48 protein-coding genes and 3 pseudogenes are annotated in these 52,605 nt (G+C 67.8%); 28 read left to right on the top strand and 23 right to left on the bottom strand.

Features of this window, described 5'->3' with window-relative positions:
* The 3 genes from QZM15_RS32275 to QZM15_RS32265 all read left to right on the top strand — a co-directional run.
* The coding region (locus tag QZM15_RS32275; RefSeq protein WP_302107932.1) for a YadA-like family protein at positions 1 to 3,800 on the top strand (3,800 nt) is incomplete at its 5' end.
* A gap of 102 nt (positions 3,801 to 3,902) precedes the next feature.
* The gene (locus QZM15_RS32270) at positions 3,903 to 4,610 is read left to right on the top strand and encodes an OmpA family protein (protein WP_059638836.1); all 708 of its coding nucleotides are present in this window, start codon (positions 3,903 to 3,905) and stop codon (positions 4,608 to 4,610) included.
* A gap of 328 nt (positions 4,611 to 4,938) precedes the next feature.
* On the top strand, positions 4,939 to 5,664 hold the full coding sequence (locus QZM15_RS32265; RefSeq protein ID WP_124864022.1) for a response regulator transcription factor: 726 nt from the start codon (positions 4,939 to 4,941) through the stop codon (positions 5,662 to 5,664).
* 90 nt (positions 5,665 to 5,754) lie between these two features.
* On the opposite strand, the gene QZM15_RS32260 is transcribed toward QZM15_RS32265, so the two are convergent.
* From QZM15_RS32260 to QZM15_RS32245, 4 genes are all read right to left on the bottom strand, one after another.
* Positions 5,755 to 6,450: a response regulator transcription factor gene (locus tag QZM15_RS32260; protein ID WP_059576322.1), complete on the bottom strand. Its 696-nt coding sequence runs from the start codon at positions 6,448 to 6,450 to the stop codon at positions 5,755 to 5,757.
* 217 nt (positions 6,451 to 6,667) lie between these two features.
* Positions 6,668 to 10,297, bottom strand: a complete 3,630-nt coding sequence (locus QZM15_RS32255) for an ESPR-type extended signal peptide-containing protein (protein ID WP_302107931.1) — start codon at positions 10,295 to 10,297, stop codon at positions 6,668 to 6,670.
* A 200-nt stretch (positions 10,298 to 10,497) separates the two neighbouring features.
* Positions 10,498 to 13,494 carry a sensor histidine kinase gene (locus QZM15_RS32250; protein WP_302107930.1) on the bottom strand — a complete coding sequence of 999 codons (2,997 nt, stop codon included), beginning with the start codon at positions 13,492 to 13,494 and terminating at the stop codon, positions 10,498 to 10,500.
* Between the two features lie 67 nt (positions 13,495 to 13,561).
* Positions 13,562 to 14,374 (bottom strand): winged helix-turn-helix domain-containing protein, encoded by an 813-nt coding sequence (locus QZM15_RS32245; RefSeq protein ID WP_059638842.1) that lies wholly within the window; start codon positions 14,372 to 14,374, stop codon positions 13,562 to 13,564.
* Positions 14,375 to 14,819: 445 nt separating this feature from the next.
* Here QZM15_RS32245 and QZM15_RS32240 point away from each other — a divergent pair, with 445 nt between their 5' ends.
* From QZM15_RS32240 to QZM15_RS32195, 10 genes are all read left to right on the top strand, one after another.
* A complete protein-coding gene (locus QZM15_RS32240) occupies positions 14,820 to 16,262 on the top strand; it encodes a sensor histidine kinase (RefSeq protein ID WP_302107929.1) in 1,443 nt (480 codons plus the stop codon).
* Positions 16,259 to 16,918 carry a response regulator transcription factor gene (locus QZM15_RS32235; protein ID WP_302107928.1) on the top strand — a complete coding sequence of 220 codons (660 nt, stop codon included), beginning with the start codon at positions 16,259 to 16,261 and terminating at the stop codon, positions 16,916 to 16,918. The genes QZM15_RS32240 and QZM15_RS32235 overlap by 4 nt, the downstream gene beginning before the upstream one ends.
* 107 nt (positions 16,919 to 17,025) lie before the next feature.
* On the top strand, positions 17,026 to 17,742 hold the full coding sequence (locus QZM15_RS32230) for an outer membrane protein (protein ID WP_302107927.1): 717 nt from the start codon (positions 17,026 to 17,028) through the stop codon (positions 17,740 to 17,742).
* Between the two features lie 181 nt (positions 17,743 to 17,923).
* Positions 17,924 to 18,934, top strand: coding sequence for a serine protease (locus QZM15_RS32225; protein WP_275905311.1), 1,011 nt, complete (start codon positions 17,924 to 17,926; stop codon positions 18,932 to 18,934).
* A 113-nt stretch (positions 18,935 to 19,047) separates the two neighbouring features.
* Complete coding sequence (locus QZM15_RS32220; protein ID WP_302107926.1) at positions 19,048 to 19,395, top strand: helix-turn-helix transcriptional regulator; 348 nt, start codon at positions 19,048 to 19,050, stop codon at positions 19,393 to 19,395.
* Between the two features lie 22 nt (positions 19,396 to 19,417).
* On the top strand, positions 19,418 to 19,912 hold the full coding sequence (locus QZM15_RS32215) for an arsenate reductase ArsC (RefSeq protein WP_302107925.1): 495 nt from the start codon (positions 19,418 to 19,420) through the stop codon (positions 19,910 to 19,912).
* A 63-nt stretch (positions 19,913 to 19,975) separates the two neighbouring features.
* Positions 19,976 to 21,073: an ACR3 family arsenite efflux transporter gene (gene arsB / locus QZM15_RS32210; RefSeq protein WP_302107924.1), complete on the top strand. Its 1,098-nt coding sequence runs from the start codon at positions 19,976 to 19,978 to the stop codon at positions 21,071 to 21,073.
* Positions 21,070 to 21,792, top strand: a complete 723-nt coding sequence (arsH, locus tag QZM15_RS32205) for an arsenical resistance protein ArsH (protein ID WP_302107923.1) — start codon at positions 21,070 to 21,072, stop codon at positions 21,790 to 21,792. Before arsB ends, arsH begins: the two co-directional genes overlap by 4 nt.
* Positions 21,793 to 22,012: 220 nt before the next feature.
* The gene (gene arsN2, locus QZM15_RS32200; protein ID WP_367033699.1) at positions 22,013 to 22,465 is read left to right on the top strand and encodes an arsenic resistance N-acetyltransferase ArsN2; all 453 of its coding nucleotides are present in this window, start codon (positions 22,013 to 22,015) and stop codon (positions 22,463 to 22,465) included.
* Positions 22,466 to 22,613: 148 nt separating this feature from the next.
* The gene (locus QZM15_RS32195) at positions 22,614 to 23,276 is read left to right on the top strand and encodes a MarC family protein (RefSeq protein WP_059576287.1); all 663 of its coding nucleotides are present in this window, start codon (positions 22,614 to 22,616) and stop codon (positions 23,274 to 23,276) included.
* 54 nt (positions 23,277 to 23,330) lie between these two features.
* On the opposite strand, the gene QZM15_RS32190 is transcribed toward QZM15_RS32195, so the two are convergent.
* The 5 genes from QZM15_RS32190 to QZM15_RS32170 form a co-directional block, all read right to left on the bottom strand.
* Positions 23,331 to 24,182 (bottom strand): ion transporter, encoded by an 852-nt coding sequence (locus tag QZM15_RS32190; RefSeq protein WP_302107922.1) that lies wholly within the window; start codon positions 24,180 to 24,182, stop codon positions 23,331 to 23,333.
* A gap of 65 nt (positions 24,183 to 24,247) precedes the next feature.
* A complete protein-coding gene (locus QZM15_RS32185; protein ID WP_302107921.1) occupies positions 24,248 to 25,057 on the bottom strand; it encodes a TlpA disulfide reductase family protein in 810 nt (269 codons plus the stop codon).
* A gap of 526 nt (positions 25,058 to 25,583) precedes the next feature.
* Positions 25,584 to 26,495: a LysR family transcriptional regulator gene (locus QZM15_RS32180; RefSeq protein ID WP_302107920.1), complete on the bottom strand. Its 912-nt coding sequence runs from the start codon at positions 26,493 to 26,495 to the stop codon at positions 25,584 to 25,586.
* A gap of 75 nt (positions 26,496 to 26,570) precedes the next feature.
* A complete protein-coding gene (locus QZM15_RS32175) occupies positions 26,571 to 27,275 on the bottom strand; it encodes a cysteine hydrolase family protein (RefSeq protein ID WP_302107919.1) in 705 nt (234 codons plus the stop codon).
* Positions 27,276 to 27,663: 388 nt separating this feature from the next.
* Complete coding sequence (locus QZM15_RS32170) at positions 27,664 to 28,674, bottom strand: hypothetical protein (protein ID WP_302107918.1); 1,011 nt, start codon at positions 28,672 to 28,674, stop codon at positions 27,664 to 27,666.
* A 177-nt stretch (positions 28,675 to 28,851) separates the two neighbouring features.
* Here QZM15_RS32170 and QZM15_RS32165 point away from each other — a divergent pair, with 177 nt between their 5' ends.
* Together QZM15_RS32165 and QZM15_RS32160 are read left to right on the top strand one after the other, a co-directional pair.
* On the top strand, positions 28,852 to 29,103 hold the full coding sequence (locus QZM15_RS32165; protein WP_059638851.1) for a type II toxin-antitoxin system Phd/YefM family antitoxin: 252 nt from the start codon (positions 28,852 to 28,854) through the stop codon (positions 29,101 to 29,103).
* Positions 29,103 to 29,521, top strand: a pseudogene (locus QZM15_RS32160) (type II toxin-antitoxin system VapC family toxin). The gene QZM15_RS32165 and the pseudogene QZM15_RS32160 overlap by 1 nt, the downstream one beginning before the upstream one ends.
* Positions 29,522 to 29,640: 119 nt before the next feature.
* Here the strand turns inward: QZM15_RS32160 and QZM15_RS32155 are convergent.
* Positions 29,641 to 30,678, bottom strand: a complete 1,038-nt coding sequence (locus tag QZM15_RS32155) for an aldo/keto reductase (protein ID WP_124864040.1) — start codon at positions 30,676 to 30,678, stop codon at positions 29,641 to 29,643.
* Positions 30,679 to 30,805: 127 nt separating this feature from the next.
* Between QZM15_RS32155 and QZM15_RS32150 the strand changes: the two genes are divergently transcribed.
* The 5 genes from QZM15_RS32150 to QZM15_RS32130 all read left to right on the top strand — a co-directional run bounded on the left by QZM15_RS32150 (position 30,806) and on the right by QZM15_RS32130 (position 35,146).
* Positions 30,806 to 31,687, top strand: coding sequence for a LysR family transcriptional regulator (locus QZM15_RS32150; RefSeq protein ID WP_302107917.1), 882 nt, complete (start codon positions 30,806 to 30,808; stop codon positions 31,685 to 31,687).
* Positions 31,688 to 31,876: 189 nt separating this feature from the next.
* Positions 31,877 to 32,176, top strand: a complete 300-nt coding sequence (locus tag QZM15_RS32145) for a helix-turn-helix transcriptional regulator (protein ID WP_059576266.1) — start codon at positions 31,877 to 31,879, stop codon at positions 32,174 to 32,176.
* A gap of 20 nt (positions 32,177 to 32,196) precedes the next feature.
* Entirely contained in the window at positions 32,197 to 33,549 is a 1,353-nt protein-coding gene (locus QZM15_RS32140; protein WP_302107916.1) for a pyridoxal-dependent decarboxylase, read from the top strand.
* A gap of 183 nt (positions 33,550 to 33,732) precedes the next feature.
* Entirely contained in the window at positions 33,733 to 34,200 is a 468-nt protein-coding gene (locus tag QZM15_RS32135) for a cupin domain-containing protein (RefSeq protein ID WP_059576260.1), read from the top strand.
* A gap of 112 nt (positions 34,201 to 34,312) precedes the next feature.
* A complete protein-coding gene (locus QZM15_RS32130) occupies positions 34,313 to 35,146 on the top strand; it encodes an SDR family NAD(P)-dependent oxidoreductase (RefSeq protein ID WP_302107915.1) in 834 nt (277 codons plus the stop codon).
* A 54-nt stretch (positions 35,147 to 35,200) separates the two neighbouring features.
* Here the strand turns inward: QZM15_RS32130 and surE are convergent, their stop codons facing one another.
* Positions 35,201 to 35,980 carry a 5'/3'-nucleotidase SurE gene (surE, locus tag QZM15_RS32125; RefSeq protein WP_059638855.1) on the bottom strand — a complete coding sequence of 260 codons (780 nt, stop codon included), beginning with the start codon at positions 35,978 to 35,980 and terminating at the stop codon, positions 35,201 to 35,203.
* 526 nt (positions 35,981 to 36,506) lie between these two features.
* On the opposite strand from surE, the gene QZM15_RS32120 reads away from it, so the two are divergent.
* On the top strand, positions 36,507 to 37,175 hold the full coding sequence (locus QZM15_RS32120) for a response regulator (RefSeq protein WP_059576254.1): 669 nt from the start codon (positions 36,507 to 36,509) through the stop codon (positions 37,173 to 37,175).
* A gap of 173 nt (positions 37,176 to 37,348) precedes the next feature.
* The gene (locus QZM15_RS32115; RefSeq protein ID WP_302107914.1) at positions 37,349 to 40,366 is read left to right on the top strand and encodes a hybrid sensor histidine kinase/response regulator; all 3,018 of its coding nucleotides are present in this window, start codon (positions 37,349 to 37,351) and stop codon (positions 40,364 to 40,366) included.
* Positions 40,367 to 40,632: 266 nt separating this feature from the next.
* Here QZM15_RS32115 and QZM15_RS32110 read toward each other — a convergent pair whose 3' ends face one another.
* Entirely contained in the window at positions 40,633 to 40,941 is a 309-nt protein-coding gene (locus tag QZM15_RS32110; RefSeq protein WP_059237885.1) for an AzlD family protein, read from the bottom strand.
* Positions 40,934 to 41,668, bottom strand: a complete 735-nt coding sequence (locus QZM15_RS32105) for an AzlC family ABC transporter permease (RefSeq protein WP_059576213.1) — start codon at positions 41,666 to 41,668, stop codon at positions 40,934 to 40,936. Before QZM15_RS32105 ends, QZM15_RS32110 begins: the two co-directional genes overlap by 8 nt.
* 125 nt (positions 41,669 to 41,793) lie before the next feature.
* Between QZM15_RS32105 and QZM15_RS32100 the strand changes: the two genes are divergently transcribed.
* Positions 41,794 to 42,252, top strand: a complete 459-nt coding sequence (locus tag QZM15_RS32100; RefSeq protein WP_006486309.1) for an Lrp/AsnC family transcriptional regulator — start codon at positions 41,794 to 41,796, stop codon at positions 42,250 to 42,252.
* A 226-nt stretch (positions 42,253 to 42,478) separates the two neighbouring features.
* The gene (locus QZM15_RS32095; protein WP_059576210.1) at positions 42,479 to 43,048 is read left to right on the top strand and encodes a hypothetical protein; all 570 of its coding nucleotides are present in this window, start codon (positions 42,479 to 42,481) and stop codon (positions 43,046 to 43,048) included.
* Between the two features lie 73 nt (positions 43,049 to 43,121).
* Here QZM15_RS32095 and QZM15_RS32090 read toward each other — a convergent pair whose 3' ends face one another.
* The 7 genes and pseudogenes from QZM15_RS32090 to QZM15_RS32060 form a co-directional block, all read right to left on the bottom strand.
* Positions 43,122 to 43,409 carry a helix-turn-helix domain-containing protein gene (locus tag QZM15_RS32090; protein WP_226221730.1) on the bottom strand — a complete coding sequence of 96 codons (288 nt, stop codon included), beginning with the start codon at positions 43,407 to 43,409 and terminating at the stop codon, positions 43,122 to 43,124.
* Positions 43,396 to 43,584 carry a type II toxin-antitoxin system RelE/ParE family toxin gene (locus QZM15_RS34035; RefSeq protein ID WP_367883044.1) on the bottom strand — a complete coding sequence of 63 codons (189 nt, stop codon included), beginning with the start codon at positions 43,582 to 43,584 and terminating at the stop codon, positions 43,396 to 43,398. Before QZM15_RS34035 ends, QZM15_RS32090 begins: the two co-directional genes overlap by 14 nt.
* 367 nt (positions 43,585 to 43,951) lie before the next feature.
* Complete coding sequence (locus tag QZM15_RS32080; RefSeq protein WP_059576201.1) at positions 43,952 to 44,584, bottom strand: LysE family translocator; 633 nt, start codon at positions 44,582 to 44,584, stop codon at positions 43,952 to 43,954.
* A 134-nt stretch (positions 44,585 to 44,718) separates the two neighbouring features.
* A complete protein-coding gene (locus QZM15_RS32075) occupies positions 44,719 to 45,588 on the bottom strand; it encodes a PASTA domain-containing protein (RefSeq protein WP_124659208.1) in 870 nt (289 codons plus the stop codon).
* Positions 45,589 to 45,694: 106 nt separating this feature from the next.
* The gene (locus tag QZM15_RS32070; RefSeq protein ID WP_059576195.1) at positions 45,695 to 46,027 is read right to left on the bottom strand and encodes a DUF2322 family protein; all 333 of its coding nucleotides are present in this window, start codon (positions 46,025 to 46,027) and stop codon (positions 45,695 to 45,697) included.
* 53 nt (positions 46,028 to 46,080) lie between these two features.
* Positions 46,081 to 46,311: pseudogene (locus QZM15_RS32065) on the bottom strand (MFS transporter); the annotation flags it as partial.
* Complete coding sequence (locus QZM15_RS32060; RefSeq protein ID WP_302107913.1) at positions 46,310 to 47,014, bottom strand: flavin reductase family protein; 705 nt, start codon at positions 47,012 to 47,014, stop codon at positions 46,310 to 46,312. The pseudogene QZM15_RS32065 and the gene QZM15_RS32060, both read right to left, overlap by 2 nt.
* A 230-nt stretch (positions 47,015 to 47,244) precedes the next feature.
* Here QZM15_RS32060 and QZM15_RS32055 point away from each other — a divergent pair, with 230 nt between their 5' ends.
* Together QZM15_RS32055 and QZM15_RS32050 are read left to right on the top strand one after the other, a co-directional pair.
* Positions 47,245 to 47,571 carry a thioredoxin family protein gene (locus tag QZM15_RS32055; RefSeq protein ID WP_059638866.1) on the top strand — a complete coding sequence of 109 codons (327 nt, stop codon included), beginning with the start codon at positions 47,245 to 47,247 and terminating at the stop codon, positions 47,569 to 47,571.
* A gap of 10 nt (positions 47,572 to 47,581) precedes the next feature.
* Positions 47,582 to 48,001, top strand: a complete 420-nt coding sequence (locus tag QZM15_RS32050; protein WP_060314781.1) for a secondary thiamine-phosphate synthase enzyme YjbQ — start codon at positions 47,582 to 47,584, stop codon at positions 47,999 to 48,001.
* A 58-nt stretch (positions 48,002 to 48,059) separates the two neighbouring features.
* On the opposite strand, the gene atsR is transcribed toward QZM15_RS32050, so the two are convergent.
* Genes atsR through QZM15_RS32035 form a run of 3 tightly spaced genes read right to left on the bottom strand, consistent with a single transcriptional unit; the run spans position 48,060 to position 51,306 of the window.
* Positions 48,060 to 49,880: a hybrid sensor histidine kinase/response regulator AtsR gene (atsR, locus tag QZM15_RS32045; protein WP_302107912.1), complete on the bottom strand. Its 1,821-nt coding sequence runs from the start codon at positions 49,878 to 49,880 to the stop codon at positions 48,060 to 48,062.
* 1 nt (position 49,881) lies between these two features.
* Positions 49,882 to 50,385, bottom strand: a complete 504-nt coding sequence (locus QZM15_RS32040) for a molybdopterin-dependent oxidoreductase (RefSeq protein ID WP_059576176.1) — start codon at positions 50,383 to 50,385, stop codon at positions 49,882 to 49,884.
* Between the two features lie 48 nt (positions 50,386 to 50,433).
* A complete protein-coding gene (locus QZM15_RS32035; RefSeq protein ID WP_059576173.1) occupies positions 50,434 to 51,306 on the bottom strand; it encodes a helix-turn-helix domain-containing protein in 873 nt (290 codons plus the stop codon).
* A 361-nt stretch (positions 51,307 to 51,667) separates the two neighbouring features.
* On the opposite strand from QZM15_RS32035, the gene QZM15_RS32030 reads away from it, so the two are divergent.
* A complete protein-coding gene (locus tag QZM15_RS32030) occupies positions 51,668 to 52,255 on the top strand; it encodes a tetratricopeptide repeat protein (RefSeq protein ID WP_059581221.1) in 588 nt (195 codons plus the stop codon).
* Positions 52,256 to 52,376: 121 nt separating this feature from the next.
* Positions 52,377 to 52,605 (top strand): annotated as a pseudogene (locus QZM15_RS32025) (hypothetical protein); the annotation flags it as partial.

Raw genomic sequence — 52,605 nt, 5'->3', positions numbered from 1 at the left:
CGGTGACGCTGGGCGACGGCACGAACGCGACGCAGCTGAAGCACGTGGCGAACGCAACCGAAGACAGCGACGCGCTGAACCTCGGTCAGCTGAAGGACTCGGGCCTGGTGGGCGACGACGGCAGCGGCAACCTGACGTCGCTGGCAGTGACGTACGACAGCGCGACGAAGGACAAGGTCACGCTGGGCGGCGGCACGGACGGCACGACGCTGGCCAATGTGAAGGCAGGCGTTGCGGACAAGGACGCAGTGAACGTGAGCCAGTTGAAGGGCTCTGGCCTGATCGGCGACGACGGCAAGGCGATCGCCGCGGTCACGTACGACCGCAACACGGACGGCTCGCCGAACTACCGTTCGGTGACGCTGGGCGACGGCACGAACGCGACGCAACTGAAGCACGTGGCGAACGGTACGGATCGTCAGGACGCTGTGAACCTCGGTCAGTTGCAGGATTCGGGCCTCGTTGCGCCGGTCGATCCGATGAACCCGGGTGCGGGCGTGACATCGCTGGCGGTGACGTATAGCCAGAACGCGGACAATTCGGCGAACTACGACGAAGTGAAGCTGAAGGGCACGAACGGCACGACGTTGACGAACGTGAAGGCCGGTGTGGCCGACGCGGACGCAGTGAACGTGAGCCAGTTGAAGGGCTCGGGCCTGATCGGCGACGACGGCAAGGCGATCGCCGCGGTCACGTACGACCGCAATACGGACGGCTCGCCGAACTACCGTTCGGTCACGCTGGGCGACGGTACGAACCCGACGCAGTTGAAGCATGTCGCGAACGCAACGGAAGACAGCGACGCACTGAACCTCGGTCAGTTGAAAGACTCGGGCCTGGTGGGCGATGACGGCAGCGGCAACCTGACGTCGCTGGCAGTGACGTACGACAGCGCGACGAAGGACAAGGTCACGCTGGGCGGCGGCACGGCCGGTACGACGCTGACGAACGTGAAGGCGGGTGTTGCCGACACGGACGCAGTGAACGTGAGCCAGTTGAAGGGCTCTGGCCTGATCGGCGACGACGGCAAGGCGATCGCCGCGGTCACGTACGACCGTAACGCGGACGGCTCGCCGAACTACCGTTCGGTCACGCTGGGCGACGGTACGAACCCGACGCAGTTGAAGCATGTCGCGAACGCAACGGAAGACAGCGACGCGCTGAACCTCGGTCAGTTGAAGGACGCGGGCCTGATTGGTAACGACGGCAGCGGCAACCTGACGTCGCTGGCGGTGACGTACGACAGCGCGACGAAGGACAAGGTCACGCTGGGCGGCGGCACGGCCGGTACGACGCTGACGAACGTGAAGGCCGGTGTTGCCGACGCGGACGCAGTGAACGTGAGCCAGTTGAAGGGCTCGGGCCTGATCGGCGACGACGGCAAGGCGATCGCCGCGGTCACTTACAACCGCAACGCCGACGGCTCGCCGAACTACGACGCGGTGACGCTCGGCGGCGGCAAGTCGGCCGGCCCGGTGACGCTGTCGAACGTGGCGGACGGTGTGAACCGCAATGACGCTGTGAACCTCGGTCAGTTGCAGGACTCGGGCCTCGTTGCGCCGGTCGATCCGACGAACCCGGGTGCGGGCGTGACGTCGCTCGCGGTGACGTACGGCAAGAACACGGACGGCTCGGCGAACTTCGACGAAGTGAAGCTGAAGGGCACGAACGGCACGACGCTGGCGAACGTGAAGGCCGGTGTTGCCGACGCGGACGCAGTGAACGTGAGCCAGTTGAAGGGCTCTGGCTTGATCGGCGACGACGGCAAGGCGATCGCCGCGGTCACGTACGACCGCAACGCGGACGGCACGCCGAACTACAACGCGGTGACGCTGGGCGGCGGCAAGTCGGCCGGCCCGGTGCAGGTGAAGAACGTCGCGGCCGGCACGGACGGCACCGACGCGGTGAACGTGGCGCAGTTGAAGGACGCTGGCCTCGTCGCGCCGGTCGATCCGACGAACCCGGGTGCGGGTTTGGCATCGCTCGCGGTGACGTACGGCACGAACGCGGACGGTTCGGCGAACTTCGACGAAGTGAAGCTGAGGGGCGCGAACGGCACGACGCTGACGAACGTGCAGGCCGGCGCGGTGAACGCGGCGAGCACGGACGCGGTGAACGGCTCGCAGTTGTACGGCGTGTCGAAGAGCGTCGCGGATTCGCTGGGCGGCGGCTCGGCCGTCGACGCCAACGGCAACGTGACGGCGCCGACGTATTCGCTGACCGATCCGGCCAACGCCGCGACGAAGGTCGACTACCGCAACGTCGGCGACGCGCTCGACAACCTGGATGGCCGTGTTGCGACCAACACGCAGAACATCACGGTCATCAACAACCAGCTTGCCGATTCGGGCCTGGTGGATCCGGTGACGGGTCAATCGATCGCCGCGGTGACGTACGACCGCAACGCGAACGGCACGCCGAACTACAACGCGGTGACGCTGGGCGGCGGCAAGTCGGCCGGCCCGGTGCAGTTGAAGAACGTCGCGGCCGGCACGGACGATACCGACGCGGTGAACGTCGCGCAGCTGAAGGACGCTGGCCTCGTCGCACCGGTCGATCCGACGAATCCGGGTGCGGGCGTGACGTCGCTGGCGGTGACGTACAGCCAAAACGCGGACGAATCGGCGAACTTCGACGAAGTGAAGCTGAAGGGCACGAACGGCACGACGCTGACGAACGTGGCCGCGGGTGCGGTGAACGCGACCAGCACGGACGCGATCAACGGCTCGCAGTTGCACGGCACCGCGCAGAGCGTGGCCGACACGCTGGGCGGCGGCACGACGGTCGATGCGGACGGCAAGCTCGCCAACGCGTCTTTCGAGGTCAAGGGCAACCGCTACTCGACGGTCGAGCAGGCGATCCAGGCCGCGGCGGCATACGGCGCGACCGATTCGCTCGCGGTGCGTTACGACCTGAATGCCGACGGCACGCCGAACTACGGCTCGGTGACCCTCGGCGGCACGGGTGCGGCGCCGGTGAAGCTGACGAACGTCGCGGACGGCACGAGCCAGTACGACGCGGTGAACTTCGGGCAGTTGAGCGCGCTGAACGACAAGATCGGCGATCTCGACGACCGCGTCGGCGGCCTCGAGCTGCGACCGGGCAACCCGGGTGACGGCAACGGCGGCGGTTCGGGCACCAACCCGTACTTCGGCGCGACCGACCAGACCGCGGGCGGCTCGTCGGCGGCGAACCCCGGCACCGGCACCGGCAACGTGGCGGCAGGTTCGGGCTCGTCGGTCGGCACCGGCGTGAACGACGGCACGGCCATCGGCTCCGGCTCGAAGGTGGCCGCCGGCGGCGGCACGGCCATCGGCGCGGGCTCGGCCGCGAACGGCGAGAACGCGACGTCGATCGGCCACGGCTCGAACGCGACCGGCAGCGGTTCGGTGGCGATCGGCTCGGGCGCCGTGGCGAACGAGGCGAACACCGTTTCGTTCGGCGACGGCACCGACACCGGCAACCGCCGCGTCGTGAACATCGCGGACGGTATCAACGCGAACGACGGCGCGACGAAGGGCCAGCTCGACCGTGCGGTCGGCGGTCTGTCGGGCCAGATCAACGATGTGTCGAGGAACGCGTACTCGGGTATCGCGGCAGCCACCGCGCTGACGATGATCCCGGGCGTGGATCCGGGCAAGACGCTGTCGTTCGGTGTCGGCGGCGCGACCTACAAGGGCTATCAGGCGGTGGCGTTCGGCGGCGAGGCTCGCATCACGCAGAACCTGAAGATGAAGGCCGGCGTGGGTCTGTCGAGCGGCGGCAACACGGTTGGCGTGGGCGCGTCGTACCAGTGGTAAGGCGCGGGGCGGGGCCGTGCGCCCCGCCCGTGCGGGGCCGTTCCGATTTTCAACCCTCTCAGACAAGTGCGTCCGCCCGCGGGCGGACGCCATTTCAAGACCATGACTTCAAAGCTTTTGCGCGTCGCGTCGATCGGCGCGTTCGCGATGGCGCTCGGTGCGTGTACGACGCAATCGGGGCTCACTTATGACATTCGCGCGGTATCCGTGCCGGGCAAGCCGGACAACATCTTCCGCGTGAGTTGCGACGGGCTGCTCGGCAGCGCGAATGCATGTGCGCGCGCGGCCGAAGAGTTCTGCCGCGGGCAGGGCTTCACGCCGCTCGAGATGATCGACCGCGTGTACAGCCGCGCGCCGATGAAGGATCCGCGCGAAATCACGTTCATCTGCGGCAAGCCGCAGCCCGTCGCGCAACCCGCGCCGGCACCGGCGCCGCAGCAGCCGGCGCCGCAACCGGTTCAGCAGCGCCAGGTGCTGCTGCAGGGCGACGCGAATTTCGCGACCGACAGCGCGGCGCTGACCGCGCAGGCCCGCAACGATCTCGATCGCTTCATCGCGGCCAATCGCGGCATGGAATTCGCGCGCGTGTCGATCACGGGCTTCACCGATTCGACCGGCGGCGCCGCGCATAACCGCGCGCTGTCGGAAGCGCGGGCGCGCACCGTCGTCGAGTATCTGCGCGCGAACGGGCTGCAGGCCCGTTCGTTCGTCGCGGAAGGCCTCGGCGCGGCCGATCCGGTTGCATCCAACGCGACCGCAGCCGGTCGCGCGCAGAACCGCCGCGTCGAGATCCGCCTGGACGTGAAATGACGCATTGACGTATCGCGCGGCGCCGGTTCGCCGGCGCCGCCAGGGCCTTCGTCGGTCACGAGCCGATGGAGGAGCGGGGCGCGATCGACCGCCGCACCCCGCTGTCCCGGCAGGCATGCCAAGCCGCCCGCTCTCACCGAGCCGGCGGCTTTTTTCATTGGCGGCGCGCCGCGCGGCGGGCTGCTCCCGTGCGGCCTTGGCGGCCGGCCCCGGTTTCATGCGAAACTAGCGCCCAATCACGATCCAGAAAGAACGGCGCGCACGCGCCGTCGCCGGCCATCGGGCAGCCGTTCGGCCGCCCGCGACAGCGGTGAACACTCGGACGACTATGGGAAGCTATCAGATACGTGTGGTACTGGCCGACGACCACCCGGCATTGCTCGTCGGCGTTCAGCATGGGCTTTCGTCGGTGCCGACGATCCGGCTCACCGGCACGGCCGGCAATTCCACCGAGCTGATCGCGCTGCTCGATGCGAACGTATGCGACGTGCTGGTATCCGACTACGCGATGCCCGACAACGTGCACGGCGACGGCATCGCGCTGTTCTCCTACCTGCAACGCAACTACCCGGACGTCAAGCTGGTGGTGCTGACCATGCTCGACAACGCGGCGGTGGTCGGCGCGCTCGTGCGGCTCGGCATCGCGTGCATCGTCAGCAAATCGGACGCGATCGATCACCTGATTCCGGCCGTGCATGCGGCCGCCACGGGCGGCACCTATTATTCGCCGTCGGTCGAGAAAGTCGTGCGCACGCTGTCCGCGCATTCGAGCGCGCGGATCGTCGACCAGGCGCCGAGCCTGAGCAGCCGCGAGATCGAGGTCGTGCGGCTGTATGCGTCGGGGATGACCGTCAACGAGATCGCGGACAAGCTCAGCCGCAGCAAGAAGACGATCAGCACCCAGAAGGCGCGCGCGATGCAGAAGCTCGGCGTGGAAAAGGATATCGACCTGTTGCGCTACGCGATGGAGAACGGGATCGTCGCCGCGTCGGGCGGCGAGGGCAAGGCGGGGGAGCAGGCGGGAGAGGAGAAAGGGCGCGCCGAGCCCGACTGACCGGCGCGCCTCGCGCATCGGCGGAACCCGGTGCGCGATCATCCGCGCCATGGGCGTGGCCGGCCGTGCGCCGGAATGGTCGCCGTACCGTCAGCGCGGATGGTCGTCGAGGGCCGGCAGCGTCGTCGCGTAACCGTAATCGGACACGAGCCCGCATGAAATCGCGTAGCGGACCAGATCGACGTCGCGCTCGATCCCGAGTTTCTGCATCGCCGAACTCTTCTGCGTGCTGATCGTTTTCTTGCTGCGGCTTAACTGATCGGCGATCGCGTTGACCGACAGGCCCGACGCGAACAGGCGAATCACTTCCAGCTCGCGCGCGGACAACGCCGGCGCCTTGCCGCCCGTGTTGCCGGCGGCGCGCAGGATCCGGTCCATCGAAGGCGACAGATAGCGGCCGTTCGTATAGGCCGCGTGAATCGCCATCGTCAGGTGGCTCGTCATATCGGATTTGCTGACCACGCATGCGATGCCGAGTTCGATCAGCGCGCGCAGCGCCACCGCATTCTCCATCATCGTCATCACGACGATGCGCAGATTCGGATGTCGCTTCAGGATCGCGGTGAACATCGCGAGGCCGTCGCCGAATTCGGCGCCCGGCATCGCGTAGTCGGAGACGAGCACGTCGCATGGTTGGCTCGCGAGCGCTTCCATCAGTTCCGTCGAGTTGCCGGCGGTCGCGACCACCGCGAGCGTATTCGTCGCGGACAGTTCGTAACGTGCGCCGATGACGACCGCCGGATGGTCGTCGGCGATCACGATGCGAATGGGGAAATTTCCTGGCATGTCGGTGTACCTGCATGTTGCGGCGCGCAGTGGGCGCCGCGCGGTGGAGATCGGTGCGTACGGCTGCGCGTGCGGCGTGCAAGCCGGCCGCACGCGAAGCCGTTGCGCCGACGGCCGGTGGCGGCTCGTGCGGAACCGTCACCGGCCGTCGGCCGAACGAGCGGGGGATCGCTCCCCCGCTTCGGGTCGAGGCTCCGCGCGACGCGGAGCCGTCCGGTCAGAACTCGTAGCCGACCTGCGCACGCACGCCTGCGTCGCCCGTCGACGTGACGGACACGGCGCCGTTCATCAGCCACTTGCCGTCGCGCGTCCGGTAGGTCGCGCCTGCCGCGATCGCCGAGCCGCTCTTGTAGTTCGCGGCGCCGGCCGCGACGACGGTCTTGCCCGGCTGCGACGGCGTCAGGTTCGGCATCGCCATCGCCGCCGCGACACCGGCGTACGCGTTCTTCGCGACGTCGTTGATCATCCGGTTCGTTTCGCCAAAACGCTGATCCAGCTGACGCACGTTCACGGCGTCGGTCGGTGCGGTGCCGTCCGCGACATTCGTGATCTGGCGTTCGTGACCGGCCGAGCCGACCGACACGCTGTTGTCGCGATCCGCCACGGAGCCCGCGCCGATCGCCACCGAACCGTTGCCGGTCGCTTTCGAACCCTGGCCGATGGCCGTGCTGTCCGAACCCGATGCGACCGAGCCTTGGCCGATGGCCGAGCTGTTCGAACCGCTGGCCGCCGAGCCCTGGCCGACCGCAGAGCCGTTGTTGCCCGACGCAACCGCGCCCTGGCCGACCGCCGTGCTGTTCTCGCCCGACGCAACCGAGCCATCGCCGACCACGAGCGAGCCGTCGCCGCCCGTGCCGCGGCCGACGTTGCCGTCGCTGCCGCCACCGCCGCCGCCCGAGCCGCCGCCGGATTCGAGGTTGCCGACGCGGCCGTCCAGTCGTGCGTATTCCTGCGCGAACCGCTCCTGAAGGTCGTGCAGCTGGCCGCCGTTCACGGCTTCCATGCTGCCGGCCGCGATCAGGCCCGGCGCGACGTTGAGCAGCTTCGTGCCGCCCGTGCCGCCGAAGGTCACGCTGCCGAGCGAGATGTCGTCATACGTGACGGCCGCGATTTCCTTGCCCGTGTAGTCGATGAGGCCGGTGGCCTTCAACTGCGCGATCGTCACCGCATCGTCGTCGTTCACGCCGTTCGCGACGCCCGACAGCTTGCGCGCGCCGGCCGTGCCGATGAAGCTCACCGCCGCGCCGTCGGTGTTCGCGCCGACCGTGATGTTCGCGCCAGGGCCCGCCTGCTGGACGAGGCCGACCGTGCCGTTGCCAATCTGGTCGGCCAGCGACGCGACCGCGCCTTCGTTGACGGTGACGCGACCATCGAGGTTCGTCACCGCGTCGCCGACCGAGTGAACCGTGGTCGTGCCGCCGCTGCCGTCACCGACCGTGAAGCTCGGCGCGGAGATCGAGCCGTCGGCGTTCACGGTGGAACCGCCGCCGATGGCCGATGCGACGCTGTCCGACACGCCGTGCAGTTGCGAGCCGTTCACCGCGTCCTTGCTCGCTGCCGTGACCGCGCCTGCGTCGACGCCGGTCAGCTTGCGCGCGCCGGCCGTGCCGGTGAAGTCGACGGCCGCGCCATCGGTGTTCGCGCCAACCGTGATGTTTGCGCCCGCGCCGGCTTGCTGGACGAGGCCGACCGTACCGCTACCGATCTGGCTGGCCAGGTCGGCGATGTCGCCCGTGTTGCGTGCGATGTTGCCTTCGTTGGTGGTGACGCGACCGTCGAGGTTCGTGATCGCACCGCCGACCGACGTGACCGTGGTCGTGCCGCCGCTGCCGTCGCCGAGTGTGAAGCTCGGTGCCGAGATCGAACCGTCGGCGTTCACGGTCGAGCCGCCGCCGATGGCCGATGCCACGCTGCTCGACACGCCGTGCAGTTGCGAGCCGTTCACTGCGTCCTTGCTGGTGGCCGTGACCGCGCCTGCTTCGACGCCGGTCAGCTTGCGGGCGCCTGCCGTGCCGGTGAAGTCGACGGCCGCGCCGTCGGTGCTCGCGCCGACCGTGATGTTCGCGCCCGGGCCGGCCTGCTGGACGAGGCCGACCGTGCCGTTCGAGAGACCGTCGAGCCGGGTGTTGATCGTCGTGATGTTGCCGTCGAGTGCGCCGAGCGCACCGCCGACCGTCGTTTGCGTGCCGCCGTTGGCGAGCGTGTACCTCGGGCCGGTCACGGCACCCGTCGTGGGGTTGATGGTGGCGCCGCCGCCGAGTGCGGTCACGACGGGCTGAAGCTGGCTCACGTTCACAGCGTCGGTCGCTTGCGTACCGGCTGCGACGTTCGTAACCTGGCGTTCAAGTCCCGACGAACCGACGGACACGGAATTGTCGCGATCGGCAAGGGACCAAGTCCCGAGCGCAACCGAATTGTTGCCGCTTGCCAACGCACCGCGCCCCAGCACGGAGGTGTTCGCTCCGGTAGCCGCGGCCCCTACGCCAACCGCGACCGCGTTGTTGCCGGTTGCGCGCGAGAGCGTACCGATGGCTACCGCATTCGCCGCACTGGCCGTCGTATTGCCGCCGAGCGCGACAGCCGATTGGCCCGTGGCGCTTGCGTTCGCGCCGACGGCGGTCGCACTGTCACCGGCGCTGGCGGCCACGTCGGCCGCATACGTGCCGGTGCGAATGTCGACATACTTGTCGGCCGCCGTGATCGCGGCGTTCATCTGCTCCACGTTGACCGCATCCGTACCCGCCGTGCCGGCCGCGACGTTCGTGATCTGACGCTGTTGCGTGGCCGAGCCGACGGAAACGGTGTTGTCGCGATCCGCGACGGAATCCATGCCGAGCGCGACCGAGCGGTCCCCCTGCGCATTGGCACGGAAACCGATGCCGACCGCCCCCAGGCCGCTTGCGGCACCGCTCTGGCCGAGCACGGTCGCGTTGTCGCCCGTTGCCCGGGCGTTTCCGCCGATCGCGGTGGTATTGATCGCGCTGCCGGAGGCCGTATTGCCGATCGCCACGCTGTTGTTGTTCGTGGTCGCGGCCTGGCTGCCGATTGCAACCGAACCCGTGCCGGTGGCCGTGGCGTTCGGGCCCGTTGCGACCGAGCCCGCACCCGCCGCAGCACTGCTGTTCCCGATGGCCACGCCTGAACCGCCGCCCATTGCGCTCGCGTTGGCGCCTACGACCGTCGCGCCGGAGCCGGAATGGCGCGTGCTTGTCCCGATCACGATCGAGCCGGTGCCGCCGGCCGATGCGCTATTGCCGATCGCGATCGAACCCGTGGCGCCGGTTACGCCGGCGTCGGATACATTGGCGCGAGTACCGATTGCAATGGCGTTCGTCGGCGGGGCGGTGAGCGTCGATACCGTTGCGCCGTCGCCCACGGCCAGGTTGCTGTTGCCCACGACGCGCGACGATGCGCCGAGCGCCATCGAATGAAGCCCGTCCGCCGAGGTGCCCGAACCGATTGCCACGGAACTGGATCCGCTGGATGTCACCGACTGGCCCATCGCAACGGCGTTGGCACCCGTAGCGGCCGCCACGGGTCCGGTGCTATTGACCTTGATGTAGTCGTCGGTGAGCGTCGCCGTCGTGCCGATCGCATCCGTGCCGATCGTGCGCGAAGCCGTGACCTTGCACACGCCGGCCGCATCGAGCGAACCGCCTTTCCCGTCCTCGGTCGTGCACGCGTCGGCCGCGAACGCGCCGCCGATCGATGCGCTGCCCAGCGCGAGGACTGCCAAGGCCTGGCGTGCCGCGCGCGCCGAGCCCTTCGAGCGCGAGCGCGCCGTTTCGGCCACGGCCGTCCACGTGCCCGTCGCCGTGTTCCAGATGTTGCGATACGTCTTGTTCATTGACCCACTCCTTTCAGTTCGTCAGGTTGATGAGTCCATGGTATGGATCGGCCTCGTCCGAATCTGTCGTCCAAAACCTATTCGAGATGCGATGTTTGTAGGGCGTGTCCTACACGCGTGAACGCACGAACGGGCCGCCGCGACGGGTGGCCGTGAAAGGAGCCGAGAGGGAAGGAAAGACAGTCGCGGACGGCGGCCGATCAGGCTTGCGGCGCTTGCGCCGCGCGCCGCCGGAGCGTGTCGCGCGCGAGGCGCTCGGTGCGGTCGACCAGCGGGTCGAGCACGGCCGGATCGCCGGCCTGCACGGCATCCTGCATGTCGCGCACCGCGTCGGCCACCGCATGCTCGTGGATCGTCGCGAACGCGCCGCGCAGCGAATGCAGCTCCGCCCGCAGCGCGGGCACGTCGCCGCGCGCGAGTGCATCGCGAATCGCCGCGAGCGAACGCTCGAGCGTGTCGCCGAACAGTTCGTGCACGTCCGGCGGCAACGGGCCTTCGGCCAGATCGACCAGCGCGTTTTGCGCGGGCCGGCTTGCGGCCGCACCCTTCGCGAAGCGCCGCACGGTGCGGTCGATCATGTCGAGCAGCACCGGTTTCACCAGCACCGCGACGATCCCGGCTTCCGCGCAGCGCGCATGCTCGGCCGCGCTCGCATGCGCGGTGACCGCGACCACCGGCAGGCCCGGATACTGCGCGCGCAGCACGCGGGCCAGCGTATAGCCGTCCATGCCCGGCATGTTCAGGTCGGTCATCACGAGGTCGTAGCGCGTATCGGTACAGCACCGCAGCGCGGCCGCGCCTTCCTCGGCCGCGTCCGCCGCATAGCCGAGCGTGACGAGCTGCCCCTGCAGCAACTTGCGGTTCACCGGATGATCGTCGACCACCAGCACGCGCGCGGCGACGGCCGGCAACGCGGCATCGTCGGCGCGCGCCGCGTCCTGCGCGGCGATCTGCTCGCTCGTCGCCGCCCGCAGCGGCAGCGTGACGACGAACGTGCTGCCGTGGCCGGCTTCGCTCTTCACGTCGATCGCGCCGTGCATCATCTGCGCGAGCTGCTTCGTCAGCGCGAGCCCGAGGCCCGTGCCGCCATAGCGCCGCGTGATCGACGTATCGGCCTGCGTGAACGGGCGGAACAGCGTCGCGCGCTGTTCGTCGGTCATCCCGATGCCCGTGTCGCTGACGCCGATCGCGATCGGCGACGCGGGATCGGCGTCGTCGCGCAGGTACACCTCCAGCGTGATCTCGCCGTGGTTCGTGAACTTGATCGCGTTGCCGACGAGGTTCGCGGCGATCTGCCGGATGCGCGTCGGATCGCCGAGATAGCGCGGCGCCAGCGCATCGTCGACGAACACGTCGAATTGCAGCCCCTTCGCGGCGGCCAGCGGCTCGAACATCGCGCCGGTCTGCCGGATGGTGTCGGCGAGATCGAACGGAATCGCCTCGATCGTCATCTGGCCGGCCTCGATCTTCGACAGGTCGAGGATGTCGTTGATCAGGTCGAGCAGCACCGACGACGCGCCCTCGACCGTATGCAGCCGCTCGCGCTGCGTGTCCGCCAGCGGCTCGCGCCCGATCAGTTCGAGATTGCCGAGGATCGCGTTCAGCGGCGTGCGGATCTCGTGGCTCATCGTCGCGAGGAACGCGGATTTCGCGTTGTTCGCCGCGTCGGCCGCCTGCCGCGCGTGGTCGAGCGCGCGTTCGACGTTCTTCTGCGACGTGATGTCGGAGAAGTTGCACAGCACGACGTCCGCGTCGCGGTAGCGCGTGCGCACGAGATTGACGAGCAGATCGACCGCGTTGCCGTCGGCGGTGGGCAGCGACACATGCAGGCCCGACTGCCACGCGCCGGTATCGGCCGAGCGGTCGAAGCGCTCGAGCAGCCGCGCCGGCAGCGACGGCCCGCCCGCGCGGCGCGCGTCGTAGTCGCGCATCGTGTCGTTCTGCAGCAGCACCGCGCCGTCCGCGAGCGACAGCAGCGCGATGCCGGACGGCGCGGCCTCGACGATCGTGCGGTTCAGGTTCTCGCTGTCGATCACGCGGCGGCGGCGCGCTTCGTCCGGCTTCAGCACGCGGCGGTCGAAACGCACCAGCAGCCACCAGACGAGCGCGATCGCGGCGAGCATGATCGCCGCGTAGCCGCCCGCGCGCGCGCCGATCGCCGCGAGCAGCGAGCGCAGCGAGAACGCCTGCACGAGCGTCCAGCCGGTGTCGGGAATCGGCTGGCTCAGCGCGAACAGGCCGTCGCTGTAAGCGGCGCGCATGCCGTTGCCGCCCGTCGGGCGCGTGCGTGCCGCGAGACGCTGGAGTGCCGCGACCGTCGCCGCGTCGTGCTCGGCGGCGCCGACGCGCAGCAGCGTGTCGCCGTGCGCATTCGCGATGATGGCCGCGTTGGTCGGGACGTCGGTCGTGAGCCGCGCGCGCAGCACGTCCACAGGCAGCGTCGAGACGAGCACTTCGAGCGGCACCCCTTTGTCGTAGGCGGCGCCGACGATCCGGAACACGTCGCGGCGCTGCACGGGGTCGTAGGCCGGCGCATGCCACACGAACCGGCGCGGCGCGGGCGTATCGAGATCGGCGGCGACCCGGGCCAGCAGCGCCGACGCCGGAGCGGGCGCCGGTTCGGCCGGGGCCGTGCCCGGTTCCGGGCTCGGGATCACCATCGCGAAGCGGCGGTCGGGGCTGTACGCGTACCCGGCCACGGGCCGGCCGGCGTCCTGCTTCGCGACGTACGCGCCGACCCGGTAGCTCATGTCGCTCGCCATCGCGAGATAGCGCGCATAGGACGCGGCCGGCCGCTCGGGCGACAGGTCGGCGAGCACGAGCATCGACGGGAATCGCGGGTTGTCGCGCAGTTCGAGCCGCCCGTTTCCGGCGGCCAGCGCGGCGACGGCGGCCGGATCGGCCGCGCGCGTGTGCCACACGCTTTCGTCGTGGGTGGTGAGCATGTCCATGCCCGTCGTGCGCAGCTTGAATTCGAACTGGACGAGAAAATGCCGCACGCCGAACCCCGTATAGCGCTCCTGGATCGCTTCCCTCGCCATCGTGTACAGCATCAGTCCGCTGGCGAGCAGGATCGCGACGGTCACGGCGGCGCCGCCGGCATACAGCAGCGCGCGCTGGCGGCGGCCGGCCGGCGTGGGATCGGCGGACGGGCCGGCGGCGAGGCGGGATCGATCGGGTGCGGCGCGGTGGTCCATCGGGGCGGGGCGGTCGGCCAAGGTGCCCCCATGATAATGGAGTCCGATCGGTACGCAACGCTGCCCGTCAGGGTTGCGCGGCGCGCGTGCCGTCGGCCCGGCGCGGGTCCGGCCCGGGCGGTTCGTCCGGCTCGCACGTGACGAGCCGGTACCCGAAGCCGTACATCGTCATCATTCGCACGCCGTGCCGCCCGTCGAGTTCGAGCCGGTCGCGCAGATACGCGACGTGCGTGTCGAGCCGCCGGCTTTGCGACGCGACGAGCGAGCCCCACACGAGCTGGCTCACGTGCGCGCGATCGAGCGCGCGGCCCATGTTCAGGAAGAACGCGGTCGCGATCTGGAAGTGCTTCTCGGTCAGCACGTGCTCGCGGCCGGCGACGGTCACGCTGCGCGCGGCCGTATCGAACTCGAACTGTCCGATCCGCCAGTGGCGATGATGGATCGCACGGTGATGGGACCAGCGCAGCCACGTCGCGATGCTGCCGATCAGCGCGTCGGGCGACGCGGCGTAGGGCAGATGCTCGTTCGCACCGGCCACGAAACACGCCGATTGCGCGAGATCCGCATCGCGCTGGCTGATCGACACGATCGCCACGGTGTCGGCGAAACGCGCGCGCAGCGCGCGGATCGCGTCCGTCGTGCGGCGGCAGGCCGTTTCGCATTGCACGATGAAGAGATCGAACGCGCGCGTGTCGCAGGCCGCGAGCAGATCGGTCAGATATTCGAAGCGCAACGGCCGGTAGCCGGCGCGACGCAGGATGTCGTCGATGCGCAGCCGATCGTAGCCATGGCCCGCGCGGCGCAGCCGGTCGTCGAACATGCCGCGGCTCGGATGGTCGATCGTCAGGATCGCGATCGCGGTCGAAGGGGCGTCGGTCACGGTGCGAGCGGGCGAAGCCGGTGCGGCGCGGTGGCGGCGTGCGTTCGCGACCGGAGGGAAAGAAGCGGGATCATGGCCGGAAGGCTCCGGGCAGGGAGTGGCGTGATGCCGTCCAAAAAAAGTCCCGCCGGAGAAGGCGGGAAAAGTATCGACTATGGAGCCTGATCTCCTGGAGACGGAGAACAAGCAGGCCGATTGTGGTCGTTTCGGAGTCTGAAGAGAATCAGTCCAGTCCGAAACTGCGCGCCGCTGCCACGGAAAGCGCATGTTTGGGACCGGTCTGACAGGAAACATAACGGCATTCGGACCACAGGCCATGCGGAGTTGCCGACAATGGAGCGCATCGCGTGCGGCGTCGCGACGGCTTCTCCGCGTTCGCTGCATCGCGCGGGCCGTGCGCCGCGCTGCGTGCCATCCGTCATCCGTTGCCGAATCCTCGTTGCCCATGAAACCTTCCGTCCGACTCGTCGCGCTGCTGGCGTGGCTCGCGCTCAGCCTGACCGGCACCGCGTTCGTCGTGTCGCGCGCCGTCGCCGACGCGTACAACCGCTTCTTCCAGGATTCGAGCATCACCATCCGTCTGCTCGCGCAGAAGGCCGCGCAGCACGAGGCGATCCTCGCGACGCTCGGCGCGTCGTCGCTGGCCGCGCCGCCGGCGCACATGCTCGACAGCCTGCGCGAGCGGATGCCGCAGGTCGACGGGCTCGCGTACTGGCGCGCCGGCGCGGGCTGGCAAACCGACGGCGGACCGGCGCCGGCCGAGCCGCCGCGGCCGACGCCCGGCAAACCGTTCGCGATGGTGTTCGACGGCGCCGCCGCGTACTGGCTCGTGGCGAATTCCGGCTGGGCCGTGCGTGTCGATCCGCGCCAGATGATTCCGGCGGGCGACTGGTCGTCGGCGATTTCGTCGGCGGCGCTGGCGGTGCGCGATCGCCGTATCGACTTGCTGTCGCGTGCTTCCGGCAGCCCACTGCCCGGCTGGACGGTGCGTCTGGAGAAGCGCTTGCCCGCGCAGCCGCAGGCATTCGTGCTGCACACCACGCGCACGCTGACGGCCGCCGATCTGCCGTGGCTGCCGATCGCGTTGTGGAACGCGGTGGCCGCGCTGCTCGTCGCGGGTGCGCTCGTCGCGTGGCGGCTGCGCGAGGCGCGGCGCCGCGAGGATGCCCGCGCGCGGCTCGACCGCTTCGGCCGGCTCGATACCTTCGGCGAAATGGCCGCCGGCCTCGCGCACGAGCTGAACCAGCCGCTCGCGGCGATCGTCAGCCACGTGCGTGCGGCCGAACGCCTGCTCGATCAACCCGACGAGCGCGACAGCGTGCGGCGAGCGCTGCAGACGAGCGTCGCGCAGGCGAAGCGCGCGGCCGCGATCCTGGAGCGCATGCGCGAAGCGGTCACCACCGCGCATGGCGGCGAGCGCCGCGCGCTCGATCCCGATGCGATCATGCACACGCTGCTGTTCCTGTACCGCGACGAATGCGCGCGCGAGCACGTCGCGCTCGGCTGGCACAACGCGGCGCCGCGCGAGCGGCCGTTCGCCGAGCCGATCGCGATCGAGCAGATCCTGCACAACCTGATCCGGAACGCGCGCGATGCGCTGGCCGGTACCGGGGCCGGCACGTCGCGCGGCGAGATCCGCGTGAGCGGCGCGCGCGTCGGCCGGCATTACCGCTTCAGCGTCGTCGACAACGGCCCCGGCGTGCCGGAAGACGCGCTGCCGCGCCTGTTCGAACCGTTCTTCACGACGCGTGCGCGCGGGCTCGGCCTCGGGCTGCCGCTGTGCGACACGCTCGCGCAGCGCCAGGACGGCACGCTGACGGTGCGCAACCTGCCGTCGGGCGGTGTCGAGGCCGTGCTGTCGTTGCCGCTGGCAGAGGAGGCCGCATGAATGGTTCGCCTTATTCGGCGCCCGCCGCAGCGGTCGTCGCGATCGTCGACGACGACGAAGCCGTGCGCGACGGGCTTGCATTGCTGCTGCGCACGGTGGGCGTGCCGACGCGCTGCTATCCGGACGCGCCGGCGTTTCTTGCCGATGCGGACGACCCGGCGCTCGGCTGCGTGCTGCTCGACATCCGGATGCCGGGGATGAGCGGGCTCGACGCGCTCGACGCACTGCGTGCGCGACGCGACCTGCCGGTGATCGTGATGACGGGCCACGGCAACGTCGATGCGTGCCGGCGCGCGTTCAAGCGCGGCGCGCTCGATTTCCTGCGCAAGCCGGCGGACGACGACGAGCTGATCGATACGGTTCAGCAGGCGCTGCGCCGGCAGGCGGCACAACGCGGGCAGGACGATGCGTGCCAGACGCGCGCGGCCCGTATCGCGACGCTGAGCGCGCGCGAACGGGAAGTGCTCGACGGCATCGTGCGCGGCTGGAGCAACAAGGAGATCGCGCGCGTGCTCGGGCTGTCGCCGCGCACCGTCGAGACCTATCGCGCGAACGTGTTCGACAAGCTGCGGGCCGCGTCGCTCGTCGAACTCGTGCGCGATTACGCGGCGCTCGCAGGCTCGGCGCTTCCATCGCATCGCATGGCGCCTCCGTAGCGCTACGGAGGCGCAACCCGTAGCCGAACGGGTTCAACGATCGCGGCGCGATTCCTACGATGGGGGCTTCTCCGACCAGTCATCCATCGTCAAGGATTCGATTCATCATGATCAAGCGCTTTGCCGTGCCTTCCACGCTGGCCCTGCTGTTCTCGGGCGCCGCTTTTGCCGATACCGTCGCCGCGCCGGAAACGAGAAAGGCCGCCGAACTCGACGACGCCGGCTACTACGCGACGGGCCGCGTCATCGGCGCGTTCGACAACGCGGTGAACATGGAGCTGACGAGCCCGCGCGTCACGAGCCGCGTCGGCGGCCCGGAGACGGGCTCGAACGTCACCGGCTCGCTCGGCCTCGGCTACCAGTTCGGCAACGGCTGGCGCGCGGAAGGCGAATACGTGTTCAAGCGCACCAACAACTTCACCAGCTACTGGGCGCCGTTCGACGCGAACGCGAACGAATTCCACGTGTCGGCGCAGCGCCTGATGCTGAACGGCTACAAGGACTTCGATCTCGGCCGCGGCTTCTCCGTGTACGGCACGCTCGGCATCGGCGTCGCGATCGTGTCGGCCGACGGCTGGCAGACCAACGACACGCGCCGCTTCGCGTCGAAGACGCAGACCAATCTCGCGTATTCGGCCGGCGCGGGCGTGAGCTATGCGATCAACAAGCGCTTCTCGATCGACCTCGGGTATCGCTATGTCGACATGGGCAACGTCGAGACCGGCTTCAACACGTTCGCGAACCGCATCAACGCGCGCGACGAACAACTGAAGTCGAAGCTGTCGTCGAACGAGGTGTTCATCGGCTTGCGCGGCCGGTTCTAAGTGCCGTCCGCCGGGCCGGCCGCGGATCGGTAGGACCAGGCCGACTACGGTCCGGATCGAAGGTAACGCAGTCCGATTTACCGAAACCGGCGCGACGGCGATACTCGGGGTCATTCGTTCAACTACGGGAGCACGGATTGCCGCGGCGGATGTCGCGCAATGCGTCGTCGACATCATGAGCATGCAGGACATCACCGGCCATTACGCGATTCCGCTCGCGCATCCGTTCTCGGATGTGCCGCCGCCGTACGGCCGGCGGCGCCGGCCGTTCGTGGCGAGCCGGCGGCCGAAACCGAACGTGTTCGACCTGAAGGGCACGCGCCGCGCGGCGATGCCCGCGGCCGGGCAAGCCGATATGGTTGTTCACGCAACGAAGTCGCGCAAAGCCGAGAAGGCGGTGCGTGCGGAGGATTTCGGCTCGGATAACCGGGCATGGGTCCGGCCGCACCCGCTGCGCCGCCACTGGCGGCTCACGCTGATGGCGTGCGCGCTGTTCGGCGCGACGTGCGTTTTCGCGACGCATTTCGTCGATGAACGTCAGCATGCGGCGGAGCATGGCGCCGTCTATTCGGCGGCGATCCTGGCGGCGCCGACGGCGGCCGTTGCCGCGACGCAGGTGGCGCAGGCGACCGGCAGGGCGGCCGAAGTGGCGATCGTGCCGGCCGATCGTGCGACGGCCGCGGACGGCGAGGTTGCCCGTCCGGCGGCTGTCGCGGTGGAAGCGGCGGAAGCGGCATCCGCGGCATCGCGTGCGCTGCATGCCGGCCGCGCGCCGTCGGGCGATGCGCCGGTGGCCGTGGCGATGGCGATCGCATCGGATGCCGTCGTGGCGCAAGCCGCGGCGCCGGATGCCGAACCCGCATCGCCGGTCACCGCGAAGCCGGTTGCTGCCGCCGCGCGTTCGGCGGCGAAGCCTGCCGCCATGTCGCGCGGCAAAAAGGCGCCGGACGCGGCGTCGAATGCGCCGGCGGCCCCGCCATCTCGTGGTGCGGCAACGCATGCGCAACGGGCCGCACACGCGGCAGGCGAGCCGGCGGGCACTCCCGCATCGAGTTCGGCCGAGGCCGTCGGCATGACCGCCGCCGAATTCGCGCAATGGCTTGCCACGACGCGTGACGTGTCGCGGCCGGCAGCGGGCGACACCGATCTCACGGTCGCGTTGCCGAGTCACACGCGGCTGATCGGGCGCTGACGGCGCACGTCGCGCGCGGGCACGGCGCGCGTCGTCTTGGGGGCAGACCATTCCGGCGACGCCATGGTTCGGCGTCGCTTTCCTGGTTTCCATATTTCGATTAGTATCGAACAATGGAAACGAACCAGACCGTTGCCGCCCTTGCGGCGCTCGCGCATGAATCCCGGCTTGCCGTCTTTCGCGCGCTCGTGCAGGCCGGGCCGCAAGGCATGCCGGCCGGCTGGATCGCGACGCTGCTCGACGTGCCGCCATCGTCGCTGTCCTTTCACCTGAAGGAGCTCGCGCATGCGCAGCTCGTCACCAGCCGCCAGGAAGGCCGCTTCGTCTTCTACTGCGCGAACTTCGACACGATGAACGGGCTGCTGGGCTATCTCACGGAGAACTGTTGCGGCGGGAATCCGTGTTCGCCGGTTTCCGTCTGTTCGCCGTCGGCAAAGAGCAACCGCAACCGGCAATCCTGAAGCGCATTCGCGTGCCCCGCCCATGACCACGAACGTCCTGATCCTCTGTACCCACAACTCGGCACGCAGCGTGCTGGCCGAGGGCATGCTCAATCACTGGGCCGCGAAGCTCGGCAAGGATGTGCGTGCCTACAGCGCCGGCAGCGCGCCGAGCGGTCGCCTCAATCCGTTCGCGCTGGAAGCGCTGACGAACGCCGGCGTCGACGTGGCCGGATACCGCAGCAAGAGCTGGGACGAGTTCGTTGGCGACGGCGTGCCGGAAATGCGCGTCGTCATCACCGTGTGCGACGGCGCGGCGGCGGAAACCTGTCCGTACTGGCCCGGCAGCCCGGTCAAAGTCCATTGGGGTTACGCCGATCCGTCGAATGCGACGGGCGGTGACGAAGGCAAGCGCCGCGCGTTCGAACTCACGCGTCAGGCGATCGGCTATCGCATGCTGCAGTTGCTGGCGCTGCCGCTGGAACGCATGAGCCATGCCGAACTCCAGACGGCGTTGACCGCGATCTCGCAAACCTGATCATTTGCGCGGCGGTCTGCCGAAACGCGCGAGCGCCAACGACTTCGAGGCTGAACCTGTCCGATGAACACATCCAACGTCGCCCCGCCGGGCAAGGCTGTCGCAAAGCCTTCCATCAACTTCTTCGAACGCTACCTGACGATCTGGGTCGCGCTGTGCATCGTCGCCGGCATCGCGCTCGGCCAGGTGCTGCCCGACCTGTTCCAGCGGATCGGCCGGATGGCGTACGCGCAGGTCAATCTCCCGGTCGGGCTGCTGATCTGGGTGATGATCGTCCCGATGCTGGTCAAGGTCGACTTCGGCGCGCTGCACGAGGTGCGTCGGCATGTGAGAGGCATCGGCGTCACGCTCGTCGTGAACTGGCTCGTCAAGCCGTTCTCGATGGCGTTTCTCGGCTGGCTGTTCATCCGCCATCTGTTCGCGCCGATGCTGCCGGCCGACCAGCTCGACAGCTACATCGCGGGCCTGATCCTGCTGGCCGCGGCGCCGTGCACGGCGATGGTGTTCGTCTGGAGCCGGCTGACGGGCGGCGATCCGCTGTTCACGCTGTCGCAGGTCGCGCTGAACGACAGCATCATGGTGATCGCGTTCGCGCCGCTGGTCGGCCTGCTGCTGGGGATGTCGGCCATCACGGTGCCGTGGGCGACGCTGCTCACGTCGGTCGTGCTCTACATCGTGATTCCGGTGATCTTCGCGCAGCTGTGGCGCAAGATGCTGCTCGCGAAGGGGCAGGCGGCGTTCGACGCCGCCATGGCGAAGGCCGGCCCGTGGTCGATCGCCGCGCTGCTGGCCACGCTCGTGCTGCTGTTCGCGTTTCAGGGCGAAGCGATCCTGCGGCAGCCGCTCGTGATCGCGCTGCTCGCGGTGCCGATCCTGCTTCAGGTGTTCTTCAATTCGGCGCTCGCGTACTGGCTCAATCGCGCGGTGGGCGAGAAGCACAGCGTGGCCTGCCCGTCGGCGCTGATCGGCGCATCCAACTTTTTCGAGCTGGCGGTCGCGGCCGCGATCAGCCTGTTCGGTTTTCAATCCGGCGCGGCGCTGGCCACCGTCGTCGGCGTGCTGATCGAGGTGCCGACGATGCTGCTGGTCGTGCGTATCGTCAACCGGTCGAAGGGCTGGTACGAGTGCCGGGCCCGAGATCACGAGAGAACCGCCCCATGACCGACTCCCTGAAAGACCTGCCGCAACTCGACGCCACGCTGTTTCACGTGCCGGACGTCGCGCACCTGCGGCCCGCGGCGCCATCGACTCATTCGCCGAGGTTCCTGCTTCTGTACGGCTCGCTGCGTGAGCGTTCGTTCAGCCGTCTGCTGACCGAGGAAGCCGCGCGGTTGCTCACGGCGATGGGCGCCGAGGTGCGCATGTTCAATCCGAGCGGATTGCCGCTGCCGGACGATGCGCCGGAGAGCCACCCGAAAGTGGTCGAGCTGCGCGAGCACGTGATGTGGTCGGAAGGCATGGTGTGGTGCTCGCCGGAACGGCACGGCGCGATGACCGGCATCATGAAAGCGCAGATCGACTGGATTCCGCTGTCGACGGGCGCCGTGCGGCCGACGCAGGGCAAGACGCTCGCGGTGATGCAGGTGAGCGGCGGCTCGCAGTCGTTCAACGCGGTGAACCAGATGCGCGTGCTCGGGCGCTGGATGCGCATGCTGACCATCCCGAACCAGTCGTCGGTGGCCAAGGCGTTCACGGAGTTCGACGAAGCGGGGCGGATGAAGCCGTCCGCGTATTTCGATCGCGTGGTGGACGTGATGGAGGAACTGGTGAAGTTCACGCTGCTCACGCGCGACGTCGGCCCCTATCTGGTCGACCGGTACAGCGAGCGCAAGGAAAGCGCGGAGGAGCTGTCGAAGCGCGTCAATCAAGCGCGTATCTAGGGTCTGTTGACATACGGAACGCGACGCCCCGAATACTCGACGTATCGCCAAGGCGCACAACGCGGCGAGCGGGCATTCGCATGTGCATTCCGCATGTAAATGTAAACAGATTGCCATTGAATGGACACCCGGGCGCATCGCGCGCATTCCGGCGCGGCGCGTCGGATTTGCGCGAGTGTGCTGGATTCGGGGAATGTCACGGCAAACCGGGAGTGGAACCATGGTGTTTCTTCGTCAAGCGACCGAATCCGATCTGACCGCGATCGACGCGCTGCTTCGTGCCAGCGGTTTGCCGACTGCGGGCGTTGCCGTACATCTGCCGCATTTCGTCGTTGCCGACGCGGCGGCCGGCATCGTGGGGTGTGGTGGAATCGAGCTCCACGGACGCCATGCGCTCATTCGTTCGATCGCTGTCGTCGAACACGCGCGTCGCGCCGGCGTCGGGCGGATGCTGGTGGCTCGCCTGCTCGCGGAATGCCGCGCGCGTGCCGTCCAGTCGGTCGCGCTGCTGACCACGACGGCGGAAGACTACTTCGTCACGCAAGGCTTCGTCCGTATCGCCCGCGAGGCGGTGCCCGCGCCGTTGCTGGCGTCCAGCCAGTTTCAGGGCGTCTGTCCGGGGTCGGCCGTCGCGATGCTGATGATCTGCGACGCAAAAATCGGACGTGGCTGATTTCCTTCCCGGTTCATATTCCCGACAATTCAGGTTCTGCGGCCCGGCACACCCCCGTGTGCCGGATCATGGAGATATCTCCTCTTCGCGGCTGGTCTTCCCGACTGGCCGCTTTTTTATTCCTGTTCGTTACCGGAGAGTACGATCGATGCAGCTCGACCGTCTGATCCCTGAAATCCTGTTCGGCTTCACCGGCCTGATCGGCATCATCAATCCGGTCGGTATGGCATTCGTGTTTCTCGAGCGCACGCAATCGCTGACCGAAGCCGAGCGCGCGATTCTGTCGAAACGGCTCGCGACGAACGTCTTCGCCACGCTGCTCGTGATTTTCTTCGCCGGCGCGCCGGTGCTGAATTTCTTCGGAATATCGATGGAGGCGCTGCGGATCGGTGGCGGCTTCGCGGTGGCCGTGGCCGGCTGGTCGATGCTGAACGCGCCGGACGTACCGGCCGGCGGCGACGCCGCCGCGCACGGCGACGACCTGCACAAGCTGATGTCGCGCGCGTTCTTTCCGCTGACCGTGCCGCTGACGATCGGCCCGGGCTCGATCGCGGCCGGCATCGCACTGCATGCGAACCGCGCGCATACGGCGAGCGACTATCTGTTGTCGGGGGTCGTATCGGCGGCGGTCGCGGCGCTCGTCGCGTTCGCGATCTGGCAGATCTACAGCCGCGCGACGACGCTCGCGCGCTATCTCGGCAGCGAAGGGACGAAGGTCGCGATGCGCGTTTCCGCATTCCTGCTGCTGTGCGTGGGCGTGCAGATCATGCTGACGGGAGTGGCCGCGTTCGTGCAGACGCTGGGCGGCTAGACGCGGTGAAGGGGCGTCGTCGTGGCCGGCTTTCGAGGCCGGCGGCAATGTCGGCTACGTGTCGTTTCGATGCGCATCCGCGCGCCCGCGCGGTGCCGCATCGGTTTCCCCATGCGACGGGAGCGCGGCGCCGCAATGCGGGCAACAGGATATGTCGCCCTTGCCGGCCCGCTTGTGCTCCAGCGCCGACGCGACCAGCTCCGCGCCCATGATCCCGGTCGGGAACGCGATGATCCCGTAGCCCAGCAGGATCGCGCACGACGTGATCAACCGGCCGAGCGGCGTGACGGGCGTCAGGTCGCCGTATCCGGTCGTGCTCATCGTCACGGCCGCCCAGTAGACGCCCACCGGAATGCTCGTGATTCCGTGCTCCGGCCCTTCCACGAGAAAGATCACGGTGCCGAGAATCACGACGAGCACGAACATCCCGCCGATGAACACGAAGATCTTGCGCCGCGCACGCGTGAGCGCGCGGATCAACATCTGCCCTTCCTCGAGATAGATCGACAGCCCGAGGATGCGGAACACGCGCAGCAGCCGCAGCAGCCGCACGTCGATCAGCGCGTGCAGGCCCGGGAAGAAGAACGCGAGATAGGTCGGCAGCACCGACACGAGATCGACGATGCCGAAGAAGCTGCGCGCATATGCGGCCGGCTTCTTCGCGGTGCAGAGGCGCAGCAGGTACTCGGCGGAAAACAGCAGCGTGAACGCCCATTCGGCCGCGTAGAGCGCGTGGCCGTATTGCTGGTGCAACTCCTGCACGCTGTCGGCCATCACGACGAGCACGCTCGCGACGATCAGCGCGAGCACGGCGATGTCGAGCTTGCGCAGGAACGAAGGGCGGCGCGCGACGTGCGCGACCGCATCGCGCGCCGTATCGAAGGCGGACTGGATCAGCGAAATCATGGGCCCGAGTGTACGGGCCGCGTATCGCCCGGCCTATCGGACAGGTCTGATTCCTGCGTTGCGGGCTACTGCCCGAAGCGTTGCGTAACGGTGTCCTTCAACCGCGCGGCGGTCAGCTCGCCCATGTGCGATTCCACGAGTTGGCCTTTCGCGTCGAAGAACAACGTGGTCGGCAGCCCGCGCGAGCCATACGCATGCATTGCGTGCAGCGAAGGATCGAGCAGCACGTGATCGAAGCGCAGGTGCTGCTGTTCGAGGAAAGCGCGCACCGCTTGCGCGCTTTCTCCCTGGTTGAGCATCAGCACCGTGATGCCCGGATGGTCACGCTGCGCCTGTGCGAGGATCGGCATCTCGCGGCGGCACGGCGCGCACCAGGTCGCCCACAGGTTCACGACGACCGGCTTGCCGACGAAGCCCGCCGGCAACACGGGCGTCGAATCGAGCGCCTGGAGCGGCATCGCGGCAAGCGGCGGCGCGCCGCGCTGCAACGTCGCGAGCGTGCCTTGCGCGATACCCCACGCACCGAGGCCCGCGACGATGCCGGCGAGCACCGGCCGACGCAGCGCGGGCAGACGGCGCAGGCGCCAGCCGGCGAACACCAGCGCGGCCGCGATACCGATGCGCGCGTCGAAGCCGCCGTCGCCGAGCGCGACGATCGCGCGCGGCGTCGCCGCATAATCCGGCCACCATTGCGCGACGTAACCGACCCGAGCGGCGATCAGCCCGAGCAGCAGCACGTCGAGGATCAGGCTCGACGCGCTCTTGTGATGCCCGTCCGGCGGACGGCGCTGGATGAAGCGCGCGACGAGCCACGCCAGCAGCGCGGCGACGGCTACCGCGACGACGCGGATCGAGAAGGGACCGATGCTCAGCATGAGGCAGGAAGAATGATGGACGTGATCGAGCGGGGCTGAAAGGCGGATGGCCGCCGCGGCGATCGAGCCGTCGGCGGTCGTGCGGCGTTTCGACCGGTTGCCGCGGATGGGGTTCCTTTCCGGAACGTAACGGCGTGTTGCGGAAAGCGACAGGCGCCAGGCGGGGTAGCCCGGGATTGCATGCCGTTCACGCCGGCGTGCAGCGAATCAGACGGGGCCGATGGTCAGCAGCGTGCCGTTCATCAACAATATGCATGCCGGTCTGGTGTGGTGTCCGCCGGTATCCCGCACAGGGATCTCTCCTTGACGGCCGCTCCGCTCGCGAGCGGCCGCTTTTTTTAGCGTCGTGCGTGCACGCGTGAATGCCTTGTGGCGGTCGGTGGGCGCGGCCGCACCCCGGTGTATATCGGCTGGTTTAACGGAATAGGAACGCTGCCAGATGCGAGCACAGGGCATTCACGCGTTCGCGACATGACGCCCGTCTCGGCTGCCCGGGCGCAACCGCGGGCGGCGGTCGATCGCTTGCTCACTGGCCGTCGCCGCCGGCATGCGTGCCGTAAAGCGCGGCGACGAAGTCGACAAACGCACGCACCTTCGGCGGCACGTGCCGGGATTTCGGATACAGCGCGTAGTAGCGGCGCTTCGCCAGCGTATGGCCGGGCAGGATCGGGACGAGCCGCCCGTGCGCGATGTCGTTGCTTACCGTGTGGTGCGTGAAGGCGCCGATGCCGAGGCCGCCGAGCGCGGCCGCATGCAACGCGGTGATCGCGTCGATGCGCAGCGGGCCGTCGAGCCGCACCGTGACCGGTGCGCCGCTCGGCGGTGCGACGCGCCAACTGATCCGGTCGTCGCCGCCGCTGTAGGCGAGCAGATCGTGTTTCGCCAGTTCAGCGGGTGTGCGCGGCAGGCCGCGGCGCGCGACATAGTCCGGCGCCGCGACGAGAATTTCGTCGGAGATCGCCAGGGTTTTCGCGACGAGATCGGAGTCCGGCAGTTCGCCGCTGATGCGCAGCGCGACGTCGAACCCTTCGCCGATCAGATTGACGAAGCGGTCGCTGCACGACACGTCGAGGCGAATGTCGGGGTAGGCGGTGCGGAACGCGGGCAGCCATGCCGGCATTTCCAGCGTGCCGACCGACAGCGGCATGCTGACGCGCAACACGCCCGACGGCTGGCCCGGCGTATCGGTCACGTCTTCCGCCGCCGCCGCGACGCGCTCGAGAATCTCGACGCACGCGTCGTAATAGCGCTCGCCGGCGGGTGTCAGCGAGAAATGGCGCGTGTTGCGGTTGACGAGCTGCACGCCCAGGCTGGCTTCGAGCAGCTTCAACTGGCGCGATACGGTCGAATGGGTCGTGTCGAGGCGATCGGCCGCGGCCGAGAATCCTTTTGCTTCGACGAGGCTCCGATAGACGCGCATCGCGAGCAGTTGATCCATGTCGGGCTCCGGTTCGCGGAAGAAACGATGATCGGGCCGCCGCACCCGCTTCGGCGGGTGCGGTGCGGCGAACGATCAGCGCAGCGGCAGGGCGAGGATGTCGGCCGTCGTCTTCACGTCGCCGAACGTATCCTCGATCTCGGCGAGCGCGGCGCGGTGCAGCGTGTCCTTGTCGATCGACTGGCCGTTCGCGCGTGCGATGGCGCGCGTCGCAGAGGCGTCCGATGCTACCACGACGCCGTAGCCGAGCGGCGCGGCATCCCGGGCGGCGCCGGCGACGCATGCGTGCGTCATCAGGCCCGCGATCACCAGCGTCTTGATACCGTCCGCCTTCAGGCGCTTGTCGATATCGGTGCTCGCGAACACGCTGACCGTTTCCTTCCGCACGACCACGTCCTGCGTGCGCGGCTTCATTTCCGGAATGAACTCGACGGTCTTGCCGCCGAGTGCGAACAACGCCGAGCCTGCCGGCGCGACGTGCTGGACCTGGTAGACGCGCATGCCGTTGCGGTCCGCGAAGTCGATCAGGCGTTTCGCGTTGGCCATCGCCTGTTGGACGTCGGCGATCGGCATCCTGCCGTTCAGGTATTCGTTCTGGAAATCGATGACGACGAGCGCGGTCGTCTTCGGGTCGAGATGGTCGATCGGTTGCGCGCCGGCCATCGCGCGAATCGTCGGCGTGGCGGGCAGGCTGGATGCGGCCTCGGCGGTCGGCAGCATGGTGGCGGCCGACGCGAGGACGGCGTAGCGGGCGAGGTTGCGGATCGAGAATGCAAACATGACGGGGCTCCTGTGGAAATGTCGAGTGCCTCGAACTATAGGGACGTCGCCGCGAATACGCGCCACCGCCGGGAAAACATCACCTGTGCGGACGGCGAACGAATCGCGCGGGACCGCGGCCTGGCGATGCGTTGTGCGAATGACAGGCCCTTGGTCTGTCCGTCGGTGCGTCATGCAAGGATAAAAAACGGGCGCGCATCGATCACTCGGTCCCGGCTGATTCAGGCGGGAATTCCCGTGAGGCGGGTCTTATCGAACGCAGGAGACACGCGCAAGCGAAAGGCGGCGTAAGCGCCGGGCGTCGTTGCGGCTGCAAGCAGCGGCGGCTTTTTGATAGACAGGCAGGCTTGCGGGAAGCGGGAAGCGGGAGGTGCGAAGCGTGATGCCGTCAGCGTCGGGAGCCGTTGCCCGATTCCGCCTCACCGAGCCGATACGCGGTAAAGAACGCGTACCACGGCGACCCTTGCGCGACCGGTATGCCGAGTGCCGTCGTCCGCCGTTTCAGCGCACCGAACACATCGTTGACGAACGTATTCAGCGCTTTGTCGCCGAATGGAACCGGTTGCGTTCGTCCTGCGGCGAACGCGCCGTACGCGATCGCCAGCAGGCGCGCGCGGTCGTCGGTTCCCGCGATCGTCGCGTTGATCGTGTCGACGAAGCGTGGCCGGTCTTCATCGCGCGCGGCGGACAGGCACAGGAACACGATCGCCGATAGTTCACGCCGGTCTTCCACCGTCAGCAGCGCAGGCAGCCGGGCAACGATCCGCTCCGCGGGTTCCTCGCGCAGCGCATCGCCGAAGTCGAGTACGGCGGTCATCGGATTCGTGTCCGCTTTCAGGCGCTCGAGCGCCGGTTGCGACGCCGACGACACACCGTCTTGCGTCGCGGCCGGTGCGGACCGCAACGCGTCGGCCACCTGCCGCGCCCACTCCGGAAAGATCATCCGCACGTTGCCGAACTGCTCGCCGCCTTCGGCGGCCGGATTCCACCGATAGACGATCGTGCCGCCGCGAATGAACGGCGAATACAGGTGCTCGGGCGTTTGCGGCGGCGGCCGCCGGTTGATCGGCAGCCACGCGAGCGTGAGCCAGTCGTAGCGGCCCGTCGCGGGCACGGCGGGGCTCGCGCTCGCGACGACCTGCCACGTGCCGCGGTTCGCATAGCGGCGGCGCGCGTCGGGTACCGGGACGGTGCGGCCTTTCGCGGTGTCGAAATACGTGTTGCCCGTGACGTTCGCGCCGCTGTCAGCGGCCGGCGTGATGGTCGAGATGACCCACGACGCGCCGTCCGCCGAGCGGTAGGCAGACGGCTTCAGCGTCGCCACGTCGTGCACCATGCGCGTTTCCGCCGCGATGGGGCCTGGCGGGGCATTGGCGGGTGCGGCGAAGATACTCGGCATGGGCAGTCCTCGGATTCGGGTGCGCATCGCCGAGCAGGGGATGCGGTGCGGTTGTTTCTCATAACTGTAGGACGTTGCTACAGATATCGCGAGGAATCCCGGCGCACAGGGCCAGGAGTGACACGGATTCACATTTTGTAGCAACATACCTACATATATGGCTTCCAGGAGTCCATCGTGACCATCACCACCCTCTCGAGTCGTGAGCTCAACCAGGACGTGACCAAGGCAAAGAAGGCGACGAAGGATGGCCCCGTGTTCATCACCGACCGCGGCAGGCCGGCCCATGTGCTGCTGAGTTTCGAGGAATACCAGCGTCTCACCCGGCAGCGGCGCAACATTGCCGACTCGCTCGCTATGCCGGGTGTCGAGGACATTGAGTTCGACCCGCCGCGCGCAAACGTCAAAATCAAGGAGGTCGGCTTCTGATGATGTTCGTTCTTGATACCAATGTGGTTTCGGAACTCCGGAAAGTGCGGGCGGGCAAGGCGGACAGGAACGTGGCGGCCTGGTGTTCGACCGTCGATGCGTCGGTGCTGTTTGTCTCGGCCATCACGATCATGGAGCTGGAGACGGGTGTCTTGCAGGCCGAGCGCAGAGACACGGAACAGGGGGCGCTCTCAGGGCATGGCTTGACGGGCACGTGCTGCCCGAGTTCGCTGGGCGCGTGTTACCGGTCGATACCGCCGTCGCCCAACGATGCGCACGGCTCCATGTGCCGGACCGGCGATCCGAGCGGGACGCGCTCATTGCTGCGACGGCGATCGTGCATGGCATGACGGTCGTGACGCGCAACGTTGCCGGTTTTGTTGAAACCGGTGTCGCGATTCTGAATCCGTGGGATTGAGCGAATAGATCAACTTGCTCCCGAGGCGAAATCGGATTCTGCCGCTGGTCGCAGTCGTCTTCGCGGGCATCGAACATCGGCGCGACCGCCGCGTCGCGCCGCCGCGTCAGCGTTGCCCTTTACCCGCGCATCGGCGGATCGAGCCGCGCGAACGCCGCCTGCCGGCGATACGGGAAATGCGGATACGGCGCTTCCACCGCGCTCGCCGCATCGAGCGTCGCCATCTGCGCATCGGTCAGCGCCCAGCCGACCGCGCCGAGGTTCTGCCGCAACTGCTCCTCGTTGCGCGCGCCGACGATCACCGACGACACGGTCGGCCGCTGCAGCAGCCAGTTCAGCGCGATCTGCGGCACCGTCTTGCCGGTTTCCTCCGCGATCGCGTCGAGCGCGTCGACCACGTCGTACAGGCGCGCGTCGTCGACCGGCGGCCCGTAGCTGGCCGTTTCATGCAGGCGGCTGCGTTCGGGCAGCGGCGCGTTGCGCCGGATCTTGCCGGTGAGCCGGCCCCAACCGAGCGGGCTCCACACCAGCGCGCCGAGGCCCTGATCGGCACCGAGCGGCATCAGGTCCCATTCGTAGTCGCGGCCGACGAGCGAGTAGTACACCTGGTTCGCGACGTAGCGCGACCAGCCGTGCCGGTCGGCCGCCGCGAGCGACTTCATGATCTGCCAGCCGGCGAAGTTCGACACGCCGATATAACGGAGCTTGCCCGCGCGCACGAGATCGTCGAGCGTCGACATCACTTCCTCGACCGGCGTGCTCGCATCGAACGCGTGCAGTTGCAGCAGGTCGATGTAGTCGGTGTCGAGGCGGCGCAGCGCGTCGTCGACGGCGCGCACCAGCCGTGCGCGCGACGTGCCCGCGTCGTTCGGGCCGTCGCCGGTCGGCAGGCCCGTCTTGGTCGAGATCAGCGCCTGGTCGCGGCGCCCCTTGAGCGCGGCGCCGAGCACGCGTTCGGACGCGCCGTCGGAATACACGTCGGCCGTGTCGAACAGGTTGACGCCGGCTTCGAGGCAGATGTCGACCAGGCGGCGCGCTTCGTCGACGCCGGTATTGCCCCATGCGCTGAACAGCGGGCCGGTGCCGCCGAAGGTGCCGGCGCCGAAGCTCAGGGCGGGGACCTTGAGGCCGGAGCGGCCGAGCGTACGGTATTCCATGTGCGTTTCCTTTCGTCGTGTGAGCGCGGCGCGGCCGCGCGTCGATCGTCACGCGATCACTGTACCGTTTGCGGCTTTTCCAGATAATCCGGAAGATGACGAAAATATCCTTCGGATGGAGCGAACAATGCTGCTCGACAACCTCGCGCTGTTCCTGCGCATCGTGGAGAAGGGCGGGCTGGCCGCGGCCGGCCGCGAGGTCGGCCTGTCGCCGGCCACGGTGTCCGAACGGCTGACGGCGCTCGAGCGCCACTACGGCGCGGCGCTGCTCACGCGCACGACACGCGCGATCAGCCTGACCGACGAGGGGCGCACGCTGGTGGACGGCGCGCGACGCCTGCTGGCCGAGGCCGACGAACTGGAGAGCCGTGTGCGGCTGGGCATGCAGACGCTGTCGGGGCCCGTGCGGCTCAGCGCGCCGGCCGATCTCGGGCGCGAGCGGGTCGTGCCGGTCGTCGACGCGTTCCTGGCCGAGCATCCGGGCGTGACGGTCGACCTGCATCTCGGCGACGGATATGTCGATCTCGTCGGGTTGGGGCTCGATTTCGCGATCCGCCGCGGCACGCTGGCCGACAGCTCGTTGCGCAGCCGCTCGCTCGGCCGGGCGCGGCGCGTGGTGTGCGCGTCGCCCGCGTATCTCGCCGCACATGGCACGCCACGGCATCCGGACGAACTCGCCGAACACGACTGCATCGTGATGCGCTTCGGCCAGGATCTGTATGCCGAATGGCCGTTCAGCATCGACGGCACATTGAAGCGCGTGGTGGTGCGCGGCCGGCGCGTCGCCAACGACGGCGCGCTCGTACGTGCGTGGTGCGTCGCGGGGCACGGTATCGCGCTGAAGTCGCTGGTCGATATCGAGCGGGATCTGGCGTCGGGCGCGCTCGTCGAGGTGCTCGGCGCGTTCTCGCCGGGCGACGTGGATCTGCAGATCGTCTATCCGGGCGGCGTCGCGCAGCCGCGGCGCGTGCGGGCGTTGATCGACAGGCTCGCGCAGGCGCTGGCGTAGCGGCACGTTGCTTGCACTGCATACGAGCGGGCACCGGTTGCGGCGGCGATATCGCTGCGATTGCATCGACGCCGGTGGCCGATGTCGGCGCGTGGCGAGCCACACCACGCGCCAAAAGCGCGCCCCGGATTCATTGCCCACATTTCGTCATTTAGCTAATATTCAAAACGACAAACGAAGCCGAACCCTATGGACGACGTCACCCGCCTCAGCGCCCTGGCCAACGAAAGCCGTCTGGCCGTGATGCGCTGGCTCAAGCAGCCGCGCAAGCATTTCCCGCCGCAGCCGCACGGCGATGTCGACGCGCTCGGCGTGTGCTGCACGTACATCACCGAGAAACTGGGCATCGCGCCGGCCACGACCACGCGCCACATGCGCATCCTCGCGGATGCCGGGCTCGTGCAGGCGACCCGCGTCGGCAAGTTCACGTACTACAAGCGGATCGACGGCGCGCTGCGGCAGCTCGGCCGCGATCTCTCGCAACTCTGACTCCGACCGAGGCAACCGACATGGACGAACTTGCACTGCTGACCGACGCCGACCGGCGCGCTCACGCGTATCTGGCCGCGACGAACGAACGGCGCGCGTTTCCCGATGCGGCCGCACTCGCCGGCCTTGCGGCGTTCGAGGAGCCGCTGCCCGATACGGGCCGCCCGGCCGACGACGTGCTGCGCCTGCTCGACGAGCGCGGCACGCCCGCGACGGTCGCATCGAATGGCCCGAACTACTTCGGCTTCGTGATCGGCGCGACGCTGCCGGCCGCGGCGGCGGCCGAGCGGCTGATGCTCGCGTGGGACCAGTGCGCGTCGTCGTATGCGAATTCGCCGGTGGCCGCGACGCTCGAGCGCCAGGCCGCGCGCTGGGTCGTCGACGCGCTCGGGTTGCCCGAAGGCAGCGCGGTCGGTTTCGGCACGAGCGCGACGGCCTGCACGCTCGTCGCGCTGGTGGCCGCGCGGCGCGCGCTGCTCGCGCGCAAGGGCTGGGATATCGACGAAGATGGCCTGATCGGCGCGCCCGAGGTGAAAGTCGTGATCTCCGCGCTCGCGCACATCACGGTGAGGAAGGCGCTGCGCGTGCTCGGCTTCGGGATGAAGCGCATCGTCGTCGCGCCGGTCGACACGCACGGCCGGATCGACCCGGCGCAGTTGCCGCCGCTCGACGACATGACGATCTTCTGCGTGCAGGCCGGCGAAGTGAACACCGGCGAATTCGATCCGTTCGCGGCGCTGATTCCGCCCGCGAAGGCGGCCGGCGCGTGGGTCCACGTGGACGGCGCGTTCGGCCTGTGGGCGCGAGCCTCGTCGAAGCGCGCATTGACGGACGGCGTCGACGGCGCGGACAGCTGGACGACCGATGGTCACAAGTGGCTCAACACGCCGTACGACGGCGCGATGGTGATCTGCCGCGACGCGGCCGCGCTCGCCACCGCGATGAACAGCGACGCCGTGTACCTGAGCGGCGCGCAGGATGCGCAGAAGAATCTGAACCTCGAATTCTCGCGGCGTGCGCGCGGCATTCCCGTGTGGGCCGCGCTGCGCTCGCTCGGCCGCGCGGGCGTCGCGACGATGGTCGAGCGGCATTGCGCGCAGGCGGCGCGCGTCGCGGACGGCCTGCGTGCGGCCGGCTACGACGTGATCAATCGCGTCGTGCTGAACCAGGTGCTCGTGCGCGCCGGCACCGACGAGGAAACGGCGGCGATTCTCGAAGCCGCGCAGGCGTCGGGCGACGTGTGGTTCGGCGCGACCGTATGGCAGGGGCGGCCGGCGTTCCGGATCAGCGTGTCGTCGTGGCGCACGGAGGATGCGCACATCGATCGGCTCGTCGCATTGCTGACGAGGTTGCGCGGCGTGCACGCGGGTTGAGCGTCACGCGTCGTCCGGCGTCGTAACGGTTGCGTACGCAACTTTCTGGCGTTCGATGAAGTGCCGCGCGGCATGCGGGGCGCGCGACACATCCGCAGGCGTGAAAATGTCGGACAATAGTCATCGCGCGGGCCGCGCCGGCACCGCGCGTTCAACCGAAGCATTCACGCTTGCGAGATCCCCATGTCGACTTCCTTTCCCCGGGAACTGCTGAAGGCCGCCGATATCGCGAAGATGGAACCGACGCGCGAGGTGCATTCGCTCAATCCCAATGCCGTTCGTCTGAAGCGGCAACTCGGCGACCTGACCGGGCTGACGCAATTCGGCGTTCATCTGCTCACGCTGATGCCCGGTCACGAATCGGCCGAATATCACCGCCATCTGTACGAAGAGGAATTCGTGTACGTGCTGTCCGGCACCGGCACGGTGACGATCGGCGGGCACGCCAGCGAAATCGGGCCCGGCGATTTTTTGGGTTTTCCGCGCGGCGGCGACGCGCATACGGTGCAGAACACCGGCGAGGCGCCGCTGGAGCTGCTCGTTGGCGGGCAGCGGCTCGAACACGACGTGTGCGAATACCCGCGTATCGGCAAGCGGCTGTATATCGCCGGCCAGCTCGAGGAGTATGTCGAGCTGCCGAAGGCGCCGTGACGGCGGATTGAACGTCATCGCCGGAGCGGCCGTTCGGCCAATCAGGATGAATTCGCTTCTCGCGACCCTGTCGCGCTTATGATGCGGGAACGCCACTGAAAGGTTCCACGCCATGGACGCGCCGCTCCCGCCGATGTCTGCCCCGATTTCCGAAACGGCTCCTGAAACCGAAACCGAAACCGAAGCCGCCGGCGAGCCGCGCGCGTCGCGCGTGCACCGGCCGGTCGCGCTCGTGACCGGCTCGACATCGGGGATCGGGGCGGCCGTCGCGCGGCGCCTCGCGGCCGACGGCTACGCGGTGATCCTGCATTCGCGCACCTCGGCCGACGCCGGGCGTGCGATGGCGCACGAACTCGGCGGCGCCTATGTGCAGGCCGATCTCGCCGACGACGCCGAGCGCGTGAGATTGATCCGCGACGCACTCGCCGTGCACGGGCGGCTCGACGTGCTCGTCAACAACGCGGGCGTTAGCCGCGTGATTGCGCACGACGACCTCGTGGCGGCCACGCCCGACGTGTGGCGCGAAATGCACGAGATCAACGTGATCGCGCCGTTCCGGCTCGTCGCCGAAGCGCAGGCCGCGCTGCGCGAGGCGGCGTCGCACGGGCGTGCCGGGTGCGTCGTGAACGTCAGTTCGCATGCAGGCGTGCGGCCGAAGGGCGCGTCGATTCCGTATGCGGCCGCGAAGGCCGCGCTCAATCACACGACGCGGCTGCTCGCGCGCACGCTTGCGCCGGCGATTCGCGTCAATGCGGTCGCGCCGGGGCTCGTCGATACGCCGTTGACCGCCGACTGGACGCAAGCGCAGCAGCTGTGGCGCGAGCGCGCGCCGATGCGTCGCGCGGCGACGCCGGACGACATCGCGCAGACGGTCGCGATGCTCGTCGCGTCCGATTACGTGACGGGCGAGATCGTGATGCTCGATGGCGGGTTGAACCTGACGTGATGCGGCGGGGCGGTGGCGCGCCGGCATCGCGTGCGGCGCCGCCGGCGTTTGCGATCAGCCAAGGTTCGACCGCAGCCGCGCGAGCGCCTGATCGTGCGTGCGTTCGAACTTCAGCGGCGTGACCGCGATATACCCTTCGCCGAGCGCGACCGTTTCCGAATCCGCATCGTCATCGCGCGGCGCACGCGCGAGCTTCAGCCAGTGATAGTCGATCTCGCGCGGATCGCGTCCCGACACGATCTCGACGCCCTGCAGCGTGCCGGCGCCCTGGTTCGTCACTTTCAGGCCGCGCACGTCGTCGGCCGGCCGCGGCGGGAAATTCACGTTGAGGCACGCATCGCTGTCCCAGCCGGCGGCGACGAGCCGGCGAATCACGTCCGGCGCGTGCGCGAGCGCGGTGCCCCACGGCACCGCGTTGCGATCGGTGAACGCCTGGCTCAGCGCGATGGCCGGCACGCCGACCAGCATGCTCGTCATCGCGGCGCCGACCGTGCCGGAAAACACCGTTTCGGTGCCGAGGTTCGCGCCGCGATTCACGCCCGACAGCACGACGTCCGGCCGCGCGCCCTTCATCAGGTGGCTGACCGCGATCGCGACGCAGTCGCCGGGCGTGCCGCGCACCGCGAAGCGGCGCTCGCCCTTGCGATGCACGCGCAGCGGTTCGTGCAGGCTCAGCGAATGCGACGTGCCGCTCTGGTCTTCGGCGGGCGCGACGATCCACACTTCGCGGGCGAGTTGCGTGGCGACCTGTTCGAGTATTTCAAGGCCGGGAGCGTCGAATCCGTCGTCGTTGGTGAGCAGGACGCGGTCGAACAGCGGGCGGGTTTCTTGCATCGGGACGATCCTCGCGGAAGGCAATGAGGGGAAGGGCGGCGTGGCGCAAGCCACAAGGCTGATATGACTCCCGGTGTCGACCGGGGATCGGTTTCTCGAGTCATGTTGCCAGAATTTCAGCGATTCGCCTTCAGGTAATGCCGTTATGCGGTGCCTCACCGACATCCTGGCAATTCGCAACTGCCCGGCGAGCCGAGCTGTCCACAGCGCGCCACGTAGCGTGGCGACCATGCCTCGCGGGCGCGTGGCCGGCTCCGGTATCGTGTAAAAAGCGGCGAGTCGTCGATAACTTCGAAAAATCCGCACGACGGGGACGTGCGGCCATATCCTGTGCACTGCCGGCGCAGTGCGCGTACCGTCCGCTGCTCGGCCGCACGCCGATTTCCGGACGAACCGCAAATTATTCTAAAATTGAGCCGCTATTGCCCGGTATGCCGAGTACGGCCTGCAACACGATGGTGGGAGCATGCTTCCCATCGCGGCGGGGAAGCGGCGCATCACCGAAAGCCTCGGCGGAAACAGGAACATGGAAGAATTTTTTGTGCGCGTGATGGTAGCCGACGATCATCCCGCGTCCGCGCTGGGCATGTCGCAGGCGCTGCAAGGCAACAGCACGATCGGGCTCGTGGGCACCGTTTCGAATTCGACGGACCTGGTTGCAGCGCTCGACGTGCAGCAGAGCGACGTGCTCGTGCTCGACTATGTGATGCCGGGCGGCAAGTACGGCGACGGGCTCGTGCTGCTGTCGTTCCTGCAGCGGCGCTATCCGGCGCTGCGCATCGTGACGATCACGATGATCGACAATCCGAGCGTGCTGCGCGCGATCCACAAGCGGGGCGTGAGCTGCATTCTCAGCAAGTCCGATGCGATCTCGCACCTGATCGGCGCCGTGCATGCCGCGTACGTCGGTGCGAGCTACACGTCGCCATACATCAAGCAACTCCTGCACGACGCCAAACCCGAGCCCACCGCGCGCGCATTGACCACGCGCGAAATCGAGGTGGTGCGATTGTTCGGTGCGGGCTACACGGTGGGCGAGATCGCCACGCAGCTTCATCGGAGCAAGCAGACCGTCAGTTCCCAAAAGTCGAGCGCGATGAAGAAACTCGGTATCGTTCGCGACGCGGATCTGATCCGCTACAACGGCGAGCAGGATCTCGACGGCGCGCCCGACGACGAGGCGTCGCGGACGTGACGCGCCCGCGGGCCGGCTGTGCTCCGACTCCGCTGCGGGCCGGTGCCGCTGAAACGATGCATGTGCGTGTCGGCGGTGCGCGCCGCGCGACAACGCTGTTTTCGGGGCGCCGACGCGTGGAAGTCGGTGAACGATGCGGCATCCGCGGCCGCGTGTGACGAGATCGACAGGACATGCCTGCAAAACTGAAAAGACTTCTTTCGTCCGCCACGCCGACGGGTCGCAAGTCATTCGAACCGGCTCGCGTGAGGCGACAGCAGCAGTTCCTGCTGTATGCAAGCGGCGCCGCGATCTCGGTGTTCATTCTGGTGTGTGCGGCGCTCGTCGTGCTGCTCGATGTGAAGGAATCCCTCGAGCGCGCCCGTGTTGACTTCACCGAGCGCAAGGCGGAGTTCTTTGCCGAGCTGGAGGTGATGAAGGCGCTGCAGAATCGCTATGTCGACAACATGGAGCAGCGTTGGGCGCACGGCCCCGTCATTCCGCCGGGCTCGCCCGGGCTGTTCGACGGCAAGCGCGGTAAACAAACCCTGGTCGGGCGGATCGGGCCGGTGGCGGTCGCGGCCTTCGTCGATGTCCCGTCAGCCGATCCGGCGAATACGCGCCTGCCCTATCTCGAAAACTTTCTCGGGCAGGTCGAGACGACCGGCGTGCTGCCGCCGAAACCGGCGATTTCGGTATTCGCGTCCTATCTGATCGATTCGAACGGCGATTATCTTGTCGCGATGGGGTATCCGGTGGTCAAGCGAGCGCTCTCGTGGCCGGCCGGTTTCGACGTGCGGGCACTCATTCGGCAACTGCGGCCGCTGAACGACGGCGCGTCCGCCCCGGCGGCTTCCGCGCCGAACGCGATCACGCTTGACCGTCGATTCGACCCGGTGCTCGGGCGCGCCGTGTTGCGGCTGGTGCAACCGGTGCGCGGCGCGAACGGCAAGCCGGTCGCCTGGTTCATCACCAACAGCCGGCCGCAGATGGACGAGATCGTGCGTCCGTCGAGCATCGGCGCGGACTACGCGCTCGTCGACGTCGGCGGCAATCTGCTGGTCGGCCGTCAACCCGATGATGTGACAGCCGCCCTTGCGCTCGCCGACGCGCGCCGCACGCAAACGGTCGTTCGTCGTGTCGGCACGCACTTCGTCATCGGCAGCCAGATACGGGAATCGGATGCGGTGCTGATGGCGACGCTCTCGTGGCGCAGCGTTCTGTACGACATTGCCGCCGCCCTCGGCGTGACGCTCGGGGCCGCCGTGTTCGCCATTGGGCTGCTGTGGGGCGCCATCGTGTCTTTCGACCGGCGCGCGCTGCGTCCGGCGAATCGCCGTGCAATTCGCCTGATCGAAAGCGAGGCGCTCAACCGTACGCTGATCCGGACCGCGCCGGCCGGGCTCGTGCTGTTGTCCTTTGCCGATGGCGAAGCGATCATGCGCAACGAAGCGATGATCGCGTACGAGCGGGAGGTGACGGGCGAGCCGCTCGGCACACTGCTGTGGCGCGCGTACCGGGACGGCGCCCCGGCCGGCAACGCGCGCAAGCGCGTGACGCGAGAGCTGGCCGTCGAGCGCGCGGGGGCCGGCATCGTCTATTTCGACGCGCACATCGCGCGCACCAAGTACCGCGGCATCGACGTGCTGCTGTGCACGCTGCTCGACATCACGGTGCGCAAGCAGGCGGAGGAAAAGCTGCGCGAGGCCCGCGAAGCCGCCGAACTCGCGAACAAGGCGAAGTCGACGTTCCTCGCGACGATGAGCCACGAGATCCGCACGCCGCTCAACGCGATCATCGGCAACCTGGAGTTGATGGCGCACGCGCAGATGGCGCCGCCGCTGCGGCGCCGGCTCGGCACGATCGTGTCGTCGTCCGATGCGCTGCTGCGCGTGATCAACGACGTGCTGGACCTGTCGAAGGCGGAATCGAATCAGATGACGCTGGAAGTCATGCCGTTCGACCCCCGCCGTCTGCTGCTCGACATCGCGGCGTTTTTCCGTCCGCTCGCCGATGCAAAGGGACTGGCGCTCGAGTGCGCCGTGTCGGCGGAGTTGGCTGATGGTTATGTCGGCGACCCGACCCGCCTGCGGCAACTCGTGTCGAACCTCGTCAGCAACGCGATCAAGTTCACCGAACGCGGCAGCGTGACGCTCTCGGCAGGGCCGGCGCGCATCGGCGCCGACAGGCGCGGCCTCGAAATACGCGTCGCGGACACCGGCATCGGCATACCGGCCGACCGCATGCCGGCTTTGTTCGACGTCTACATCCAGGCCGATGCATCGACCTATCGCCGCTTTGGCGGCACCGGCCTCGGGCTGCCGCTATGCCGCCATATCGCCACGCTGATGCACGGCGAACTGACCGTCGACAGCCGCGTCGACGAAGGCACGACGTTCACCGCGACACTGCCGCTGCCGGCCGCCCCGGCCGGATGGCGTGCGGATACGTTCGAGCAGGACGTGGCGGCCGACGCCAGGCCGGAACCGGATGACCAACCCCGCGCGCCGTTGCGGGTGCTGGTTGCCGAGGACCATCCCGCGAGCCGCGCGTTGCTGCGCGACCAGCTCGATGCGCTGGGGTACGACGCGATAATCGTCAGCAACGGCGTGGAGGCGATGCGGGCGTTCTTCGAGCATCCGTTCGATGTCGTGTTGACCGATCTGGGCATGCCGGAGCTCGACGGCTACGCGCTGACGAATTTCCTGCGGGAACAGGGGGCAACGGTGCCCGTGATCGCGATGACCGCGCATGCGACGGAGGAAGACTACCGACGCTGCGCACGGGTGGGTGCCGCGGAAGTCGTACTCAAGCCGCTGTCGATGTCGGCGCTCGATGCCGCGCTGAGGCGGCATGCGGCTTCCGGCTCGCCCGCCGTGGAGCATGGTGATCACGGCAAGCAGCCGGCGATGACCGACGAGATCCGGCTGAAACTGTGCGAGGCGACGCTGCGCTCGCTCGCGGCAATCGACGCGGCGCTGGCGAGCGGCGATATCGGCACGCTGAAGACCGAATTGCACTCGCTGCGAGGCGGTTTCGCGCTAGCCGGCGACACGCGGACACGGGACGCATGCGCCCGCGCGGAACGTATCGCGATGGATGAAGGCGTGGAAGGGCTCGAGCCGGCGTGGCCGGCCTGCCGCGCGGCGATCGCGGCCGCGCTGGAGCAGTTGTCCAGCGCCGAAACGCGAGCGCCGCGCGCGTCGATCTGACCGATAACGGCGCATGGCCGGCGTAGAGGTCGACACTATATTCGCCGGGCAGCGCGACGTTGCGACCACGCCGAGCAATACGTCGACGACGCTATCGTTGACGCCGCAGTCGCGGGGCGCAAGCCACAAGACTGATATGACTCCCGGCGCGGGGATCGTCGTGTCGCGCCGGTAGCGCCGGCCGGCGCACACGTGAAAACGGGCGCATCGTGCGCCCGTTCGTCGTGTCGTGGAATGTGCCGGCCGGCGCGGCCGGCCGGCCCCACTCAGCCGAGCAGGTAGCGCAGCAGGCCGGCCGACACGACGCCGACGATGACGGTCGGCAGGATCGACAGGCGCGTCGCCGCGAGCAGCGTGATCGCGAGCGCGAGCAGGTCGGCGGGGCGCGTCGACACGAAGGCCGGCGCGATCACCGAAATCAGCACGCAGCCGGGCACGTTCTCCATCACCGAAGCCATCCGCGGGCTCAGCGTGCGGTTGCGCAGCAGCACGTAGCCGAGAATGCGCGACAGGTACGTGGTCGACGCCATCAGCACGATCGTCGCGACGGTGCTGAAATCCGGAAGCTCAGGCATCGCGCGGCTCCCACAGCAGCGCGGCGATCAGCCCCGCGCAGGCGCCGGCCGCGACATACCACGCACCGGGCAGCGCGAGATGGGTGGCCGCCGCGACGACGAGGCTCACGAACCACGGGCGGCTCGCGCGCACGCCTTTCCACATCCCGCGCAGCAGCACCAGAAACACGGCCGTGAACGCCATGTCGAAGCCGTACTGTTCGACGTTGCCGATCGTCGGGCCGACCGCCGCGCCGAGCGTCGTCATCGAGATCCACGTCAGATAGAGCCCCATGCAGATGCCCGCGTAATAGGGCACGCTGATGTGCGTGGCCGAGCGCTCGCGCGCGTCGGCGAGCGACATCGCCCAGCTCTCGTCGCACATGAAGAACAGCGCGACGAACGCGCGGCGGCGCGGCAGGCGCCGGATATAAGGTTCGAACGCGGCGCCCATCAGGATGTGGCGCGAATTCACGAGAAACGACATCGCGACGATCAGCGCGATATGCGGCGGCGACGTCCACAGATGGATCGCCGCGAATTCGGAGCCGCCGCCGAAGTTCAGGCCCGTCATCATCGGCACCTCGAACAGGCTCAGCCCTTTCTGTGCGGCCTGCGCGCCCAGCACCAGCGCGAACGGCACGAAACCCAGCATGACGGGCAGCGCCGCGCGCAAACCGCGACCCATCTCGGCGACATGGGCGGGCCTGTCGCGAAGCCCGGACGACGTTGAAACGCTACTGCTCATTACTCCTCCTTCGGGGGAGGGATTGTCTGCTTTTTTGACTCGAATCGGGTTGCGTTGTCGCCAGATTTTTCTCAGAATTTGGCATTGAACGCGTGATACGCGAATTTTTTGGAATCGGGTGCCAAATGAAGCTTGACGCTATCGACCGCCGGATCCTGAGCGCGCTGCAGCGCGACGGCCGCATGCAGAACGTGGAACTCGCGCACGAGGTTGGGCTGTCGCCGTCGCCGTGCCTGCGGCGTGTGCGGCTCCTCGAGGAAGCCGGCGTGATCGAGAAATACGTGGCCGTGCTGAATCCCGCGAAGGTCGGCAAGGGGCTGACGATCTTCACGCGCGTATGGCTGAAGGGGCAGGACGCGGAATCGGTGAACCGTTTCGCCGAAGCCGTCCAGCAGATGCCGGAAGTCGTCGAATGCCACCTGATGGCCGGCGACTGCGATTTCCTGTTGCGCGTCGTCGCAGCCGACATCGACGATTACCGGCGCTTCCAGATGGAATACCTGACGCGCATTCCCGGCGTGCTGAGCGTGAAGACCGACATTCCGATGCAGAAGGTCAAGCTCACGTCGGCGCTGCCGACCTAGCGCGGAGTGGGCGCGTGGCGGCGCATCGATGCGCGGTCATCGCGCGGTGACAATCGCTCGATAAACTGATGGGGTGGGTCGCGTCGCACAGGATGGCCTGTGCGATTGCGCACTGTTCGATGTGCAAGCAACTAACGGTCAATGCCGATGCAGTCGGCCCAGCGGCGCGGCGTGGCGTGCCGGGTCGTGCGTCGGTGCGGATGCGTTTTTTCCTGTCGAGTCCTGCATGCAGCCATTCAATACGCCGTGGAATTCACTGGAAATCGTCAAGCTCGTGCTCGGCGTGCTGACGCCGTTGTCGGTCGCGTGCCTCGGCTGGCTCGTCGCGCGCCGGCTGAAGCGGCTCGAACTCGTACAGTGGACCAACCAGCGGCTGATCGAGAAGCGGCTGGCGCTGTACGACACGGTCGCGCCGCAGCTCAATGCGCTGCTGTGCTTCTACACGTGGATCGGCTACTGGAAGGACATCTCGCCGGACGACGTGATCCGCGCGAAGCGCGACCTCGACCGCACATTCCACATCTACCGTTACCTGTTCGACGACGACGTGTACGACGCATATCACACGTTCATCCATGCGCTGTTCGAGATGCATACGGGGCCGGGCCGCGACGCGCGGATCCGCTCGCTGATCCAGGCGCCCGACGGCGACCGCAGCGTGCACGGTTCGTATGAATGGAAGCCGGCGTGGTCGGAGCGTTTCGCGACCGCGAACGTCGTGCCGAAGGACGACGTGCTGAAGCATTACACGCAGTTGATGGAGCGGCTGCGCGTGGCGCTGGGCGCGACGCGCTGACGGCTTCGGCGCTCGCGCGCCATGCCGGTATTGAAATCCGTCATGGAAGCCGACCGTTTCGAGCGTGCGTGATTCACGCGAACGAGATCACGAGCCTCTTGCCGCAAGCCGCCGCATACTTGCGCAGCGTATCGACGGACGGGGAATGCTGCCCCGTTGCGAGTGCACGCTCGAGTCGCGTAATGGCGGGCGCTTTCGTGCCCATCCGTTCCGCCACATCGGCTTGCGACAAGCCAGCCTCTCGCCGCGCAGCCAGCATCGCGTCGAGCAGCGCGAATTCCTCGCGATTCAATCGTTCGTATTCCGTGCGCACCGCGGGGTCGGCCAATGCCCGCTCACGTAGTTCCTTATACGTTGCCATCTCGAACCTCCTTCAATCGACGACGCGCGATTTCCAGTTCCTTCAGAGGTGCCCTTGGCGTCTTCTTCACGAAACAGTGCAGCATGACGATACGCCACTCGACGATCGCGCAGTAAAACACTCGGGCAATACCTTCCGCGCCCTTCAATCGCATTTCGTACAGGCCGTTTCCCATCGGTCGGGAGTGAGGCTCCCCGAGATTCGGACCGTACCGTTCCATGCGGTCAGCGAGTGCAAAGGTACCGGGCAAGCAGCGTTGTCGGCAACGACGCGACTCCCGCCGCTACACGGTCGTTGAAGAACTGGATCTCGTAACCATGGGTCGATAAAGTAACAAATATGTTATGTGACGGCAAGAACGGTGACCGGCCGCAGAGGCGGGCACAGGCGGTCGGTCACACGTGAGGGAGCTCGCGACCGTATTTCTTGGGTCGGAGATATCGATGACGATGCACGGAACCGAGCGCGCTCGGGAATTCGGGCCCGGCAAGCAGCGCGACTCGGTGTCAGCGGGGAGTGAGTACTACGGATTCGCGATGGGGTTAGTTCCGCCCCGCCACCGCGAGCCGCGCCGCCAGCCCCACGAACACGGACCCGAGCAGATACTGCGGCACCTTCGACGGCCGGCGGCGTGCGCCGATCCGCTGGCTCAGCCGGCTCGCGGAGAGAATCACCGCGCCGTTCACGACGATCCCGATCAGGTTGAGCACTGTCGCGAGCACGAGAATCTGCACGGCGATCGAGCCATGTTCGGGCCGCACGAACTGCGGGAACAGCGCGAGCACGAACAGCGCCATCTTCGGGTTCAGCAGGTTCGTCGTCAGCCCTTGGCGGAAGATCGTCGCGGTCGAGTGGCGACGTTGCGACGCGACGGGCGACAGCGCGGTCGCATCCGAACGGAAGGTTTTCCACGCGAGATACAGCAGATACGCGGCGCCAGCGAAGCGCACGACGTCGTACGCGAGCGGCACTGCAACGAAGAGCTGCGACAAGCCGAGCGCCGCAGCGAGCGCATGGCAGTAGGTGCCGGCCTGAATGCCCGCGAGCGTCGCGAAGCCTGCGCGCCGGCCCTGGCTTACGCTGCGGGACGCGATCAGCAACATGTCCGGGCCGGGCGTGGCGGTGAGCGCGAGACACGCGCCGGAGAACAGCGCGAGCGTGGAGAGATCGATCATGGCGGTCCCTTTTGCCGGTGCGGCGTTAAAGGGAAGTCAGTTTAGGAGGGCGCCCGAGGCCGGTCAATCGAGCGAACGGACGATGGCACGATGGCCAGACGGCACGCATCGCGCGTGTGCCGCCTGCACGCCACTCACTGTTTGCGGCAAGCAACCTGATAGTCGATCACGGTGTTCTCGGAAGGCTTGTCCGGCGCGCCACCCACCGTGGTTACGCCGAGCACGCCGGCCGCGTTCCGGTAGCGCAGCGCGCAATACCCGACGCCGGTGCCCGAGCACGCTTCGGCTTCGACGATGCCGTGCTTCGCGAGCGTTGCCGCGCCATCCGCCGCATCCGGCTTTTCGCGCGGACGCAGCGGCTGCCAGCCATGCGCGATCAGCATCTTGCGTGCCGCGTCGAGTGGCTTGCCATACACGTTCGGCACGACCGCGCGGCCGTTGCAGTGCGTACTTTCGGCGGCGACGCGGGTCAGCCGCAGGCCGCCGCTTTCCGCGTGCAACTCGCCGACGGGCGCGCCGGGGCCGTCGCCGCCCCAGACGAGCAGCGCGCCGTTTTCCAGACGATCGACCGAGCCGAGCTGCCAGCCGGCCTTGCGCGCGGTGTAGCCGAGCGCGACGAGCGTCGTGCCGTCGAAGACGCCGATATTGCCGTTGCGTGCGAAGCAGATCGCGCTCGTGCCGGCGTTGAATCCGCTTGCGAAGGTCACGACCGTATAGCGCCCGAGCGGTGCCTCGGACGTCACGATCCAGTCGCGCTGCGCGACTTCGCGGCCGGCGGCCGTGGTCGTTTTCGCGCGATATTGCGTGCAGAACGGATCGAGCGCACCGCTTTCAGGCGAGTGCGGCAGCGTGCCGAGCGGCACGAGCGACGCGCCGGCGATATCGGAGCCCGTGCGCGGCGGCTCGGCCGATGCCGCGCCGCCGAACGTGGCGCCGGCTAATACCGCGATCGAAACGATCGAAGCAAGATTGCGGGCGAGCGGTGAGGCAACGGAAAGGAACACGCGGGCTGTCTCCGGAGAAAGTGTGACGGGCGCGGCAATCGCGTTTTTCCGCCCGTCCATCACGGTTGCGCGCACCGCCAGGCGGCACGCGCGTGTCGCCAACGACTCAGCCCTTCGCGACCACGTCGATGCGCAGCGCATCGCCGCCCGCGACGATCGCCAGCAGGCGATCGACGTTCGGATGCGCGCCCGGACGATTGCGCGCGTCGGCCGTATGCTCGGCGAACACCGCGAGGCCGTGCTCGGCCGCTTTCGCGTCGAGCGTGCCGAACGCCTGCTTCAGATAGTGGTACACCGCGAGCGAGCCCTGCTTGCCGGGCTGATTCTCGATGGTCGCGACCACGTCGCCGTTCGCGCCGACGAGATCGATGCGCGCGATGCCGTCGATGGCCGGCAGTTGCGCGAGGTTGTCCTTGAATACTGCGGTCGGTTGAATCACTGAAAACACTCCGTCGGTTCGGTCATGGGCCCAGATGCGTGGCCGGCCGTATCTTATCCGATCGGCGCCGGCGCGCCGGCCCGCGCGCCGGTGCCGGCCGTGCGCCACGCGAGCGCCGCGCCCGCGAGCTGTAGTGTGCCGCCCGTCAGCATCGCGACTCGCAGCCCGGTCGCACCACCTGCGCACGCGTCGTACAGCGCGCCCGGCATCGCCCCGCCGAATACCGCGCCGGTCATCCGCGTCACGTTCATCAGCGATGCCGCCGTGCCGGCGCGTGCGGCGTCATGACCGCACGGAACCGGTCAGTACGCCCGCCTCGCGCGAGCGCTCGATATCGGGGCTGCGATACGCATGCTCGGGAATCTCGGCGAGCCGCGACGCATGCACCTGCCGGGGCGCCAGCCCGTAGAACTTCTGGAAGCTCATGATCAGCGGCGACCACTTGTCGGGATCGATGCGGTCCGGATGATCGTCCATCAGCAGGTCGGGATGCACGTGCACACGCTGGATGCGCACCTCGAACACACGAATGCGGTCGCGCAGGTCGGGCATGTCGTCGCCGATCCCGTGCGTGGCCGCGACGATCGCTTCCAGATGCACCGGGCATTCGAGCGCGCGTGGCGGCGCGACGGTCTGCGACGCGGTCTCGGTGAGCCCGGCCGTGCCGAACTTGTCGGGTTCGAATACGTAGCCTTTCGCGCGCTTGCCGTCGGGGACCGGATACGTGCCCGTCGTGCGCGCGATCCGGTCCACGGCGTCCGCCTGCGCCGACGACGGCAGGTTCAGCACGCATTCGCCGGTGCGCAGCAGGTTGCGCGTGGTCTGCGAACTGGCGGCGATGCCGAGCACGCCGCGCCAGCCGAGCCAGAACGCGGACGAGATCGGCGCGAGATTGGCCGTGCCGTTTTCGTTGAGCGTGCTGACCAGCACGACGGGCGTGCCGAAGTAGAGGATGTTCGGTTCGGTGACGCAATGCGGCGCGTTCATGGTCGAGTCCTTCGGTGACGGGTCAGTCCGCATGCTGATCCTGTCGCGGCGGCGCGGCGCTCCGATTCTTGTCGTGTCATTCCGAAAGGCGCGCAAAGGGGCACGGGTACCGCGCCGGGCCGAGCCGGCAGCGGCCGGGCTTTTCCGCTACAGTAGGAAATCGAAGGCCGCGCGCGCCTGCCTCACACCGGCGCGCGCGGTCACGTTTCGCCAACGTACACGAGGGCCCGATGGACACCGAGCAACGCTACACCGCCAACGCGCCGACCCGCGCGGAAGTCGACGCACTGGGCGGCGCAACCGTCATCGAATTCGGCGCGAACTGGTGCGGGATCTGCGCAGGCGCGCAGCCCGCGATCACGGCGTCGTTCTCCGCGCATCCTGCCGTGCGGCACCTGAAGATCGAGGACGGCCCCGGCCGTCCGCTCGGCCGTTCGTTCGGCGTGAAGCTGTGGCCGACGCTGGTATTCCTGCGCGACGGGGTCGAAGTCGCGCGCGTCGTGCGCCCCACCGACGCGAAGCAGATCGAGGCCGACGGCTTCGCCGCGCTGGCCTGAGGTCACGGCGATGCAACAGGCCATCACGCACATCGGCGTCGATACGCGCGGCAGCGGCCTCGTCGAAGTCACGCCGCAGGTACGCGCGTTCGTCGATCAGCAGGCGATCCGCACCGGCCTGCTCACCGTGTTCTGCCGCCATACGTCGGCGTCGCTGCTGATCCAGGAGAACGCGGATCCGTCGGTGCAGCGCGATATCGAACGCTATTTCGCGACGCTCGCGCCCGAGGACGACACGCGTTACGAGCACGATACCGAAGGCGCCGACGACATGCCCGCGCATCTGCGCACGGCGCTCACGCAGGTGCAGTTGTCGATTCCGGTCGAGCATGGGCGCATGGTGCTCGGCACGTGGCAGGGGATCTATGTGTTCGAGCATCGCCGCGCGGCGCACCGGCGCGACATCGTGCTGCATCTGATCGGCGAGTAGGCGAGTAGGCGAGTGGCCGGGCAAGCGCGAAGCGCGCGATGCCGCGCCGGCGTGCGGCTCAGGCGAGCAGCTTCTCGACGAGCGCGCCGAGTTCGCGCAGGTGGACGGGCTTCGGCAGGAACGCGTCGAACACCCGCTTGTTCTCGCGCAACGCGGCCGATTCATACGCGCTGACGCCGAGGATCGCCGGATGCCGGCCGTCGCCGTCGGGTTGCGCCACCGCGCGAATGCGCCGCGCCACGTCGAATCCGCTCAGGTCCGGCAGTTCGAGATCGAGCACGACGAGGTCGTAGCGCTCCGAACCGAAGCGCGCGACGCCCTCCTGTCCGGTGCCGCACAGGTCGGCCTCGATGCCGAGCGCGGACAGCATCGCGCCGAGCGTTTCGCGCGCGTTGTCGTTGTCGTCGACCACCAGCGCGCGCCGGTCGCGTTGCGGGAGCACGGGCGGTAGCGCGGGCGTGTCCCCTGCTGCGTTGCCGGCCGATTCGACGCCGGGTGCTTCGACCGGCAGCGTGACGACGAACTCGCTGCCTTCGCCGACCACGCTGCGCACGTCCACATGCCCGCGCAGCGTCGTCACGATTTCGCGCACGACCGCGAGCCCCATGCCGATCCCGTCCACGTGCAGCCCGACCGCGTCGTTCGCGCGATAGAACGGCTCGAAGATCTTCGGCAGATGCTGCTTCGCGATGCCGGCGCCGGTGTCGCGCACGGCGATCCGAACCTGCTCGCCGGCCGGCGCGTCCGCGAGCGTGATCGCCACCGTGATCGAGCCGCCGACCGTGTACTTGACCGAGTTCTCGATCAGGTTCGACAGCACCTGCCGCAGCAGCTTGCGATCGGAGCGGATCGCGAGGCCGGGCGGCTCGACGAGCTGCGTGACCGCGATCCGCTTGGCCGCGATCTTCCCGCGCAGCGGTTCGAGCACTTCGGCGAGCAGCGGCGCGATGCCGACGGTATCCAGTTCGGCGACGCGTTTCGTCGAGCGCAGCTTGATGTAGTCGGTGAGGTCCTTGACGAGCGCTTCCAGCGACAGTGCGGAATTCTGCAGCCGCCGGATCGTCTTCAGGTTCGCGTCGGACTGCGGGCGTGCCAGCAGGATCTCGATCGATCCGCAGATCGCCTGCAGCGGCGTGCGCAGTTCGTGGCTGACCATCCCGAGGAACGCGTTCTTCGCCTCGATCATCTCGAACGCGCGGTCGGACGCCTTGCGTTCCGCATCGAGCGCCGCGTTTTGCCGCGCCAGCAAGTCGTCGCGCGTACGCATCGTATAGAACAGCAGCAGGAACAGCGCGCACAGGATCACGCCGAGCACGATGCCGAGGATCAGGATCGCGCGCTGCTTTTCCTTCAATTGATGGAACGTGAAGTCGCGCTGCGCCATTTCGATCGCGCGGAAGTAGTTCGCGAGGCCGTTGACCTTCGGCCAGTACGCATTGACTTCGTCGATCACCTGATGCGCCTGCTTCGGCGCGTCGCGCAGCAGCGGCACCTCGCGCTTCAGGCGCGTCATGAATTCGCCGAGCGCGTCGATCTCGTTGCGCGCGCGCGGGATGCGCAGCCAGTATCGTGACACTTCCGACGGCCGCTGCAGGAACCCGAACGACACCGACAGGCTGTCGAGCTGCATCTGCACGTGATCGAAATCGTCGTCCTCGCGCGTCGCGTAGAGAATCAGCTGCCGGTCGAAGCGCGTATAGACGTTGCGGTATTGCGCGGCGGTCCAGAACACGCCTTCGCGCGGCCCCTCGAGCACGCCCTCGTTGACCGAGGTGGCGAGGAGATCCCACAGCAGGAACGCCCATGCGGTGAACCCCGCGATCCACAGCGAGCCGAGGATCAGGATGATCTTTCTGTTTCTCCAGCGCCGCCGCGTCATGTCACTTCACGGTCAGGCCGATGATCTGCCACGCGAATTTGGCTTCGCCGAGCGGCGTCTTCAACTCGTCGGGATACTGATCGCGCGGATACATGATCCACAGCGGGCCGTAGTTGTCGTTGCCGAGCACCTTGCCGTTCATCGTCCGCGCGAGGATCACGCCGTACTTGTCGGCATCGGAAACGGGAATCGTGAACGTGTATTCGTCGATGCAGTGGAATTCGATCTGCGTACCCTGTGCGCCGACCGTCTTCAGCACGTCGGACAGGCGCGGGCCGGTGAAGGTCGCCTTCGGCGTCCAGCTCGTCGACGTGACGATCGTATGCTGCGGCAGCGCCATCAGCGCCGGCTCGGAAAAGACGTAGGCCGTTTTCCCCTGCTGATTGCTCTTGCTGATCTTGCCGTCGACGGTGAACGTGAACGACGACGCGGCCCACGCCGCGGCGGCCATTCCGAGCAGGCAGGCCGCGAGCACGGTCTTGATCCAGATGGTTGAAACGCGCATGTCTTTCCCTCGGTCTGGTGGTTCGTGTGGTGGTGTGTCGCTCCGGCTTCAGTTCGCGGCGGCCGCGCCCGGCAGCGTGAGCTTCAGTTCGCGCGCGACTTCCGCGAACAGGATCGGCAGGCGCACCGGCTTTTCCTCGCAGCGCGCGTTGTAGTGCGACACGATGTGCGCGATCTCGTCCTCGCTCGCTTCGCCGGTCGAGATCTTGCCGGTCAGCAGGAAGATCGGCGCGCCGCTGTTCTCGCTCGAGCGGATGCCGCGCACGAGCTCGGCGGCCGTCTGGTCGCCGAGCATCCAGTCGAGGATGTAGCCGTCGAAATCCTCGACTTCCAGCGCCTTGCGGAAGCTCGCGCCGTCGAAGTACGGGATCGCGTTCACGCCTTTCTCGATGAAATATTCACAGACCGTTTCGGCGACGTCGTGCGAATCGTCGACCACGGCGATCCGCGCGGCATACACGTTCGGCTGCGCCGAGCGCAGCTCGATCACGTCGACCGGATACGTGCGCCCCTCGCGCGCGTGCGCACGCTCGGTGACGATCCATTCGCCCTGCCACTGCAGCGCGACGAAATCCGTTTCGATCTGGCTGGTGGCCTTCGTCGAGATCGCGGCGCGGCAGCGCAAGCGCTTCGATTCGATCACGAACGTCGCGTCGATCATCTCGGGCGCGGCCGGCTGCATGCCCTTGTCGTCGAGCAGGATCGCGGGCGGCACGCCGAAGTGCGTCGCGATGTCCTGCAACTGCGACAGGTTCCACGGGATCAGGCCTTTCATCTTGCGCGTGACGACCGAGAAGCTCAGGCCGAGCACGTTCGCGATCGTCGTGTTGTGACTTCGTGGCGGAATGCCGTTCCGGTTCAGGAGATCGCGCACCTTGTTGGCGGTGATGAGATCGACGTTGGCCTGCTCGGTGGTGGACATCTCGAGGGGGTCTCCAAGGGTTTTGGCGAGGAAGAGCATATCAAAGCTGACGCACCACGCAAACTTTAAACGCGCGATGGAACTTGACATGCCATTTTTCTCCATTATTATTGCTCACCACGTCACTATTGTTTGTCGCGTCATGTTTGGAGGTCGATGCCGGCCATGGGCGGGCGGCGAAAAGCGGCGGCAATAAACAGTGACGGAACGATTCGAAGAGAGAACCTGAGAGAGCCTTGGGATGCGTGTCGGCGTTGGCGGATGGAATTGTATCCGGTGCGCCGCACGCAACCGGGTACGAGCTCACGGGGTGGATAGCTCGAAGCATTGCGGTGCCAATAAGAACCTGAGGATAGTACCCATGTATCGCCGTTTACTCGCACCGGGGCTGCTGTTGCTGTTGGCCGCCTGCGCGCAGGATCCGTCCATCACCAGCAGCACGGTACGGATCTGCGACGACACGGGGTGTTCCGATCGCCCTAAAGATCAGGTCTCCTATCAAAAAAGGGACGATGCGGACGACCGCGAAGATCCGCGCATCGCCGCGCTCAAGCAAACCGCGAAGACCCAGCCGAAGGCCGCCTACGACCTCGGCCTGCGCTACTTCCGCGGCGACGGCGTGCGCCAGGACAGCTACCAGGCGCTCAAGTGGATGCGCGAGGCCGCCGAACGCGGCGACCTGAACGCGCAGAAGGCGCTCGGCAGTTTCTACCTGTTCGGCCTCGAGGAAATGGGCGCCGATGCGCGCGAAGCGGAGAAGTGGCTGTCGATCGCGGCCGGCCGCGGCGACAAGGAATCGAAAAAGCTGCTCGATCTCGCGCGCAAGGCGAAGAAGGAAGACGAAGAAGACTGGAAATGGCGCACGCAGTGGCGTGACGTCTATTACGGCTACTGGTACTCGGGCTATCCGTACTACGGCGTCTGGCAGCAGACGTACTGGTACTACTGACCGGGCCTGAAGCAACGGGGGCAGCCGCGGGGAGACCACCATCGCGCGCCACGCCGGGGGGCTTATCGAAGTTCGCACGGACCCATAAGCCGAACAACGACTCTAATCGATCGACAACGACATGAAGACCAACCTTTCCCAACGTCTGATTCAAGGTGCGCTGGTTGCAGCGCTTGGCGCGTCCGTCGCGGGGTGCGGCGGCATGGTGACGCCCGGCGGGCAAAACGCCGGGGTGACGGGCGCGGCGGCCGGCGGCGCGAGCGCCGGCGCCGATTCGCAGTTGCAGCGCTGCGCGTCGCCGCTGGGCACGATCGCGGTCGACGACGGCCGCAACGCCGACTGGTGGGGCC

The organism is Burkholderia sp. AU44665 (assembly GCF_030504405.1).
In the GTDB taxonomy this organism is placed as follows: domain Bacteria; phylum Pseudomonadota; class Gammaproteobacteria; order Burkholderiales; family Burkholderiaceae; genus Burkholderia; species Burkholderia semiarida.
The sequence above is the reverse complement of the archived record's forward strand: the minus strand, read 5'-3'. Positions and strand labels throughout refer to the sequence as shown.

Excerpts from the sequence above, each read along its gene's own strand:
- arsN2 (WP_367033699.1), top strand. The coding sequence starts at position 22,013 with ATGGTGTTTCTTCGTCAAGCGACCGAATCCGATCTGACCGCGATCGAC.
- QZM15_RS32060 (WP_302107913.1), bottom strand. The coding sequence starts at position 47,014 with ATGAACGCGCCGCATTGCGTCACCGAACCGAACATCCTCTACTTCGGC.
- QZM15_RS32185 (WP_302107921.1), bottom strand. The coding sequence starts at position 25,057 with ATGCTGAGCATCGGTCCCTTCTCGATCCGCGTCGTCGCGGTAGCCGTC.
- QZM15_RS32135 (WP_059576260.1), top strand. The coding sequence starts at position 33,733 with ATGTCGACTTCCTTTCCCCGGGAACTGCTGAAGGCCGCCGATATCGCG.
- QZM15_RS32220 (WP_302107926.1), top strand. The coding sequence starts at position 19,048 with ATGGAAACGAACCAGACCGTTGCCGCCCTTGCGGCGCTCGCGCATGAA.
- QZM15_RS32260 (WP_059576322.1), bottom strand. The coding sequence starts at position 6,450 with ATGCCAGGAAATTTCCCCATTCGCATCGTGATCGCCGACGACCATCCG.
- QZM15_RS32190 (WP_302107922.1), bottom strand. The coding sequence starts at position 24,182 with ATGATTTCGCTGATCCAGTCCGCCTTCGATACGGCGCGCGATGCGGTC.
- QZM15_RS32225 (WP_275905311.1), top strand. The coding sequence starts at position 17,924 with ATGCAGGACATCACCGGCCATTACGCGATTCCGCTCGCGCATCCGTTC.
- QZM15_RS32195 (WP_059576287.1), top strand. The coding sequence starts at position 22,614 with ATGCAGCTCGACCGTCTGATCCCTGAAATCCTGTTCGGCTTCACCGGC.
- QZM15_RS32120 (WP_059576254.1), top strand. The coding sequence starts at position 36,507 with ATGGAAGAATTTTTTGTGCGCGTGATGGTAGCCGACGATCATCCCGCG.
- QZM15_RS32230 (WP_302107927.1), top strand. The coding sequence starts at position 17,026 with ATGATCAAGCGCTTTGCCGTGCCTTCCACGCTGGCCCTGCTGTTCTCG.
- QZM15_RS32050 (WP_060314781.1), top strand. The coding sequence starts at position 47,582 with ATGCAACAGGCCATCACGCACATCGGCGTCGATACGCGCGGCAGCGGC.
- QZM15_RS32215 (WP_302107925.1), top strand. The coding sequence starts at position 19,418 with ATGACCACGAACGTCCTGATCCTCTGTACCCACAACTCGGCACGCAGC.
- QZM15_RS32255 (WP_302107931.1), bottom strand. The coding sequence starts at position 10,297 with ATGAACAAGACGTATCGCAACATCTGGAACACGGCGACGGGCACGTGG.
- QZM15_RS32170 (WP_302107918.1), bottom strand. The coding sequence starts at position 28,674 with ATGCCGAGTATCTTCGCCGCACCCGCCAATGCCCCGCCAGGCCCCATC.
- QZM15_RS32235 (WP_302107928.1), top strand. The coding sequence starts at position 16,259 with ATGAATGGTTCGCCTTATTCGGCGCCCGCCGCAGCGGTCGTCGCGATC.
- QZM15_RS32150 (WP_302107917.1), top strand. The coding sequence starts at position 30,806 with ATGCTGCTCGACAACCTCGCGCTGTTCCTGCGCATCGTGGAGAAGGGC.
- QZM15_RS32145 (WP_059576266.1), top strand. The coding sequence starts at position 31,877 with ATGGACGACGTCACCCGCCTCAGCGCCCTGGCCAACGAAAGCCGTCTG.
- QZM15_RS32040 (WP_059576176.1), bottom strand. The coding sequence starts at position 50,385 with ATGCGCGTTTCAACCATCTGGATCAAGACCGTGCTCGCGGCCTGCCTG.
- surE (WP_059638855.1), bottom strand. The coding sequence starts at position 35,980 with ATGCAAGAAACCCGCCCGCTGTTCGACCGCGTCCTGCTCACCAACGAC.
- atsR (WP_302107912.1), bottom strand. The coding sequence starts at position 49,880 with ATGACGCGGCGGCGCTGGAGAAACAGAAAGATCATCCTGATCCTCGGC.
- QZM15_RS34035 (WP_367883044.1), bottom strand. The coding sequence starts at position 43,584 with ATGGGAAACGGCCTGTACGAAATGCGATTGAAGGGCGCGGAAGGTATT.
- QZM15_RS32155 (WP_124864040.1), bottom strand. The coding sequence starts at position 30,678 with ATGGAATACCGTACGCTCGGCCGCTCCGGCCTCAAGGTCCCCGCCCTG.
- QZM15_RS32035 (WP_059576173.1), bottom strand. The coding sequence starts at position 51,306 with ATGTCCACCACCGAGCAGGCCAACGTCGATCTCATCACCGCCAACAAG.
- QZM15_RS32180 (WP_302107920.1), bottom strand. The coding sequence starts at position 26,495 with ATGGATCAACTGCTCGCGATGCGCGTCTATCGGAGCCTCGTCGAAGCA.
- QZM15_RS32265 (WP_124864022.1), top strand. The coding sequence starts at position 4,939 with ATGGGAAGCTATCAGATACGTGTGGTACTGGCCGACGACCACCCGGCA.
- QZM15_RS32175 (WP_302107919.1), bottom strand. The coding sequence starts at position 27,275 with ATGTTTGCATTCTCGATCCGCAACCTCGCCCGCTACGCCGTCCTCGCG.
- QZM15_RS32030 (WP_059581221.1), top strand. The coding sequence starts at position 51,668 with ATGTATCGCCGTTTACTCGCACCGGGGCTGCTGTTGCTGTTGGCCGCC.
- arsH (WP_302107923.1), top strand. The coding sequence starts at position 21,070 with ATGACCGACTCCCTGAAAGACCTGCCGCAACTCGACGCCACGCTGTTT.
- QZM15_RS32130 (WP_302107915.1), top strand. The coding sequence starts at position 34,313 with ATGGACGCGCCGCTCCCGCCGATGTCTGCCCCGATTTCCGAAACGGCT.
- arsB (WP_302107924.1), top strand. The coding sequence starts at position 19,976 with ATGAACACATCCAACGTCGCCCCGCCGGGCAAGGCTGTCGCAAAGCCT.
- QZM15_RS32140 (WP_302107916.1), top strand. The coding sequence starts at position 32,197 with ATGGACGAACTTGCACTGCTGACCGACGCCGACCGGCGCGCTCACGCG.
- QZM15_RS32250 (WP_302107930.1), bottom strand. The coding sequence starts at position 13,494 with ATGGACCACCGCGCCGCACCCGATCGATCCCGCCTCGCCGCCGGCCCG.
- QZM15_RS32090 (WP_226221730.1), bottom strand. The coding sequence starts at position 43,409 with ATGGCAACGTATAAGGAACTACGTGAGCGGGCATTGGCCGACCCCGCG.
- QZM15_RS32100 (WP_006486309.1), top strand. The coding sequence starts at position 41,794 with ATGAAGCTTGACGCTATCGACCGCCGGATCCTGAGCGCGCTGCAGCGC.
- QZM15_RS32240 (WP_302107929.1), top strand. The coding sequence starts at position 14,820 with ATGAAACCTTCCGTCCGACTCGTCGCGCTGCTGGCGTGGCTCGCGCTC.
- QZM15_RS32095 (WP_059576210.1), top strand. The coding sequence starts at position 42,479 with ATGCAGCCATTCAATACGCCGTGGAATTCACTGGAAATCGTCAAGCTC.
- QZM15_RS32080 (WP_059576201.1), bottom strand. The coding sequence starts at position 44,584 with ATGATCGATCTCTCCACGCTCGCGCTGTTCTCCGGCGCGTGTCTCGCG.
- QZM15_RS32105 (WP_059576213.1), bottom strand. The coding sequence starts at position 41,668 with ATGAGCAGTAGCGTTTCAACGTCGTCCGGGCTTCGCGACAGGCCCGCC.
- QZM15_RS32055 (WP_059638866.1), top strand. The coding sequence starts at position 47,245 with ATGGACACCGAGCAACGCTACACCGCCAACGCGCCGACCCGCGCGGAA.
- QZM15_RS32110 (WP_059237885.1), bottom strand. The coding sequence starts at position 40,941 with ATGCCTGAGCTTCCGGATTTCAGCACCGTCGCGACGATCGTGCTGATG.
- QZM15_RS32115 (WP_302107914.1), top strand. The coding sequence starts at position 37,349 with ATGCCTGCAAAACTGAAAAGACTTCTTTCGTCCGCCACGCCGACGGGT.
- QZM15_RS32270 (WP_059638836.1), top strand. The coding sequence starts at position 3,903 with ATGACTTCAAAGCTTTTGCGCGTCGCGTCGATCGGCGCGTTCGCGATG.